The organism is Curtobacterium sp. TXMA1, from assembly GCF_020162095.1.
Lineage (GTDB): Bacteria > Actinomycetota > Actinomycetes > Actinomycetales > Microbacteriaceae > Curtobacterium.
The window spans coordinates 1771518-1829188 of sequence record NZ_CP083910.1 but is presented as its reverse complement, the minus strand read 5'-3'; the positions used below and the strand labels follow the sequence as shown (position 1 = coordinate 1829188).

The window sequence follows — 57671 nt, the reverse complement described above, 5'->3', positions numbered from 1 at the left end:
CGTCATGCGGCACCCGGCGTCGGGCGCTCCGCGGGTCCTGGCCGAGGCCGATTGGATCGACGTCCCGGTCGTGAACGCCGGCGACGGCACGCACGAGCACCCGACGCAGGCCCTGCTCGACGCCTTCACGATGCGGCGTCGCCTCCACGGCGAGGCCAGCCGCGGGAGGGCGCTCGACGGCGTCCGGGTGACGATCGTCGGCGACGTCCTGCACAGCCGCGTCGCCCGGAGCAACGCCTGGCTGCTCCGCACGCTCGGCGCCGAGGTCACCTTCGCGGCCCCGCCGACCCTGCTCCCCGCGGTGGACCGCCCGTTCGGCGCCGCCGTGCACCACGACCTCGACGCGGCCCTCGCCGAGGACCCGGACGTCGTGATGCTCCTGCGCATCCAGCAGGAGCGCATGAACGACGCGTTCTTCCCGAACCCCCGCGAGTACACCCGCCACTTCGGACTCACCGCCGCACGCGCGGCTGCCCTGTCCGACCGGACGCTGATCATGCACCCGGGGCCGATGAACCGCGGCCTCGAGATCGCCGGCGTCGCCGCGGACGACCCGCGCTCGACGGTCGTCGAGCAGGTCGCCAACGGTGTGTCGGTCCGCATGGCCGTCCTGTACCTCGCCCTGACCGGCGAGCACGAACCGAAGGAGTCCGTCGCATGACCGCCCACCTGATCCGCGGCGCGCAGCTGGTCGACGGCTCGCGAGCCGACATCCGTCTGGAGGGACGGCGCATCACCGCGGTCGGCTCCGGTCTCGACGCGGCCGGTGCCACGGTCGTCGACGCGGAGGGCCTGATCGCCCTGCCCGGTCTCGTGGACCTCCACACGCACCTGCGCGAGCCCGGGTTCGAGGAGTCGGAGACGGTGCTCACCGGTTCGCGCGCGGCTGCCGCCGGCGGCTTCACCGCGGTGAACGCGATGGCGAACTCGTCGCCGGTCGCCGACACCGCGGGCGTGGTCGAGCAGGTGCAGGCGCTCGGGGACGACGCCGGGTACGTCACCGTGCGTCCGATCGGCGCGGTGTCGCAGGGGCTGCAGGGCACACACCTGTCCGAGATCGGTGCGATGGCGACGAGCCGCGCGAAGGTCCGGGTGTTCTCGGACGACGGCTCGTGCGTCGCCGACCCGCTGCTCATGCGCCGGGCGCTCGAGTACATCAAGGGCTTCGGCGGCGTCCTCGCGCAGCACGCGCAGGAGCCCCGGCTGACGATCGGCGCGCAGATGAACGAGGGCCGGCTGTCGTCGGAGCTCGGGCTCGCGGGGTGGCCTGCCGTCGCGGAAGAGGCGGTCATCGCCCGCGACGTGCTGCTCGCCGACCACGTGGGAGCACGCCTGCACGTCTGCCACGTCTCCACCGCCGGCAGCGTCGAGGTGATCCGCTGGGCGAAGTCCCGCGGGATCGACGTCACGGCCGAGGTCACGCCGCACCACCTCGTCCTGACCGAGGACCTCATCGCCGGGGTCGACGGTGCGCCCGGGTACGACGCCCGGTACAAGGTCAACCCGCCGCTGCGCTCACGCGAGGACGTCGACGCGCTGCGCGCCGCACTCGCCGACGGCACGATCGACATCGTCGCGACCGACCACGCACCGCACACCGCCGAGGCGAAGTGCTGCGAGTGGCCGGCCGCCGCGAACGGGATGGTCGGACTCGAGTCCGCGCTGAGCGTCGTGCACGCCGCCGTGGTCGAGGACGGCCGGCTCGACTGGGCCGACGTCGCGCGGGTGCTCTCCGAGGCGCCCGCCCGGATCGGCCAGGTCGAGGGACACGGTCAGCGCATCGCCGAAGGTGCCCCGGCCGAGCTCACCCTGTACGACCCCGCGGCGGTGCGCGAGTTCTCGATCGACGACCTCGCCGGCCAGTCGCAGAACTCGCCGTACCTCGGCATGCGGCTGCCGGGTCGGGTCGTCGCGACGTTCCACCACGGGTACCCGACGCTCCTGGACGGCGCGCTCGTCGACGCCGAGCGCGTGGCCGCGGCGGCGGACGCAGCGAAGGCGGCGACCGCGTGACCCCGGCGGTGACCCGGTGAGCGGCGAAGCGCTGCGCTGGACGACCGGAGCGGTGATCCTGCTCCTGGTGGCCGCGCTGTTCGTCGCCATGGCACGCACCTGGCGGACCCGCACCCGCGCGCAGACCGCGGCCGTGCCTCCCGTCCCGGTCCCGACCGGGTTGGGACCGGCGGCCGGGTCCTGGGACGGCTTCACCGTCGCGACGACCCGCGCCGACCAGCCGCTCGAACGGATGACGGCGGGCGGACTCGGGTTCCGGGGCCGCGGCGGCGTGACCGTCCACGACACCGGGGTGGTCCTGCACCACGCCGGCGCCGCGGACCGTTGGATCGCGGCGGACGCCGTGCGCGGCGCAGACCGCGCGACCTCGGCCATCGACCGCGTGGTCGAGCCCGGGGGACTGGTCCGTCTGCGATGGACGGCGACCGGCGCCGCAGGTGCGACGGACCTCGACACCTACTTCCGGTTCCCGGAGGGCGACGCAGCAGCACTCGCCGCCCTGCAGGGACTGACGACGACGCACGAACACCCGCACACCGCGGGCGAAGGGACGAACTGATGACACGCGAACGGGCCGTACTGGTCCTCGAGGACGGCACCCGCTACGACGGACGGGCCTACGGCGCCCGAGGCCGATCCCTGGGAGAGGTCGTCTTCGCCACCGGCATGACCGGCTACCAGGAGACGCTGACCGACCCGTCCTACGCCGGGCAGATCGTGGTGCAGACCGCGCCGCACATCGGCAACACGGGCGTCAACGACGAGGACCCGGAGTCCCGTCGCATCTGGGTCGCCGGCTACGTGGTCCGCGACCCCAGCCGCGTCGTGTCGAACCACCGCGCGAACGCGACCCTCGACGACCACCTGGTGCGCGACGGCATCGTCGGGATCTCCGGCATCGACACCCGTGCACTGACGCGCCGCATCCGCGACGCGGGCGCCATGAAGGGCGGCGTGTTCAGCGGAGCGGACGCCGAGCTGTCCGCCGACGAGCAGCTGCAGATCGTGCGCGACCAGGCCGGGATGGCCGGTGCGAGCTTCTCCTCGATCGTGTCGACCCCGGAGACCTACGTGGTCCCCGCCGTCGGCGAGCAGATCGGCCGACTCGCCGTGCTCGACCTCGGTGTCAAGGCGTCCACCACCCGCTACCTCGCCGAGCGCGGGTTCGAGGTGCACGTCGTGCCGCAGGACATCACGGCGACCGCCCTGCAGGAGCTCGACCCCGACGCCCTCTTCTACTCGAACGGCCCCGGTGACCCCGCCGCGAGCGACGCACAGGTCGAACTGCTGCAGGAGTCCCTGAAGACCGGCCGCCCGTTCTTCGGCATCTGCTTCGGCAACCAGCTCCTCGGCCGCGCGCTCGGCTTCGGCACGTACAAGCTGCCGTTCGGCCACCGCGGCATCAACCAGCCCGTGCTCGACACCGCCACCGGCAAGGTCGAGATCACGAGCCAGAACCACGGCTTCGCGGTCGACGCGCCCCTGGGCGAGGTCCTCGAGTCGCCGGCCGGGTTCGGCCGGGTCGAGGTCTCGCACTACTCCCTGAACGACCAGGTCGTCGAGGGCCTCCGCGCGCTCGACGTGCCCGCGTTCAGCGTGCAGTACCACCCCGAGGCGGCGGCCGGGCCGCACGACTCCATGTACCTGTTCGACCGGTTCGCGGACCTGGTCCGTGCGCGACGCGAGGGGAAGCCGCTCGACCCGGCGACCGCCACCGCCACGACCCCCGCAGCCGACCCGACGACCGACGCGGGCGCGTCGGCCGCGCAGAACGAAAGCAGCAACTGATGCCGAAGCGCGCAGACATCAACTCCGTCCTCGTCATCGGCTCGGGCCCGATCGTCATCGGTCAGGCCGCCGAGTTCGACTACTCCGGCACCCAGGCGTGCCGCGTCCTCCGCGCCGAGGGCGTCCGCGTCATCCTCGTCAACCCGAACCCGGCGACGATCATGACCGACCCCGACTTCGCCGACGCGACGTACATCGAGCCGATCACGAGCGCGTCGCTCGAGGAGATCATCAAGATCGAGCGCCCGGACGCCGTGCTCCCGACGCTCGGCGGCCAGACGGCGCTCAACGCGGCGATCAAGCTCGACGCCGAGGGCATCCTCGAGAAGTACGACGTCGAGCTCATCGGTGCCAAGGTCGACGCCATCCAGCGCGGCGAGGACCGCCAGCTCTTCAAGGAGCTCGTGCTCGAGTCCGGTGCGGACGTTGCCCGCAGCCACATCGCGCACACGCTCGAGGAAGCGAAGGAGTACGCGCAGGACCTCGGCTACCCGCTCGTCGTCCGGCCGTCCTTCACGATGGGTGGTCTCGGCTCCGGTTTCGCCTACGACGAGGAGGAGCTCGTCCGCTTCGTCGGCGACGGCCTGCAGTCCAGCCCGACCACCGAGGTGCTCCTCGAGGAGTCGATCCTCGGCTGGAAGGAGTACGAGCTCGAGCTCATGCGGGACAACTTCGACAACACGGTCGTCATCTGCTCGATCGAGAACGTCGACCCGGTGGGTGTGCACACGGGTGACTCGATCACGGTCGCCCCCGCGCTGACGCTGACCGACCGCGAGTACCAGAACATGCGGAACATCGGCATCGACATCATCCGCCGCGTCGGTGTCGACACCGGCGGCTGCAACATCCAGTTCGCGGTCGACCCGTCGAACGGTCGCGTGATCGTCATCGAGATGAACCCGCGGGTCTCGCGGTCGTCGGCGCTCGCGTCGAAGGCGACCGGCTTCCCGATCGCCAAGATCGCCGCGAAGCTCGCGATCGGGTACCGCCTGGACGAGATCGAGAACGACATCACCCGTGTCACCCCGGCGAGCTTCGAGCCGACGCTCGACTACGTCGTCGTGAAGACCCCGCGGTTCGCGTTCGAGAAGTTCCCGGCGGCTGACGCCACGCTCACCACCACCATGAAGAGCGTCGGCGAAGCGATGGCCATCGGTCGCAACTACGCCACCGCGCTGCAGAAGTCGCTCCGCTCCCTCGAGAAGCGCGGCTCGAGCTTCCACTGGGACACGCCGGCGGCCGAGCTCGACAAGGCCGCCCTGCTCGAGAAGGCGCAGACCCCGACCGACGGCCGCATCGTCACGGTGCAGCAGGCCCTCGTCGCCGGCGCCACTGCGGACGAGGTGTTCGAGGCCACGAAGATCGACCCCTGGTTCATCGACCAGATCGTCCTCATCAACGAGGTCGCGGACGAGGTCCGGGCCGCGGAGACGCTCGACGCCGACACGCTGCGCTGGGCCAAGGAGCACGGCTTCAGCGACGCCCAGATCGCCTCGCTGCGGTCGGACGGCGACCAGCAGGTCACCGAGCAGGACGTCCGTGCCACCCGCCACGAGCAGGGCATCCGCCCGGTGTTCAAGACCGTCGACACCTGCGCCGGCGAGTTCCCGGCCCTGACGCCCTACCACTACTCGTCGTACGACACCGAGACCGAGGTCGCCCCGAGCGACCGCAAGAAGGTCGTCATCCTCGGCTCCGGCCCGAACCGCATCGGCCAGGGCGTCGAGTTCGACTACTCCTGCGTGCACGCCTCGTTCGCGCTGTCGGACGCCGGCTACGAGACGATCATGATCAACTGCAACCCGGAGACGGTCTCCACCGACTACGACACCTCGGACCGGCTGTACTTCGAGCCGCTCACCACCGAGGACGTCCTCGAGGTCATCGAGGCCGAGGCCGCGTCCGGCGAGCTCGTCGGCGTCGTCGTCCAGCTCGGCGGACAGACCGCGCTCGGCCTGGCGAAGCCGCTCGAGGCCGCCGGCATCCCGATCCTCGGCACCACCCCGAGCGCGATCGACTCCGCCGAGGAGCGCGGGCAGTTCGCCGCGATCCTCGAGCAGGCCGGCCTGCTCGCGCCGCGGAACGGCACCGCGCACGACCTCGCCAGCGCGACCGCGGTCGCCGAGGAGATCGGCTACCCGGTCCTCGTCCGCCCGTCCTTCGTGCTCGGCGGCCGTGGCATGGAGATCGTCTACGACCCGGCAGCCCTGGCCGACTACTTCGACCGCATGGCCGACCAGGCGATCATCGGCCCGGACCTGCCGCTGCTGGTCGACCGGTTCCTCGACGACGCGGTGGAGATCGACGTCGACGCGCTCTTCGACGGCGAGCGGCTCTACGTCGGCGGCATCATGGAGCACATCGAGGAGGCCGGCATCCACTCCGGTGACTCGGCGTGCACCCTGCCGCCCGTCGGGCTCGGCAAGGCGGAGATCCGCGCGGTGGTCGAGGCGACCGAGAAGATCGCGCGCGGCATCGGCGTGCAGGGCCTGCTCAACGTGCAGTTCGCGATCGGTGCGGGCGTGCTCTACGTGCTCGAGGCCAACCCGCGCGCCAGCCGGACGGTCCCGTTCGTGTCGAAGGCGCTCGGCATCCCGCTCGCGAAGGCGGCCAGCCGGGTGATGACCGGCACCTCGATCGACGCGCTCGTCGCCGAGGGTCTGCTGCCCGAGCGCGACGGCTCCTCGGTGCCGCCGCAGGCGCCGGTCGCGGTCAAGGAGGCCGTGCTGCCGTTCCGCCGCTTCCGCACGCACGACGGCCAGGTCGTCGACTCGGTGCTCAGCCCCGAGATGCGCTCGACCGGCGAGGTGATGGGCATCGACCGCGACTTCCCGCGGGCCTTCCTCAAGTCGCAGGACGCGGCGTACGGCGGCCTGCCGACCAGTGGCACGGTCTTCGTGAGCGTCGCCGACACCGACAAGCGCCAGGTCGTCCTGCCCGTGCACCGCCTGCAGCAGCTCGGGTTCACGATCACCGCGACCGAGGGGACCGCCGAGGTCCTGCGCCGCAACGGCATCGAGGTCACGCTCGTCGGCAAGTACAGCGAGGGCGGCGAGAGCGTCGTCGACCTGCTCGCCCGCGACGCGGTGGACATCGTCATCAACACGCCCTCCGGTGCCGCCGGTCGCGCGGACGGCTACGAGATCCGGGCGGCGACCGTCGCCGCGGACAAGCCGCTCTTCACGACCATCGCGCAGCTCGGCGCGGCGGTCGCGGCGATCGAGACGATCGGCACGCCGCTCAGCGCCCGCAGCCTGCAGGACTACGCGCTCGAGCGCGCGACCTGGTGACGGCAGCCGAGGTGACGATCGTGCAGCCGGGAGGCGCGGCCTCCTTCGGCGTCCGGCTCGCCGCCGCCATGGGGGAGCGTTCGCCCCTGTGCGTCGGCATCGACCCCCACGCCGCCACCCTGGCGGCGTGGGGGCTCGGCCGCGACGAGCAGGGTCTCACCGCCTTCGGCGCGACCCTGGTCGATGCGGCCGCCGGCCGTGCGGCGATCGTGAAGCCGCAGATCGCCTTCTTCGAGGCGGCGGGGGTGCCCGGCTACCGTGCGCTCGACGCGACCCTGCGTCGTGCGCGTGATGCGGGCCTCCTGGTCGTCGCCGACGTGAAGCGGGGCGACATCGGCTCGACCGGAGACGACTACGCGCTCGCGTGGCTCGACCGGGACGGCCCGTTCCGGGCGGACGCGATGACCGTGTCGCCGTACCTCGGCTACGGCTCGCTCGCCGGCACCGTCGAGGTCGCCCGGCGGAACGACGCCGGGGTGTTCGTGCTCGCCGCGACGAGCAACCCGGAGGCGCGCGTGCTGCAGACCGCGGTGCTCGCCGAGGGACCGCGTGCCGGACGGTCCGTCGCGGCCGGTATCGTCTTGCAGGTGGCAGACGACAACCGGACCGGCGGCGAGCAGCCGCTCGGGGACGTCGGGCTCGTGCTCGGCGCCACCCTCGACCTCGACGACTTCGGCATCGACGCGGAGACCATCGGCAACGCGCCGGTGCTCGCTCCGGGCTTCGGTGCCCAGGGTGCACGGATCGAGGACCTGCGCGCCCGCTACGGTGCACGCGCCGAGCAGGTGCTGGTGAACGAGTCCCGCGGTCTGCTGACCGACGGCCCCGACGGCGTCGCGGCCCTGGTGCAGGACCGCGTCGACCGCATCCACGCCGCGCTGGGAGCGGCCGCGTGACGGACGAGACCTCCGCCTCCACTCCCGCTGACCGCACCGACCTGCCCGCGCACCGGAACCCGCCGGAGGTCGACCGTGTCGCCGCCGCCCGGGCTGCCGTCGCCGCGCGGCGCGCCCGGGCCGCGGTGAAGGCGCAGGTGGCGTCGGGGGAGCGCAGTGCCCTCGAGGTCGCCCGTGCCGCCTGGTCCGACGCGGACCTGCCCGCCGAGAAGTCCCTGCGCGTGCGGGACCTCCTCACGAGCATGTCCGGCATCGGTCCCGCGCGCGCCGAGGCCGTCATGGGGGAGCTCCGGATCGCCCCGTCGAAGCGACTCGGTGGTCTGGGCACCCGGCAGCGCACCGCCCTGTCCGACTGGCTCGCCGCGCGCGGCCGGAAGCGCGGCGCGTCGAAGCTCGTCGTGCTCGCCGGACCCACCGCGGTCGGCAAGGGCACCGTGAGCGCGCACATCCGCGAGCACTTCCCGGACGTGAACCTCAGCGTCTCGGCGACGACCCGCAAGCCCCGCCCGGGCGAGGTCGACGGGGTGCACTACTACTTCGTCGACGACGCCGAGTTCGACCGGATGATCCGCGACCGCGAGCTGCTCGAGTGGGCCGTGGTGCACAACTCCTACCGGTACGGCACGCCGCGGCCGCCGATCGACCGTGCGCTCGACGCCGGCGACAAGGTGATGCTCGAGATCGACCTCCAAGGCGCACGGCAGGTCCGTGACGCCATGCCCGAGGCCGTCCTCGTCTTCCTGCTGCCGCCGACGTGGGAGGAGCTCGTCCGCCGGCTCATCGGCCGCGGCACCGAGTCTGCCGAGGAACAGGCCCGACGACTCGAGACCGCGAAGGTCGAGCTGGCCGCGCAGGACGAGTTCGACGTGCGCATCGTGAACTCGGATGTCGGCACCGCGGCACGCGAGGTCGTAGACTTGTTCTCTGCGCCCTGACACGGCGCACGCGCGTGTGCCCCCGGGGCGCCGCGTCCGCGCAGCCCGACCCCGGTCGGGCGGTCCGATCCGGTCGGACCCGCGCCCCACGCATCCGCAGCCGACAGGAGACACCATGGCCAACCCCCAGGGCATCATCGACCCGCCCATCGACGACCTGCTCGCCAAGGTGGAGTCGAAGTACGCGCTCGTCATCTTCGCCTCGAAGCGCGCGCGCCAGATCAACGACTACTACGCCGACCTGCACGAGGGTTCGCTCTTCGACAACGTCGGTCCGCTCGTGGACTCGACGATCGACGACAAGCCGCTGTCCGTCGCTCTGCACGAGATCAACGAGGACAAGCTGACCGTCACCAAGCAGCAGCAGCCCACCGACTGACCCCGGTGAGCAGCACGAACCTGCGCCTCTTCACGTCCGAGTCGGTGACGGAGGGGCACCCCGACAAGATCTGCGACCAGATCTCGGACACCATCCTCGACGCGCTGCTCGCGGTCGACCCGCACGCGCGGGTCGCGGTCGAGACGATGGTGACGACCGGGCTCGTCCACGTGGCGGGCGAGGTCACGACCTCGGGCTACGTCGAGATCCCGAAGCTGGTGCGTGACGTCATCACGGGCATCGGGTACGACTCGTCCGAGGTCTCCTTCGACGGCCGGACCTGCGGTGTCGAGGTGTCGATCGGCGCGCAGTCGCCCGACATCGCCCAGGGCGTCGACGAGTCGCTCGACAGCCGGTCCGGTGCCGGCGTCGACGAGCTCGACCGCCAGGGCGCGGGTGACCAGGGCATCATGTTCGGCTTCGCGACGAACGAGACCCCCGAGTACATGCCCGTCGCGATCTGGCTCGCGCACCGCCTGGCGGAGCGCCTGGCCGAGGTCCGCAAGACCGGTGTGCTCGACTTCCTCCGCCCGGACGGCAAGACGCAGGTCACGGTCGGCTACGACGGTGTCGTGCCGAAGACCGTCGAGACGGTCGTGCTCTCCACGCAGCACTCACCGGCGGTCACGCTCGACGAGCTCACGGCGCTGATCACCGAGCACGTGATCCGCCCGGTGCTCGACCTGGTGGACCTCGACTCGTCGCACGTCGACGTCATCGTGAACCCGACCGGCCGGTTCGAGATCGGTGGCCCGCAGGGCGACGCCGGGCTCACCGGGCGCAAGGTCATCGTCGACACGTACGGGGGTGCCTCCCGGCACGGCGGCGGCGCGTTCAGCGGCAAGGATCCGTCGAAGGTGGACCGTTCGGCGGCGTACGCGTTGCGCTGGGTCGCGAAGAACGCGGTCGCAGCGGGGCTCGCGGACCGGCTCGAGGTGCAGGTGGCCTACGCCATCGGCCGCGCGAAGCCCGTCGGCCTGTACGTCGAGTCATTCGGCACCGGACACGTCGACGACGCCACGATCGAGGCTGCGATCACGGAGGTGTTCGACCTGCGTCCGGCCGCCATCATCCGCGACCTCGACCTGCTCAAGCCCCGGTACGCCCAGACCGCGGCGTACGGCCACTTCGGCCGCGAGCTGCCCGGCTTCACCTGGGAGCAGCTCGACCGCGTCGAGGAGCTCCGCGCCGCAGCAGGACTCGTCACCGCCGCCGTCTAGGCACCGTGTGACCACCGTCGCGCGCGTCGTCCTCGACTCGCCGCTCCCTCAGTTGGACCGTCTGTTCGACTACCGGGTGCCGGCCGAGCTCGAGGACGACTGCGTGCCGGGGGTCCGCGTGAAGGTGCCGCTGCGCACCGGTGCCCGGATGTCCGACGCCTACGTCGTCGAGGTGGTCTCCGAAGGGGACTGGCCGGGCGAACTCAGCGCCGTCGAGCAGGTCGTCTCACCCGTCCCGGTCCTCGCGCCAGAGATCTGGTCGCTCGCGCGCGCCGTCGCCGACCGCGCAGCCGGGGTCGCTTCCGACGTGCTGCGGCTCGCCGTGCCGACGCGCCAGGTCCGTGCGGAGAAGGCGTGGCTCGCCCGTGACACCGCGTGGTCACCACCGACGGTCGAACCGACACCGGTCACCGGCTACGCCGACGGCGTCCTGGAGGCACTGCTCGCCGACCGTGGGCGCGCTGCGGTCGACGCCGTCCCCCACCCCGTCGACGTCGGGAAAGCCGACGACCCCGTCTGGGTCCCCGGATGGGCCGCCACGCTCGCCCAGGCCGCATCGCACGTCGTCGCCCGCGACCAGTCTGCCGTGCTCGCCGTCCCGGACTTCCGCGACGTCACCGACCTGGAGCGTGCGCTGCTCGCGGTGCTCCCGCCCGAGCGCGTCGTCCGGTTCGACGCGAAGCAGACGAACGGTCAGCGGGCGAAGGCGCTGCTGCAGGCGCGGACGCACGCCGTCGTCGCGATCGGCAACCGGACGGCGGCGTTCGCACCCGCGACGGAGCTCGGGCTCGTGGCGATGTGGGACGACGGCGACGCGTCCTTCGTCGAACCCCGCGCGCCGTACGTGCACACGCGCGACGTCGCCCTCGTCCGGACCGCCCAGTCCGGCGCCGCGCTCCTGTTCCTGGCACACGCCCGGTCGACGGACGTCCAGCGGCTCGTCGAGCTGCACTGGCTGCAGGAGCTCGCGCCGCACCGGGTGCCGACGCCGAGGGTGATCCCGACCGCGCAGCAGGCCGGCGCCGAGGGCTTCGCCGCACAGGCCCGCATCCCGAGCACCGCCTGGCGCGCCGCCCGCGAGGCCAGTCAGCACGGCCCGGTCCTGGTGCAGGTCGCGAACCCGGGCTTCGGCACCGGCCTCGTCTGCGCCGACTGCGGGGAGCGCGCGCACTGCCGGGTCTGCGGAGGGCCCCTCGGCAGCCCGCACCGGGGCGCGACCCCGCAGTGCCGGTTCTGCGGCGCACTCGCAGTCGGCTTCCGCTGCCCGACGTGCGGTGGGGGAAGCTCAAGCCCGTCGGGCAGGGGGCGCAGCGCACCGCCGACGAGCTCGGCCGGGCGTTCCCCGGTACCCGGATCGTGGTCGCGGACGGCTCTCGTCCGCTCGACGAGGTCCCGGCCCGTCCCGCGGTCGTCGTCGCCACCCGCGGCGCGGAGCCGAGCGTCCCGGGCGGCTACGCGTGCGTGCTGCTGCTCGACGGTGAACGGCTCCTGGCCCGCGAGGGGCTCCGGGTGCAGGAGGACGTGCTCCGGTTCTGGACGAACGCCGCGGCGAAGGGTGCGCCCGGGGCCGAGGTGTACCTCGTGGGCATCGGCGGGAAGCTCGCCACCGCGATGGCGCTCTGGCGGCTCGACGGGCCGGCGCACGACGAGCTCGTCGACCGACGGGCCCTGCACTTCCCGCCGGCGGTCCGAGTCGCGACCCTCACCGGGACCGACGAGGCGGTGACCGCAGCGGTCGAGGCCCTCGGCGACGCGGTCGTCGGCGCGGTCCTCGGACCGGTGCCGGTGCCGGAGGACCCGGTGCCGGGGACGGTCCGCGCGATCGTGCGGTTCGCGTACGCGCACGGGGCCGAGGTCGCGGCGACGCTCAAGGCCGAGGTGATCCGTCGATCGTCGACCCGGCGGGTGCTCCCGGGCGGGAACCGTCGTCGGGCGGCCCCGACCCTGCGCGTCCGGCTCGACGACGCCGAGCCGTTCACCGAGGTCTGACCCGCGAGGTCCCACGGAACGCATCGTCGGCGGCGCCTGGCGGGGCTGTACCGCTGCGAGGAGCCGCCGACGTTGCGTCCTGCGGGAAGGATCGGCCGCGGGGTCAGGCGCCGACGGGGCGGCGGCGCTCCCGCGGGAAGACGACGCCGAGCGCGACCATCCCGATCGCGAGCACGAGGTGCAGCCAGTTGTCCGCCCAGTTCAGCGGGACGAAGTTCGCGCCGGACATCGTGCCCGCCGTGAACAGGCCGTAGACCCAGAGCACGAAGTAGACGACCCCGCCGATCACGAGGTACATCCGCGACCCCGTCGCACGGTTCGCCGCGAGCAGCCCGACGACCCCGAAGAGCAGGTGCACGATGTTGTGCAGGACCGACACCTGGAAGATCCCGAGCAACATCGCCATCGAGTGGTGTCCGGCACCGCCGAGGTCGCCGGAGGTCAGCCCCGGCACGAACCCGGCGATCCCGACGAGCAGGAACACGATGCCGACGACGAGCGCGACCTTCTGGATCGACGAGCCGGCGTAGCGGTTGGTGGAGGTGGTGACGTCACTCATGGACCGGACGTTACCCAGCCGAGTCGCAGTCCGTTCCCGGTCGCACGCGTCCCGCGCGCGTCGGACACCGTCGGGCGTGGGACGATGGACCCCATGCGTCTCGTCGTCGCCGGCAGCCCCGCTGCGGCCGTCCCCACCCTCCGACGTCTCGCCGCCTCCGACCACGAGATCGCGGCCGTCCTCACCCGACCCCCGACGCCGCAGGGCCGGAAGCGCGTCCTCACGCCGACGCCGGTCGCGCAGGTCGCGGCGGAACTCGGGCTGCCCGTCATCGAGGCGACCCGTGTGGACGACACCGTGACCGCGCAGCTCGTCGCGCTGCAGGCCGACCTCGGCGTGATCGTCGCCTACGGTGCCCTGCTGCGTCGTCCGGCCCTGGACGCTCCGCGTCTCGGCTGGGTGAACCTGCACTTCTCCGACCTGCCGGCGTACCGCGGTGCCGCCCCCGTGCAGCGTGCCGTGACGGCCGGCGACACCCGGACCGCCGCGACCGTCTTCCAGCTCGTCGAGGCACTCGACGCCGGCCCCGTGTACGCGTCCGACCAGTTCGACATCGACCCCGACGCGACGAGCGGGGACGTCCTGGCCGCCATGGCCGAGACCGGAGCCGACACCGTCCTCCGGGTCGTCGACGCCCTGGCCGACGGCACCGCGGTCGCGACCGAGCAGTCCGGGACGGTGTCGCTCGCCCCGAAGCCCACCGCCGACGACGCACACGTCCGGTTCGACGAGTCGGCCGTGGCCGTCCACGCCCGCATCCGCGGCGTGACGCCGGAGCCCGGCGCGTTCGCCCACCTCGGCCAGACCCGCGTGAAGCTGCTCCGCAGCGCGCTCCTGCCGGGAGGCACGGCCTCCTCCGCCCCGCACCTCGCCCCCGGCGCGCTCGCGCTGGTCGACGGGCGGCTGCTGGTCGGGACGGCCGACGGGCCGCTCGTGCTCACCGAGGTCCAACCCGCCGGCAAGAAGGCGATGGACGGCGCGGCCTGGGCGCGCGGTCTCGGCTCGCTCGAGGGCGTGGTGCTCTCGTGAGCCCCGCGCAGCAGGCGCCCCGACGGGCGCAGGGCGACCGTCGACCCCGTCCGACCAGCGCACGGCGGGTCGCATTCGACGTCCTGCGTGCGGTGCAGGTCGACGACGCCTACGCCAACCTGCTCCTGCCGACCCGCATCCGTCGGGCCGGACTCTCCGCGCGCGATGCGGCCTTCGCCACCGAGCTCACCTACGGGTCGATCCGGATGCTCGGTCGGTACGACGCGATCGTCGGCGTCGCGTCCGGTCGGCGCGTGGACAACATCGAGTCCGACGTGCTCGACGTGATGCGGCTCGGGGTGCACCAGCTGCTCGGGATGCGCACACCGACGCACGCAGCGGTCTCGGCCACCGTCGAGCTCGCCCGCGAGGTCGGTGCCCGCCGCGCCACCGGCTTCGTGAACGCCGTCCTGCGGAAGGTCGCGGCGAAGACGGACGACGAGTGGGACGCCCTGGTCACCGAGGGTCGGAGCGGCGACGCGCTGCTCGCCACCCGGTGGTCGCACCCGTCGTGGGTGGTCGCCGCGCTCCGCGACGCGCTGGCTGCCGAGCGGTCGCGCGACGAGCTCGCGGCGCTGCTCGCCGCCGACAACGTTGCCCCGCGTGTCCAGCTCGTCGCGCTCCCGGGCCTCGCCACCGACGAGGACATCCGCACCGCGACGGACGGCCCCGTCGCGACAGACGGTGACGTGACCGGCACCGACGACGTGACCGGCACCGACGACGTGACCGGCACCGACGACGTGACCGGCACCGACGACGTGACCGGCACCGACGACGTGACCGGCACCGACGACGTGACCGGCACCGACGACCGTGCCGGGGTCGGCGACGCGACCGGCGCCGCGCCTCCCGTCCGGATCCCCGGCGCCGACGCCGGTCCGGTGTCGCCGGTCGGCATCCGCGGGACGGCCGGCGACCCCGCGCGGGTCCCCGGCGTCGCGGCCGGTCGTCTCCGGGTGCAGGACGAGGGGTCGCAGCTCGCTGCCCTCGCCCTCACGCGGTCCTCCGCCGTCCGCCCGGGGGAGCGGTGGCTCGACATGTGCGCCGGGCCGGGTGGCAAGGCCGCGCTCCTCGCCGCCGAGGCCGTACAGGGCGGCGCGACCCTCGTGGCGAACGAGCTCGTGCCCGCACGCGCCGGGCTCGTGCGGAAGGCGCTGGCGACGGTCGCGGGCGACGACACGGTCACCGTCGTCGAGGGCGACGGGCGACGCTTCGGGAAGCCGGGCGACGAGCCGTTCGACCGGATCCTGCTCGACGCACCCTGCACCGGGCTCGGGGCGCTGCGCCGTCGGCCGGAGGCACGGTGGCGGAAGCAGCCCGAGGACGTCCCCGAGCTCGCGGCGCTCCAGGCCGAGCTGCTCGACGCGGCCGTCCGCGCGCTCGCACCCGGCGGGACCCTGGCCTACGTGACGTGCTCGCCGCACCTCGCCGAGACACGCGGGCAGGTCGACGCGCTGCTCGCGCGGCACGGCGACGTGCTCGAGCAGCTCGACACCGCTGGCGTCGTCCGGTCGGTCGCTGCTCGGGACCCGCAGGTCGCCGACGGCCCCACGGTGCAGCTCTGGCCGCACCGCACCGGCACCGACGCCATGTTCGTCGCGCTGTTCCGCCGCCGCGCCTGACCCCGACGGTGCTCGGTAGGGTTGCACGGTGACGATCCGCATCTCGCCGAGCATCCTGTCCGCCGACTTCGCCAACCTCGAGCGGGAGCTGCACCGCATCGAGAGCGCCGACATGGTGCACGTCGACGTGATGGACAACCACTTCGTCCCGAACCTCACGCTGGGCCTGCCGATCGTGCAGCGCCTGCAGGAGGTCTCCCCGGTGCCGCTGGACGTCCACCTGATGATCACCGACGCGGACACGCAGGCGCCGAAGTACGCGGAGACGGGCGCCTCGAGCGTCACGTTCCACTTCGAGGCCGCCGACGACCCGGTGGCGACCGCCGCGGCGATCCGGTCGAACGGGGCCCGTGCGGCCGTCGCCGTGAAGCCCGGTACGCCGATCACGCAAGTGCTCCACCACCTCGACTCCTACGACATGATCCTGCTCATGACCGTCGAGCCCGGGTTCGGCGGGCAGTCCTTCATGCCGTCCGTCATGCCGAAGCTGGCCGACGCCCGCGCCGCGGTCGACGCCTCCGGGCTCGACGTGTGGCTCGAGGTCGACGGGGGCATCGCGGTGGACACGGTCCCCGACGCCGTCCGCAGCGGCGCCGACACGCTCGTCGCCGGGTCCGCCGTGTACGGCGGCGAGCCCGCCCAGCGCATCGCCGACCTGCGTCAGGCGGCAGCGGCGGCCCGCGCGTGACCGGCGTCGCAGGCCGCGGGACGACCGCCGACGCCGACGAGACGGACGCGACCGGTGCCTCCCGTCCGGACGGTGCGTCAGCCGCGTCCGCGCAGGACGGTAGCCTGGACACCGTGAAGACGTTCGACGACCTGTTCGCGGAGCTGACCGAGAAGGCGCGCACGCGCCCCGAGGGCTCCGGCACCGTCGCCGAACTGGACGCCGGCGTGCACCAGATCGGCAAGAAGATCGTGGAAGAGGCCGCCGAGGTATGGATGGCGGCCGAGTACGAGGGCGACGAGCGCACCTCGGAGGAGATCTCGCAGCTGATCTACCACCTCCAGGTGCTCATGGTCGCCAAGGGGCTCACCCCGGCGGACGTCTGGCGACATCTGTAGGCACCCGCGACGCGCCGACCGAGCGCAGCCGCGACCCGCAGTCGTCCCGACCTCCAGCAGAAAGCAGACCCCCTGATGCTCCGCATCGCCGTGCCCAACAAGGGCTCGCTGTCCGAGACCGCCTCCGAGATGCTCAAGGAGGCGGGGTACGCCGGTCGCCGCGACCCGAAGGCGCTCCACCTGCTCGACGAACGCAACGGCGTCGAGTTCTTCTTCCTCCGTCCCCGCGACATCGCGACCTACGTCGGTTCCGGCGCGCTCGACGTCGGCATCACCGGCCGCGACCTGCTGCTCGACTCCGGGTCGGCGGCGCACGAGGTCGACGCGCTCGGGTTCGCCGACTCGACGTTCCGGTTCGCGGGCACGCCGGGGCGCTTCACCGCGCTGCAGGACCTCGACGGCGTGCGGGTGGCGACGAGCTACCCGGGTCTGGTGGGCGAGTTCCTCGCGCAGCACGGGGTGACCGCGACGCTCGTGAAGCTCGACGGGGCCGTGGAGAGCGCGGTGCGCCTGGGGGTCGCGGACGCCGTGGCCGACGTCGTCTCCACCGGGAGCACCCTGCGCGCCGCCGGCCTCGAGATCTTCGGCCCCGTCATCCTCGAGTCGACCGCGCTGCTCATCTCGACCGACGAGACGATCCCGGGCATCGACGTCCTCCGCCGCCGCCTGCAGGGCGTGCTCGTCGCCCGCGGCTACGTGATGCTCGACTACGACATCCCCACGGACCTGCTCGAGCAGGCGACCGCGGTGGCCTCCGGCATCGAGTCGCCAACGGTCTCCCCGCTGCACGGTCGCGACTGGTCCGCGGTCCGGGTGATGATCCCGCGCGAGGACGCGAACCTCATCATGGACGCGCTCTACGACCTCGGCGCGCGCGCCATCCTCGTCAGCCCGATCCACGCCGCACGCCTGTGAGCGCGGCAGCGCAGCCGGACGGCACCGGGTCGGACAGCGGCGTCGCCGGTGCCGCGGGCGGGGTGTCGGTCCGGGTCGTCCCGTGCCTCGACGTGCAGGGCGGTCGCGTCGTCAAGGGCGTGAACTTCCTCGACCTGCAGGACGCCGGCGACCCGGTCGAACTCGCGGCCCGCTACTACGAGCAGGGCGCGGACGAACTCACCTTCCTGGACGTCGGTGCGACGGTCGAGAACCGCGCGACGATGTACGACACGGTCACCCGCACCGCGGAGCAGGTCTTCATCCCGCTCACCGTCGGCGGCGGCGTCCGGAGCGTCGACGACGTCTCCCGCCTGCAGCAGTGCGGTGCGGACAAGATCGGTGTGAACAGCGCGGCGATCGCCCGGCCGGCGCTGGTCGGCGAGATCGCCGACCGCTTCGGCGCGCAGGCGGTCGTGCTCTCCCTCGACGTGAAGCGTTCGGACCGCATGCCGTCCGGCTTCGTCGTCACCACGCACGGCGGTCGCACCGAGTCCGACCTCGACGCGATCGACTGGGCCCGCGAGGGCGTCGAGCGCGGCGCGGGCGAGCTGCTCGTCAACTCGATCGACGCCGACGGCACGAAGAACGGCTTCGACCTCGAGCTCATCGCCGCGGTGCGCGCGGTCTCGTCGGTCCCGGTCATCGGTTCGGGAGGCGCTGGTCGCGTCGAGCACTTCGCCCCGGCCGTCGAGGCGGGAGCGGACGCCGTCCTCGCCGCCAGCGTCTTCCACCGCGGGGAGATGACCATCGGGGACGTCAAGGCAGCGCTGCGCGCCGCCGGCCAGCCCGTGCGCTGACACCCGCCCGCCGACAACCGCCGCCGGCACTCGTCCGCCGGCACCCCGCCGTAGGCTAGGAGTCCCATGACCGACAGCACCAGCACCAGCACGGAGGCGGTCCTCGACCGCGCACGGTTCGGGCACGACGGGCTGCTCCCCGCAGTCGTGCAGGAGGAGTCCTCGAAGGACGTCCTCATGCTCGGCTGGATGGACCGCGAAGCCCTCCGCCGCACCCTCACCGAGGGCCGCGTGACCTTCTGGTCGCGCTCGCGCCAGGAGTACTGGCGCAAGGGCGACACATCCGGGCACGCGCAGTACGTCCGTGCCGCGGCGCTCGACTGCGACGACGACACCCTGCTCGTCACCGTGCAGCAGGTCGGAGCGGCGTGCCACACCGGTGCGCACAGCTGCTTCGAGGTCGACCCGCTCGACCCGGTGACGGCGTCCGCGCCGACCGGAGCCGCGGCCGACGCGCACGGACCGACCACGGCCGTGGAGGAGACCCGATGACCGACGCGAGCCGCGCGGAGGAGCCGCGCACGACCTCCCGGCAGGCCTTCGACGAGCTGCTGGACGGCCACCGCGTCGTCCCGGTCGTCCGCGCCCTGTTCGCCGACAGCGAGACGCCCGTCGGCGTCTACCGCAAGCTCGCGGACGGCCGCCCCGGGTCGTTCCTGCTCGAATCAGCCGGGCAGGGCGGGCTCTGGTCACGCTGGTCGTTCGTCGGGGTCCGGAGCTTCGGCGTCCTGACCCAGGACGGCGACCGCGCCGCGTGGATCGACACCGGCATCCCGGCGTCCCGCGCCGTGGACTCGCTCGACGGCGCGCCGCTCGACGTGCTCGCCCGCCTCCACGACCGGTGGGCGACCCCGCGCGTGCCGGGCACCCCGCCGCTCGTCGGCGGGACCGTCGGGTTCATCGGGTGGGAGGCCGTCCGGCAGCTCGAGCACCTGCCGGACGTCCCGCCCGCCGACTTCGAGGTCCCCGGCCAGGCGCTGGCCTTCGTGTCCGAACTCGCGGCGCTCGACCACCGCACGGGCCTCGTGCTCCTGGTCGCGAGCGTCCTCAACGACGGGACCGACGACGCCGACACGATGTGGTCGGACGCGCAGGCGCGGCTCGACCGGATGCAGGCGGACCTGGTGCAGCCGAGCCCGGCGACCGTGGCCGAGGCGTTCGAGATCGCCGAGCCGACCCCGCGCCACCGGACGACGCCCGAGGACTACATGGCCGCGGTCGAGCGGTCGAAGGACTTCATCCGCGACGGCGACGTCTTCCAGGTCGTCATCTCGCAGCGCTTCGACCACGACGTCACGGCCGACCCGCTCGACGTGTACCGGGTGCTGCGGACCCTGAACCCCAGCCCCTACATGTACTTCCTCGCGCTGGCGGACACCGACGACGAGCGCTCCTGGATCGTGGGCGCCTCACCGGAGGCCCTCGTGAAGGTGCAGGACGGGCGGGCGATCACCCACCCGATCGCGGGGTCCCGGCCCCGGGGTGCGAGTCCGGTCGAGGACGTGCGCCTCGGCGACGAGCTGCTCGCCGACCCGAAGGAGCGCGCCGAGCACCTGATGCTCGTCGACCTCGCCCGCAACGACCTGCAGAAGGTCTGTGAGCCGGGGACCGTCGCGGTGACCGAGTTCATGACGGTCGAACGCTTCAGCCACATCATGCACCTGGTGTCGAGCGTGGAGGGGTCGGTGCGTCCGGGAGCCTCGGCGATCGACGTCTTCCGCGCGACCTTCCCGGCCGGCACGCTGTCGGGTGCGCCGAAGCCGCGCGCGCTCGAGATCATCGACGAGCTCGAGCCGGCGAAGCGCGGCGCGTACGCGGGGGTCGTCGGCTACTTCGACTTCGCCGGCGACGCCGACCTGGCGATCGCCATCCGCACCGCCCTCATCAAGGACGGAGTCGCGCGTGTGCAGGCCGGCGCCGGACTCGTCGCCGACTCCGACCCGCACACCGAGCACGTCGAGGCGGTCAACAAGGCCGCCGCACCCCTGCGTGCCGTCGCGACCGCGAACCGCATGCGCGAGGTCCGGTCGTGAAGCGCTCCCGCCCGCTCGTCGTCGTCGCCGGCCTCGCGGTCGCGGGGATCGTGATGCTCTCGTGGACCCAGACCTGGTTCACGGTGCACCTGCACGCCGGCACCGCCGTCGTGCCGCGGGTCGTCGCCGACGGTGCCGCAGTCGTGCCGCAGTACACGGCGCTGGCGATCGCGAGCCTGGCGCTGTTCCTCGCGTTGACGATCGCCGGCCGGGTGCTCCGTGTCGTGCTCGCGGCGGTCGAGGTGCTGCTCGGCCTCGCGGTCGTCGCGACCGGCATCGGTGCGTTGGCCGACCCGGTCGCCGCGTCGAAGGGCGCGGTCGGCGAGGTCGCCGGCGTCAGCGACACCGCGGCCGTGCGCCAGGTCGTCGACCGGGTCGACGTCACCGCGTGGCCCGCCGTGGGCATCGCCGGCGGTGTGCTGGCCGTCGTCCTCGGCATCGTCGTGTTCGTCGTGCAGCGGAACTGGCCCGGCCCGACGCGGAAGTACGCGGCCGCGACCGCGGGCGCCGCAGCGGACGCCCGTGCCGCCGCCCCGACCCAGCGCGACGCGATCACGGACTGGGACGACCTGAGCGCCGGGGACGACCCGACCGCCGGCCCTGCCGCCGGACCTGCCGCCGGGCACGGTGCCGGCACCACCGCGGCGACGCCCGGGGTCGGCGCGGTGGGGGAGTCGCCCACGACCGACACGGTAGGATCGGATCGGCGCCGATCGGACGACGGCGCCGGAGCAGAACGAGGAGCACCGTGAGCAACACTGAGCCCGCAGAACTCGGCGAAGGCCACTCGCCCGCCGCATGGACCGCCGTCGTGATCATGCTGATCGGCTTCGCGGCAGGCACGCTGTTCTTCTGGTTCGACCTGGCCTGGGGCGTCTGGGCCTCCGCCGCCGTCGTGGTGATCGGTCTCGTCGTCGGCGCCGTGATGGCGAAGGCGGGCTACGGCGTCAACGGTCCGAAGTTCGTCCCCAAGCACCACTCGGAGTAGTCACCGTGCCGAACGTGCTCGAGACCCTCGTCGCGGGCGCGCTCGAGGACGCAGCCGCCCGTCGTGCCGACCGTCCGACCGCCGACGTCGAACGTGACCTCGACCGGGTGGCGTCGCCCCTCGACGCCCTCGCGTTCCTGGCGCCCGGCGACCGGGTGAAGATCCTCGCCGAGGTCAAGCGCGCGAGTCCCTCGCGTGGCTCCATGGCGCCCATCGAGGACCCGGCCGCCCTCGCCGCCGACTACGAGCGCGGCGGCGCGTCGACGATCAGCGTCCTCACCGAGGGACGGAAGTTCCTCGGCAGCCTCGCCGACCTCGAGGCGGTCAAGGCGCGTGTGTCGCTGCCGGTGCTCCGGAAGGACTTCATCGCGGAGCCGTACCAGGTGCTCGAGGCCCGCGCGGCCGGTGCCGACCTGGTGCTGCTCATCGTGGCGGCGCTGGAGCAGCGGCAGCTCGTGGAGCTGCACGAGCTCGCCGAACAGCTCGGCATGCGCGTCCTGGTCGAGGCGCACTCCGGGGACGAGGTCGCCCGCGGCCTCGACGCCGGCGCGCGGATCCTCGGCGTCAACGCTCGTGACCTGACCGACTTCTCGCTGGACCGCGACCTGTTCGGCTCGCTCGCCGACCGCATCCCCGACGGGGTCGTGCGCGTCGCCGAGTCGGCCGTCGCCGGTCCCGCCGACGTCGCCCACTACCGCGCTGCGGGGGCCGACGTCGTCCTGGTGGGGGAGGCGCTCGTCACGGGCGCGGACCCCGCCACCACCCTCGCGTCGTTCATCGCCGCAGCGGACGGCTCCGGCCGCTCGCGCGCCTGACCGACACCGTCCCACCGGTCGCTCCGCACGTCGGGGCGACCGAACACCCCGGGAGACCCACCGTGACCTCACTCCGTGACCTGCAGGGCCCGTACTTCGGTGACTTCGGCGGACGCTTCGTCCCCGAGTCGCTCGTGCTCGCGCTCGACGAGCTCGAGACCGCCTTCCGCGAGGCCTGGGCGGACCCGGCGTTCCGCGCGGAGCTCGACACGCTCCAGCGCGAGTACACCGGTCGCCCGTCGATCATCACCGAGGCGCCGCGGTTCGCGAAGCACGCCGGTGGTGCCCGGATCATCCTCAAGCGCGAGGACCTCAACCACACCGGCTCGCACAAGATCAACAACGTGCTCGGTCAGGCGCTCGTCGCGAAGCGGCTCGGCAAGACCCGGCTGATCGCGGAGACGGGTGCCGGCCAGCACGGTGTCGCCACCGCGACGGCCGCGGCCCTGTTCGGCATGGACTGCGTCGTCTACATGGGCGCGGTCGACACCGAGCGCCAGGCCCTGAACGTCGCCCGGATGCGGCTGCTCGGCGCCGAGGTGATCCCCGTCGAGACCGGCTCGCGCACCCTCAAGGACGCCATCAACGACGCCCTGCGCGACTGGGTGGCGAACGTCGACTCGACGCACTACCTGCTCGGCACCGTCGCGGGACCGCACCCGTTCCCGGAGATGGTCCGCGAGTTCCACAAGGTGATCGGGGAAGAGGCCCGTCAGCAGGTCCTCGACCGTGTCGGTCGCCTGCCGGACGCCGTCGCCGCGTGCGTCGGCGGTGGGTCGAACGCGATGGGCATCTTCGAGGCGTTCCTCGACGACGAGTCCGTCCGGCTGCACGGCTTCGAGGCGGGCGGCGACGGCATCGAGACCGGTCGGCACGCCGCGAGCATCTCGCTCGGCCGCACCGGTGTGCTCCAGGGCACGATGTCGTACCTCATGCAGGACGAGGACGGCCAGACCATCGAGAGCCACAGCATCTCCGCTGGCCTCGACTACCCGAGCGTCGGCCCGGAGCACGCCTACCTGGCGTCGATCGGCCGCGCGCAGTACAGCCCGGTCACCGACACCGAGGCGATGGAGGCCTTCCGCCTGCTCGCCCGCACCGAGGGCATCCTGCCGGCGATCGAGTCGGCGCACGCCCTGGCCGGCGCGATCACGCTCGGCAAGGAGCTCGGCCCGGACGGCGTCGTGCTGGTGTCCCTGTCCGGACGTGGCGACAAGGACGTCGCGTCCGCCAGTCGCTACTTCGGCATCCTCGACGAGAACGCGGTGCAGCTGTGACGAACACCGGGACGAACCGGTCGGTCGCGACGACGATCGACACCGCCAATGCCGAGCGTGCCGGAGCCGTCGTCGGCTACCTGCCCGCCGGCTTCCCCGACCTGCAGACGAGCGTGGACGCCGCGGTCGCCCTCGCCGAGAACGGCGTCGACGTCATCGAGCTCGGCCTGCCGTACTCCGACCCCGTGATGGACGGCCCGGTCATCCAGCGCGCGGCCGAGGAGAGCCTGGCGAACGGCTTCCGTGTCGCGCAGGTCTTCGACGCGGTCGACCAGATCACGAACCGGGTCGACGTCCCCGTCCTCGTGATGACGTACTGGAACCCGGTGCTCCGCTACGGCGTGGACCGTTTCGCCGACGACCTGGTCTCGGCCGGCGCGTCCGGGCTGATCACGCCGGACCTCATCCCGGACGAGGGGCGCGCCTGGATCGATGCGTCCGAGCGCACCGGGCTCGACCGAGTGTTCCTCGCGGCGCCGTCCTCGACGGACGCCCGCATGGAGCAGGCGGTCCACTCGAGTCGCGGCTTCGTCTACGCGGTGTCGACGATGGGCGTCACCGGTGCACGGGTCGGTGTCGACACCGCCGCCCGCACCGTCGTGTCACGACTCCGTGACGCCGGCGTGGAGCGCACGTGCGTCGGCCTCGGCATCTCGACCGCCGACCAGGTGCGCGAGGTGCTCGAGTACGCGGACGGCGCGATCATCGGCTCCGCCTTCGTGCGTGCCCTCGCCGACCTCGGCGTCCAGGGGGTCGCCGACCGCGCGGCCGACCTGACCGGCGGCGCCGCGCGCGGCTGACGCGGCCACCCCGTGCGGACGGGAGGCGCGGTGCGGGTGGGCCGACCGGCTCACCGGTACCGCGCCTCCCGTCCGTCCCGGTCACGGTTCCCACAGGACCGGCCCCCTGGTTCCTGGTGGGCGCGGTTCCCGCGCTACAGTGAGCGGGGCCGACCCTCCAGCGGCACCGCGGCCGTCCAGCACCGAAAGGCGACAGCACCTCCATGCCCCTCCTGAGCATCCCGAGCCCGAGCACCGCGTGGCAGTACTTCGACCTGACCGCCTGGGTACGCGACGTCTTCGGGTTGTCACTGCCGCTCGACTTCCGGATCCACGCGTACGCCATCTGCATCCTGCTGGGCATCGTCGCTGCCGTCGTGCTGGCGAACCGTCGGCTCAACGCACGCGGGGTCGAGCGCTGGATCATCATCGACATCGCGATCTGGGCGGTGCCGGCGGGCATCATCGGCGGTCGACTCTTCCACGTGTTCACGCACGTGAGCGACTACTTCGGTCCCGGGCGTGACCCGCTGTCGTTCCTCTACGTGTGGGAGGGCGGCCTGGCGATCTTCGGCGCGCTCATCCTCGGATCGCTCGGCGCGTACATCGGGTGCCGCCAGGTCGGCCTGCGCTTCTCGACCCTGATCGACGCCATCGCCCCGGGCGTCCTGCTCGCCCAGGCCTTCGGCCGCCTCGGCAACTACTTCAACCACGAGCTCTTCGGCATGCCGACGAGCCTGCCGTGGGGTCTCGAGATCGAGTCGACGAACGCCGCGTTCCCGAAGGGCCTGCCCGAGGGCACGCTCTTCCACCCGACCTTCCTCTACGAGATCATCTGGAACGTCGTCGGCGTCGTCGTGATCCTGCTGCTCGACAAGCGCTTCCGGCTGCAGTGGGGCAAGGTCATGGCGCTCTACCTGATCTGGTACGGCACCGGCCGTTCGGTGCTCGAGTCCATCCGCGTCGACACGAGCGAGACCTTCTTCGGGATCCGCACCAACGTGTGGATGTCCTTCGCCGCGATCCTGCTCGGCATCGTGATCTTCCTCGTGCAGACGCGTCGGCACACCGGTGCGGAGCCGAGCCCGTACCTGCCGGGTCGCGAGCCGCGTCGGACCTCCGATGTAGACTCGGACGACACCTGGTCGGAACACGACGACGACGCTCCGGCGACCGACGTCGACGCCGATCCGGTCCCTGCAGCAGGCCGCGCGCGGTAACTCCGCGACCGGCAGCACCCGCTCCGCGGACGGCACCCGCCGGCCACGGAGCACCCTCCGCACGGTCGGGTCACCACGAGTGGCCCCGCCACCTCGCGCGTCGTCTGCGCACCCTCCACGGCGACGCGCACGGGCACCAGTCCCGCCCGCTCGGGCGGAACGCACCACCGGGCCACCGACGTCCCTGTTCCACTTCCTCGTGAGGACGGTTCCCCATGGCGCTCCAGCCAGACCCTGCCCCCCGTTCGACGCGCTCCCTGCAGCCGGCGCACCGACGCTTCTCGGCCGTGCCCGAGGCCACGGGTGCGTACGACCCGGCGAACGAGAAGGACGCCTGCGGCCTCGCGATGGTCGCGACGCTCCGCGGCACCGCCGGGCACGACATCGTCGACGCCGCGCTCGGCGCGCTCCGGAACCTCGAGCACCGTGGTGCCGTGGGGTCCGACGCCGGCACCGGTGACGGTGCGGGCATCCTGTGCCAGGTGCCGGACGCGTTCCTCCGCGACGAGGTCGACTTCGACCTGCCCGCGGCGGGGGAGTACGCCGTCGGCACGGCGTACCTGCCCGTCGACGAGGACGAGCGCCATGCGGTGAAGGGCGCCGTCGAGCGCATCGCCCGCGAAGAGGGCCTCAAGGTGCTCGGCTGGCGCGAGGTGCCCGTGCGACCCGACGTGCTGGGCACGCTCGCGCGTGCGGCGATGCCGGCGTTCGAGCAGCTCTTCGTGGCCTCGACCCGGCACGACGTGCACGGTGCCGCGTGGAGCGGGATCGCCCTCGACCGGCAGGCGTTCCGGCTGCGCAAGCGCGCGGAGCACGGCGTCGAGGTCTACTTCATGTCGCTGTCGAGCCGGACGATGGTCTACAAGGGCATGGTCACGACGCTCCAGCTCGAGCCGTTCTACCCGGACCTCAGCGACGAGCGCTTCGCGTCGAAGCTCGCGATCGTGCACTCCCGGTACTCGACCAACACGTTCCCGTCCTGGCCGCTCGCGCAGCCGTTCCGCACGCTCGCGCACAACGGTGAGATCAACACCGTCCGTGGCAACCGCAACTGGATGCGGGCGCGCCAGTCGCAGCTCGAGAGCGAGCTCCTCGGCGACCTCGCCCCGCTGCTGCCGATCGTCAGCCCGGGCGCGAGCGACTCGGCGTCGTTCGACGAGACCCTCGAGCTGCTCACCCTGACCGGCCGCTCGCTGCCGCACGCGGTGTCGATGATGGTGCCGGAGGCCTGGGAGAACCAGGTCGGGATGGACCCGGACCTCCGGGCGTTCTACGAGTACCACTCGATGCTCATGGAGCCGTGGGACGGACCGGCGGCGATCACGTTCACCGACGGAGCGGTCGTCGGTGCGACGCTCGACCGCAACGGCCTGCGCCCCGGGCGATTCCTGGTGACCGACGACGGGCTCATCGTGATGGGGTCGGAGACGGGTGTCATCGACGTCCCGCCGGCCAAGGTCGTGCGCAAGGGCCGCCTGCGCCCCGGCCGGATGTTCGTCGTGGACACCGAGGCCGGGCGGATCATCGAGGACGACGAGGTCAAGCGCGAGCTGGCGACCTCGGGGCCCTGGGCGCAGTGGCTCGACGAGGGCCGCATCAACCTGAGCGACCTCCCGGAGCGCGAGCACATCGTGCACACCCCGGCGTCCGTCACCCGGCGCCAGCGTGCCTTCGGCTACACCGAGGAAGAAGTGCGCATCCTGCTCCGCCCGATGGCGCAGACCGGCGCGGAGCCGCTCGGTGCCATGGGTTCGGACACGCCGATCGCCGTGCTCTCCGAGCGTCCCCGTCTGCTGTTCGACTACTTCACGCAGCAGTTCGCGCAGGTGACGAACCCGCCGCTCGACTCGATCCGTGAACAGGTCATCACCTCGATGGGGATGGGCCTCGGGCCGGAGCGCAACCTGCTGAGCGCCGGGCCCGAGCACGCGAAGCAGATCGTGCTCGACTTCCCGGTCATCGACAACGACGAGCTGGCGAAGATCCAGCACTTCGAGACGGAGTCCGGTCGCCACCTCACGGTGACGATCAAGGGCCTGTACCGCGTCGACGCGGGCAAGAAGGCGATGCAGAAGCGCATCGCGGCGGTCTGCGACGAGGTCGACCAGGCGATCGAGTCGGGCAAGCAGTTCATCGTGCTGTCCGACCGTGACGGCAACGCCGAGCAGGCGCCCGTCCCGAGCCTCCTGCTCCTCGCGGCCGTGCACCACCACCTCATCCGCACCGAGCAGCGCATGAAGGTCGGGCTCATCGTCGAGGCCGGCGACGTGCGCGAGGTCCACCACGTCGCCACCCTGATCGGGTACGGCGCCTCGGCGATCAACCCGTACCTGGCGATGGAGACGTGCGAGAACCTCGTGCGCTCGGGCATGATCACCGGCATCACGCCGGAGCAGGCCGTGAAGAACGTCATCAAGGCGCTCGGCAAGGGCGTTCTGAAGATCATGTCGAAGATGGGCATCTCCACCGTGTCCAGCTACGCCGGCGCCCAGGCGTTCGAGGCGGTCGGACTCAGCCAGGAGTTCGTCGACAAGTACTTCACCGGGACGTCGTCGATCCTCGGCGGGGTCGGCATCGAGGTGATCGCGAAGGAGAACGCCGAGCGGCACGCGCAGGCGTACCCGCAGGACGGCGCGGTGCTCTCGCACGAGCGGCTGCAGACCGGCGGTGAGTACCAGTGGCGCCGTGAGGGTCCGCCGCACCTGTTCAACCCGGACACGGTCTTCCGGCTGCAGCACGCCACGCGTGCGCGTCGGTACGACATCTTCCGCGAGTACTCGCAGGCGGTCGACGACCAGTCCGAGGAACTCATGACGCTCCGCGGGCTGTTCCGGTTCCGCCACGGCGTCCGGAAGCCGATCGCGCTGGACGAGGTCGAGCCGATCGAGTCGATCGTCAAGCGGTTCAACACGGGCGCGATGTCCTACGGGTCGATCTCACAAGAGGCCCACGAGACCCTCGCGATCGCGATGAACCGTCTCGGCGCGCGCTCGAACACGGGCGAGGGCGGCGAGGACGTCGAGCGCCTGCTCGACCCCGAGCGCCGCAGCGCGATCAAGCAGGTCGCGTCCGGGCGCTTCGGCGTCACGAGCATGTACCTGACGCACGCCACCGACATCCAGCTGAAGATGGCGCAGGGCGCGAAGCCCGGCGAGGGCGGGCAGCTACCCCCGACGAAGGTCTACCCCTGGGTCGCGCGCACCCGACACGCGACCGCCGGTGTCGGGCTCATCTCGCCGCCGCCGCACCACGACATCTACTCCATCGAGGACCTCAAGCAGCTCATCTTCGACGTCAAGCGGGCGAACCCGTCCGCTCGCGTCCACGTGAAGCTGGTGAGCCAGTCCGGCATCGGCGCGGTCGCCGCCGGCGTGACGAAGGCCCTGGCCGACGTCGTGCTCGTCTCCGGCCACGACGGCGGGACGGGGGCGTCCCCGCTCAACTCGCTCAAGCACGCGGGCACCCCGTGGGAGATCGGCCTGGCCGAGACCCAGCAGACCCTCATGCTGAACGGCATGCGCGACCGGGTGGTCGTGCAGGTCGACGGGCAGATGAAGACCGGCCGCGACGTGGTCGTGGCGGCGCTGCTCGGCGCCGAGGAGTACGGCTTCGCGACGGCTCCGCTCGTCGTCGAGGGCTGCATCCTGATGCGCGTCTGCCACCTGGACACCTGCCCGGTGGGGGTCGCGACGCAGAACCCCGAACTCCGCAAGCGCTTCACGGGCAAGCCCGAGTTCGTCGTGAACTTCTTCGAGTTCATCGCGCAAGAGGTGCGAGAGCTCCTCGCCGAGCTCGGGTTCCGCTCCCTCGACGAGGCGATCGGGCAGGTCGACGCGCTCGACACCGACCGTGCGATCGAGCACTGGAAGGCCTCCGGGCTCGACCTCGCGCCCGTGCTGCACGGACCGGAGTTCGCCCGCGACGAGCCTCGCCGACACGTCCGCGAGCAGGACCACGAGCTCGACGAGCACTTCGACGTGCAGCTCATCGCGCAGACGGCGGACGTCCTCGAGCACGGCGGCTCCGTCGCGCTCGACCTGCCGATCCGCAACACCGAGCGGGCCGTCGGCACCATGCTCGGCCACGAGGTCACGCTGCGGCACGGCGAGCACGGCCTGCCCGCCGGGTCGATCGACGTCACGCTGCGCGGGTCGGCCGGACAGTCGCTCGGTGCGTTCCTGCCCGCAGGCATCACGCTCCGCCTGGTCGGCGACAGCAACGACTACGTCGGCAAGGGCCTGTCCGGCGGCGCGATCGTCGTCCGCCCGGACACCGAGTCCGGCTTCGACCCGTCGGAGAACGTCATCGCCGGCAACGTCATCGGCTACGGTGCGACGCAGGGGAGCATGTTCATCCGCGGCATCGTGGGTGAGCGCTTCCTCGTCCGGAACTCCGGCGCCACGGCGGTCGTCGAGGGTGTGGGCGACCACGCACTCGAGTACATGACCGGCGGGCTCGCGCTGATCCTGGGCGAGACCGGTCGGAACCTCGGCGCCGGCATGTCCGGCGGCACCGCGTACGTGCGCGGGCTCCGTCGGGAGCACGTGAACGCCGACGCGCTCGCGACCGGTGAGCTGCGGCTCGAGGAGCTCGACAGCGCCGACGTCGAGATCGTCACCGACCTGCTCCGGCAGCACCTCGCGGAGACCGGGTCGACCGTCGCCGGCGACCTGCTCGAGTCCGGTGACCTGGGCGACTTCGTCAAGGTGCTGCCGCGCGACTACGCCGCGGTGCTCGCGACCCGTCAGCAGGCGGTCGACGAGGGCCTCGACCCGGACGGCACGGTCGTCTGGAACCGCATCCTGGAGGTGACCGGTGGCTGACCGCACCGCGACCCCCACGTCCATCCCCAGCACCACCCAGCACGAGCAGGAGGCGAACCGTGGCTGACCCGAAGGGCTTCCTCAAGGTGCAGGAGCGCGAGCTCCCGCCCCGTCGACCCGTCCCCGTGCGGCTCATGGACTGGAAGGAGGTCTACGAGCAGCAGGAGTCCGGCGCCCTGAAGCGGCAGGCCGGTCGCTGCATGGACTGCGGCGTGCCCTTCTGCCACCAGGGCTGCCCGCTGGGCAACCTCATCCCGGAGTGGAACGACCTGACGTGGCGTGGTGAGGGCCGCCAGGCGATCGAGCGGCTGCACGCCACGAACAACTTCCCGGAGTTCACCGGCAAGCTGTGCCCGGCCCCGTGCGAGGCGTCCTGCGTGCTCGGCATCAACCAGCCGCCGGTGACCATCAAGCAGGTCGAGGTCTCGATCATCGACGAGGCCTACAAGAACGGCTGGGTGACCCCGCACCCGCCGGAGCGCCTGACGGGCAAGACCGTCGCGGTCGTGGGCTCCGGTCCCGCCGGCCTCGCCGCCGCCCAGCAGCTGACGCGGGCGGGGCACACCGTCGCCGTCTACGAGCGTGACGACCGGATCGGCGGGCTGCTCCGCTACGGCATCCCGGACTTCAAGATGGAGAAGCGCCAGATCGACGCGCGCCTCGCGCAGATGCAGGCCGAGGGCACCCGCTTCCGCGCCGGCGTCGAGATCGGCGTCGACATCACGTGGGACGACCTGAAGTCCCGCTACGACGCGGTCGTCGTCGCGACCGGTGCGACGGTGCCGCGTGACTTGCCGATCCCCGGGCGCGACCTGGCGGGCGTGCACTACGCCATGGAGTACCTCGTCCAGCAGAACAAGGCGAACGCGGGGACGACCGTCGACAACCAGGTCACGGCCGAGGGCAAGCACGTCGTCGTCATCGGCGGCGGCGACACCGGTGCGGACTGCATCGGCACGGCCCACCGCCAGGGCGCCCTCAGCGTGACGAACCTGGCGATCGGCAAGCAGCCGCCGCTCGAGCGTCCGTCCGAGCAGCCCTGGCCGATGTTCCCGACCGTCTTCGAGGTCACGAGCGCCCACGAGGAGGGCGGCGAGCGGCACTTCCTCGCCTCGACCGTCGAGTTCCTCGGCAACAGCGCCGGCGAGGTCCGCGCGCTGCGGGTCGCCGAGACCGAGTACCTCGACGGCCGTCGTGTCCCGAAGGCCGGCACCGAGCGGGAGATCCCGGCGGACCTGGTCCTCATCGCGATGGGCTTCACCGGCCCCGAGACGGACACGATCGAGCCGCAGCTCGGACTGCCCACGACGGTGTCCGGCGCGGTCGCGCGTCAGGCGGACTACTCGACGAACGAGCCCGGCGTGTTCGTCGCGGGCGACGCCGGCCGCGGCCAGTCGCTCATCGTCTGGGCGATCGCCGAGGGGCGCGCCGCTGCCTCGAAGGTCGATGCGTACCTCGAGGGCTCGACGATCCTGCCGGCACCGGTCAAGGCGACCGACCGCGCACTCACGGTCTGACGCCGTGAACGCACACGGAACACCGGTCCACCGATGAGCAGCAGGCCACCGGCACTCGATAGGGTGCTGGTGGCCTGCTCTCGTTCCGCGCGGCCCCACAGCGCGGAAACCGGCACCACCCACCACACGAAGGAATCCATTGAGACGCGCAAAGATCGTTTCGACGCTCGGTCCGGCTACGTCGGACTACGAGACCGTCAAGGAGATCATCGAAGCGGGCGTCGACGTCGCCCGCCTCAACCTCAGCCACGGTGACTACAGCGTCCACGAGGCGAACTACGAGAACGTCCGTCGCGCCGCTGCGGACCTCGGCAAGCCGGTCGCGATCCTCGTCGACCTGCAGGGTCCGAAGATCCGCCTCGCGAAGTTCGCCGACGGCCCGCACGAGCTCGCCGTCGGCGACGTCTTCACGATCACCACCGAGGACGTCCCCGGCTCGAAGGAGATCTGCGGCACGACGTTCAAGGGCCTGCCGCAGGACGTCAAGCCCGGCGACCCGCTGCTCATCGACGACGGCCGTGTCCGCCTGCGCGTGCTCGACACCGACGGCGTGCGCGTGCGCACCGAGGTGGTCGTCGCCGGCACGGTCTCGAACAACAAGGGCATCAACCTGCCCGGCGTCGCCGTCAACGTCCCCGCGCTGAGCGAGAAGGACGAGGCGGACCTCCGCTGGGCGATCCGCCAGGGCGCCGACCTCATCGCACTGTCGTTCGTGCGCAACGCCGCCGACGTCGACCGTGCCCACGAGATCATGGACGAGGAGGGCAAGCGCCTCCCGATCATCGCCAAGGTCGAGAAGCCGCAGGCCGTCGACGCGCTCGAGGAGATCATCGACGCCTTCGACAGCATCATGGTCGCCCGCGGTGACCTCGGTGTCGAGCTCCCGCTCGAGGCCGTGCCGATCGTGCAGAAGCGCGCCGTCGAGCTGTCCCGTCGCATGGCGAAGCCGGTCATCGTCGCGACGCAGATGCTCGAGTCGATGATCTCGTCGCCGATCCCGACCCGTGCCGAGACCTCCGACGTCGCGAACGCCGTCCTCGACGGTGCGGACGCGGTCATGCTCTCGGGTGAGACCAGCGTCGGCGAGTACCCCGTGCAGACCGTCCGCACGATGGCCCGCATCGTCGAGTCGACCGAGGACCACGGTCTCGAGCGCATCGCCCCGCTCGGCACGAAGCCGCGCACGCTCGGTGGTGCGATCACGCTCGCCGCGGTCGAGATCGCGGAGTTCACCGAGGCGTCCTACCTCTGCGTCTTCACCGAGTCCGGTGACTCGGCACGTCGCATGTCGCGGCTCCGCCACGGCCTGCCGATCATCGCCTTCACCCCGAACGAGGCCACGCGTCGCCGCATGGCGCTCACCTGGGGTGTCCGCTCGTTCCTGGTGGAGCGCAAGACCCACACCGACGAGCTGTTCTCGCAGGTCGACGACGTGCTGCTCGCGAACGGTCTCGCCGCCCCCGGCGACCGGGTGATCGTGACGGCGGGTTCGCCCCCCGGACTCGAGGGCTCGACGAACGACCTGCGCGTGCACCGCGTCGGCGACGCGCACGCCGAGGCGGCTCCCGCCTACGTCAGGGACTGACCCCGGTCACCGCACCCGGTCAGCACGCCGACAGGGCGCGGACGGGAGGCACGGCGCGACACCGCGCACGGCCTCCGGTCCGCGCCCTGTCGCGTCTCCCACGCCCACGCCGTCCGGTCAGCGGCGTCTCGACACGCCGGCGTCGGCGCGAGACGGACCGGAGCGAGGGAGACGCCGCCGGATTCAGCGGCGTCCCGCCGCGACGGCGGCGTCTCGCCGCAACGACTGCGTCCCGCCGCGACGGCGGCGTCTCACAGTCACGGGGGCGTCTCATCGCGGCCGGGCGGCGGCCTCGACGTGCCGGAACCGGCCACCCGCGGTGCGGCGCGACCACGCGTCGAGGTGAGCGGGCAGGATCGGTGCCGTGAGCCTCCAGGACGACCGCCCCACCGCACCGACCGCAGCCGACGTCCGCCGCTGGCGCCGCTACCTGGCGGACGAGCGGGCCGAGGCAGCCGTCTACCGGAACCTGTCGACGCGCCGCTCCGGCGAGGAGCGCGAGATCCTCGCGGCGCTGGCCGAGGCGGAGGGACGGCACGAGCAGCACTGGCTCGACCTGCTCGGCGACGACGTCGGCCGACCGCTCCGCGGCAGTCTGCGCACCCGAGTCCTCGCCGCGCTCGCGAAGCGGTTCGGGTCGGTGTTCGTCCTCGCGCTCATGCAGCGCGCCGAGGACCGCTCGCCCTACGCCGACGACGACGACGCGACCGCACGCATGGCGGCCGACGAGCGGATCCACGGCGAGGTCGTCCGGGGCCTCGCGAACCGTGGTCGGATGCGCCTGTCGGGCACCTTCCGCGCCGCCGTGTTCGGGGCCAACGACGGACTCGTCTCGAACCTCGCGCTGATCATCGGCATCAGCGCCTCGGGTGCCGACCGGCACTTCGTGCTCCTCAGCGGCATCGCCGGGCTGCTCGCCGGCGCGCTGTCGATGGGAGCGGGGGAGTACGTGTCGGTGCGGTCGCAGCGCGAACTGCTCGACGCCTCCGCACCGCACCCCGAGGCCGGGCGGGCGGTCGCCGACCTGGACGTCGACGCGAACGAGCTCGCCCTCGTCTACCGTGCGCGGGGCATGGACGAGGCCGCGGCGCAGGAGCACGCGGCAGAGGTGCTCGGCGGTCGGACGGTCACCGCGGCCACCGCGGCCGACGAGCACGAGGCCGTGGGGAGCGGGACGAGCGCGGCCGTCTCGAGCTTCTGCTTCTTCGCCTCGGGTGCGATCATCCCGGTGCTGCCGTACCTGTTCGGGCTCGAGGGGTGGCCGGCGATCGTCCTCGCGGCCGTGCTGGTCGGCATCGCGCTCCTCGGCACCGGCGCGGTCGTGGGCGTGCTGAGCGGGGCCTCGCCGCTCAAGCGCGCGCTCCGGCAGCTCGCGATCGGGTTCGGGGCGGCCGTCGTGACCTACGGGCTGGGGCTGCTCTTCGGCACCGGGAGCGCGTAGCGTCGCCGCGGGCAGCAGTGCGACGAGGCACCCCGACGGTGCACGGCTGCGTTCGGTGCGCCTCAGCGGCGAGCAGCCGCGCGCGGCGGCAGCAGCAGGAGCGCCGCGGCGCCGACGACGACCAGGGCGATGCCCGAGAACACCGTGAACACCGTCAGTGCCAGTCCGGGAGCGACGAGCACGACCACACCGCCGATGAGCGAGAGCAGTCCGCTCACCACGGTCGGCAGTCGCGACGACCCAGGGTGCCCCACGAACGCGCCCACGAGCGCGGCGACGCCCTCGAGCAGGAACGCCACCCCGGCGAGCACGGCGTAGACCAGCAGCGGGACGGCCGGGTCGACGAGGGTCACCAGACCGGCGACCCCGACCAGGCTGCCGACGGTGCCCGACGTCCAGCGCCAGACGGCGGTCGTGCCGTGACCGCGCACGGCCGCGACGACACGCATCGAGCCCGCCGCGACCAGGTAGACGCCGAAGACGAGTGCGACGAGGACGAGGGACGGCTCGGGCCAGACCACGGCGACGATGCCGAGCACGATCGCGACGACGCCCGTGACCACGACGAACGCGCGGAACGACCGCACGGCACGAGAGTCCACGGGTGCCCCTTCCGCTCGGTCCGCGAGGTCACCGACGGTACCCGTGGCCGGCGGTCGGCGTCCGCGGTCGACCCCGGTCACGCCGGACGGGCCGGGAGGCGCGACGTGCGTCGACCGGTCAGCCGACGACGTGCGCCTCCCGCGCCCCTCCGCCTGGCTCAGGACCCCGAGGTCGGCGCGTGGGTGCCGGACCCGTCCGTGCCGCGGTCCTGGTCCGGCTGCGGCGGCTTCGGAGCGTCCGAACCCTTCGGCGGGGTCGGCGCGTCGCCGTCCTTCGGCGCCGGTGCCTTCTCGTCCGTCGGCGGCTTCGGCGCGTCGGATCCCGTCGGGGGCTTCGGTGCGTCGCCGTCCTTCGGCTTCGGTGCGTCGCCGGCTGCCGGCGGGGCAGCCACGCAGCCCGGGGCCGGAGCAGCGCCCTTCCCGGTGCCCTCGGTACCCGGTGCGACGGGTGCGCCCTTCGCGCCGGGCGTGGGAGCGCCGCTGGGTGCACCGCTCGGAGCGCCGCTGGGTGCTCCCGTCGGTGCGCTCGGTGCGCTCGGTGCGCCCGAGCCGTCGGCGACGGCCGCGGTCACGCCGAGTCCGCCGAGGAGCAGCGCCGCAGCGGCCGCGGAGCCGATGCCCACGCGACGCAGCGTGCGTCGACGACGGTCCGGAGCGGTGACGGGCTGGTCGTGTCGTTCGTCCTGCATGGTGTGCCTTCCGTGTCGGTGTCACCGGGCCGGGGCGGTCCGGCGACGAGGACGACGGTCGAGCTCGAATCTGAAGCAGGACTGAAGCACAGGGATCCTCCAGCGTCCTCCATGCTCCTTGCAGGCGGTGCCCACCTACCGTGTCCGCCGTGAACGCACCCGCACGTGTCCTGGTGGTCGAGGACGACGACTCCCTCCGCACCGCCGTCGCCGCGACCCTGCGCGCCGAGGGCTTCGTCGTGACCGAGGCGTCCGACGGGCGCTCGATCGCCGAGGACCTCGACCGTGGCGCCCCGGACCTCGTCCTGCTCGACTGGATGCTGCCCGGCCCGAGCGGCATCCTGCTCGCAGCGCGGGTCCGCACCCGGTCGGACGCGGCCGTGGTGATGATGACCGCGCGGGACGAGCTCGACGACCGACTGCGCGGGTTCGCCGAGGGGGCCGACGACTACGTGGTGAAGCCGTTCGCGATGGCCGAGCTCGTGGCTCGTGTCACGGCGGTGCTGCGGCGGCGCGGGAGGGTCCCTTCGGTGATCGAGGTCGGGGACCTGGTGCTCGATCCCGAGGGTGCGACCGTGCGGCGCGGGGGCGTCCTGCTCGACCTGACCGCCACCGAGTTCCGGCTGCTGCGGTTCCTCGCCGAGAGCCGGGGTCGAACGGTCTCGAAGGGGCAGATCACGACGCAGGTCTGGGGGTACGAGGACATCGCGCCGAACCTGGTCGAGGTCCACCTCAGTGCGCTGCGCCGGAAGATGGAGGCGCACGGGCCCCGACTCGTGCACACGGTGCGCGGGCTCGGGTACCGGCTCGCCGTGGACCGGGGTGCGGCGTGATGCCCGCGGGCGGTCGGCTGCGCACGACGTCGCTGCGGCTGCGCACCGTCGTCGCGGTCCTCGTGCTGCTCGCGGTCCTGCTCGCCGGGCTCGTCGTCGCGGTCGAGGCGGTGCTCGGCGCCCGGCTCCGCGCGCAGGTCGAGGACCGACTGCGGGACCGGGCCGCCGCAGCCGCCGCGCTCGTCGGGGTGCTCGACGCGGACGACCTGGCCGACCGCCTGTCGGCGCAGGGGCTCTCCGTGCGGATCGTGCAGCCCGACGGCGCCGCGGTCGAGGCCGGTCCGACCCCCGAGCAGCTGCGCTCGGGACCGCCGGACCCCGGAGGCCTGCCGGGACCGGCAGCGCGCGAGCGGTCCTCCGGGTCGACGGGCCCCGGGTCGTCGTCGGCCGGGTCGTCCGGCTCCGCCTCCGGGTCCGGTGCGGCGACGTCGGGCGCGTCCGTCGTGTCGTCCAGCGTGCGCGACGACGACGGTGTCCTCACGCTCCGGTCCGTCCTCGACGACGGCACCCGCATCACCCTGACCGCCGGGACGCGCGACGTGCAGGAGACCCTCGCGCAGCTCGCGTGGGTGATGGGCGGGGCCTCCGCGGCGTTCCTCGGGGTCGCCGTGGTCGGCGTCGTCCTGGTCGTCCGGCGGGCACTGCGCCCGCTCGACGAGGTCACCGCGACCGCGCGGTCCATCGCCGACGGCGACCGCGGTCGGCGTCTCCGGCCCGCGCGGACCGACACCGAGATCGGCCGCGTGGCCGTCGCGTTCGACGAGATGCTCGACGCCGTCGAGGGCGCGGAGGCCCAGGCCGTGGCCGCCGAGGAACGAGTGCGCGGGTTCCTGTCCGACGCCGCACACGAACTCCGCACGCCAGTTGCCGGAGTCCGCGCAGCAGCGGACACCCTCGTCCGGAGCGGCGGCGACGACCCGGCGACGACCGAGGTGCTCGCCGTGCACGTCGTGCGCCAGGCGGACCGGGCGGCCCGGCTCGTCGACGACATGCTCACGATGGCGCGGCTCGACCGCGGCATCGCCCTCGACCGACGGACGACCGACCTCGTCCCGTGGCTGCGTGCCGAGGTCGACCGGCTCGAGCTCCGGCTGCCGGGCGTCGCCCTGCACACCGAGCTGCCCTCGGGCGCCGTCGTCGCCGAGGTCGATCCGGACCGGCTGGCCCAGGTGCTCGGCAACCTCGTCGACAACGCTGCACGCGCCACCGGCGGGACGGGGACGGTGCGCGTGACGCTCGACGAGGACGACGGCGAGGCGGTCCTCGTGGTGGAGGACGACGGGCCGGGGATCCCCCTCGCGGACCGGGAGCGGGTGTTCGACCGGCTCGTCCGGCTGCAGGACTCCCGCGACGTCCGGTCCGGCGGCGCCGGGCTCGGACTGCCGATCGCCCGCGGCATCGCGACCGCCCACGGCGGCACCCTCGTCCACGGGGACGGCGGCACGCTCGGCGGTGCGCGGTTCGTGCTCCGCCTGCCCAGGCCGGACGGACCCACCGGCGCCGCGTCGGGAGCAGGTCGCGCTGTCGGTCGGGCTCCCGTGTCTGCCACGATGGAGACGTGAGCACTTCCCAGGACAACGCACGGGTCGTCGCGGTGAGCCGCGACGACGAGCACCGGTTCAGCAAGCCCGTCGTCGAGGAGATCACCCTCGTCGCCGGGTGGGGGGTCGAGGGGGACGCCCATGCCGGCACGACGGTGCAGCACCGGTCGCGCGTCGCCCGCGACCCCTCGCAGCCGAACCTGCGGCAGGTCCACCTGCTGCACGCCGAGGTGTTCGACGAGGTCGCGGCGGCCGGGCACGTGGTCGTCCCCGGGGACATGGGGGAGAACGTCACCACGCGCGGTGTCGACCTGCTCGGGCTGCCGACCGGGGCACTGCTCCACCTCGGGGACGAGGCGTGCGTCCGCGTGACGGGGCTCCGGAACCCGTGCCAGCAGATCAACGACTTCGACCCCGGGCTGCTGCGCGCGGTCCTCGGTCGGGCCGAGGACGGCTCGGTGGAGCGCAAGGGCGGTGTGATGGGCGTGGTCGTGACGGGCGGTGTGGTCCGTGCCGGCGACGCCGTCCGCGTCGAGCTGCCGGCGGGGGAGCCGCAGCCGCTGGTACCGGTGTGACGACCGGGGCCGGCTGACGGTCCTGCTAGCCTGGTGCCCTCGCGAGTGTGGTGGAACGGTAGACACGGGGCACTCAAAATGCTCTGCCTCACGGCGTGCGGGTTCGAGTCCCGCCACTCGTACAAGGTCGCTCACGGCGTGCGGGGCTGCGCACACCGAGCGTCCCGCCACTCGTACAAGGTCGCTCACGGCGTGCGGGGCTGCGCACACCGAGCGTCCCGCCACTCGTACAAGGTTGCTCACGGCGTGCGGGGCTGCGCACACCGAGCGTCCCGCCACTCGTACACAGCTGACGGAAGCCGCCCGCTCCGTCTAGTAGGCTCTCGGTCGTGAGTGACACAGAAGCAACCCCAGCAGCACCGCGTCGCGTCGTCGTCGCCGAGGACGAGTCGCTCATCCGTCTCGACATCGTCGAGATCCTCCGCGACAACGGGTTCGACGTGGTCGGCGAGGCCGGCGACGGTGAGACCGCCGTCCAGCTCGCGACCGACCTCCGCCCGGACCTCGTCGTCATGGACGTCAAGATGCCCCAGCTCGACGGCATCTCCGCTGCCGAGAAGCTCTCCAAGAACCACATCGCTCCGGTGGTCCTCCTCACGGCGTTCAGCCAGAAGGACCTCGTCGAGCGTGCGACCGAGGCCGGTGCCCTGGCCTACGTCGTCAAGCCCTTCACCCCGAACGACCTGCTCCCCGCGATCGAGATCGCCCTCTCGCGGCACCAGCAGATCATCACGCTCGAGGCCGAGGTCGCCGACCTGGTCGAGCGCTTCGAGACCCGCAAGCTCGTCGACCGTGCCAAGGGCCTGCTCAACGAGAAGATGGGCCTCACCGAGCCCGAGGCGTTCCGCTGGATCCAGAAGGCGTCCATGGACCGCCGCCTGACCATGCACGACGTCGCGAAGGCGATCATCGAGCAGCTCAGCGCCAAGAAGTAACGAGCACCCGCTCGCTCACGCGGAGAGCGCCGCCGGACCTGGTCCGGCGGCGCTCTCTGCGTTCCGACTCCGGCGGCCGTCGATGTGCGTGCATCCTGCGACACCGCACCGGTCGATCGACGCGCGCAGTGTCGGACGATGCGCCTGCATCGCATGCCCGTGCACCGTAGGACATCGCACCCGTCGAACGACGCGCGCGTTGTCGGAGACGGCTCGAGCGCGAGCGCGAGTGCGCGGCAGACCGCCGGACGGGAGGCGTGGGTCGGCCCCGCCGAGCCGGTGACCTGGCAGGGTGGGGACATGGACGACGTGGTGATCCGAGCCTCCCGACCGGCGGACATGTCGGCGGTCGCCGACCTGCGGTGGCGGTGGAGCGTCGACGAGGACGGCCGCGGGCCGACGGTGACCCGCGAGGAGTACCGCGAGGCGATGACCGCCTTCGCCGGCGAGCACGCCGACTGGCACCGGTGCGTCGTCGCGGAGCGGGGCGGTGTCGTGCTGGGGATGGCCTGGCTCGCGCTGAACGCCCGTCCGCCGGTGCCGCACCGGCCGCGGGGACGCGTCGCGGCCGAGCTGCAGAGCGTCTACGTGCACCCGGACCTGCGCGGCGGGGGCGTGGCGAACGACCTCGTCGCGGCGCTGCTCGACGTGGCGGACGAGGCCGGTGCGGAGCGCGTCGTGGTGCACTCGAGCGTCGTCGGCGAGCGGCTCTACCGGCGGCTCGGGTTCGGGGACGCGCGCCTGCTGCTGCAGCGACCGCCGGAGGACTGAGCGCGGTCGGTGGCCCTAGCGCCGCTCGCGGATCATGTTCGTGATCCGCACGGTCGAGCAGCGGCGTCCCTCGTCGTCGGTCAGGACGATCTCGTGGGTCGTCAGGGTGCCGCCGAGGTGGATCGCCGTGCAGGTCCCGGTGACGCGGCCGCTCGTGGCGCTCCGGGAGTGCGACGCGCTCAGCTCGATGCCGACGGCGTAGCGTCCGGGGCCGGCGTGCACGTTCGCGGCCATCGACCCGAGGCTCTCGGCGAGCACGACGTACGCGCCGCCGTGCAGCAGGCCGACCGGCTGGCGGTTGCCCTCGACGGGGATCGACCCGACGGCACGCTCAGCGCTCAGCTCGGTGATCTCCATGCCCATCTTCGTGGCGAGCTCGCCCATGCCGCGGTCGGCGAGCCGTTCGTCGACGGTTCCGGTGGTGGTCGCTTCGTCGGTCACGCGCGCAGGACTCCCGTGTCGGATGGCGTCGGTAGGCTGTCCGGGTGTCGGACTCCGCAAAGCCTACCCTCATGGTCATCGACGGCCACTCGCTCGCCTTCCGGGCCTTCTACGCGCTCCCGGTCGACAGCTTCGTGAACCGCGAGGGGCAGCACACGAACGCCATCCACGGCTTCATCTCGATGCTGCTCATGCTCCTCCAGCGCGAGAAGCCGACCCACCTGGCGGTCGCGTTCGACATCTCCCGGTTCTCCTTCCGCACGCGCGAGTACGAGGACTACAAGGGCACCCGCTCGGAGACCCCGCCGGAGTTCAAGGGCCAGATCCCGCTCCTGCAGCAGGCGCTCGAGGCGATGGGCATCACGACGGTCACGAAGGAGGACTACGAGGCCGACGACATCCTCGCGACCCTCGCCCGCCAGGGGTCCGAGCAGGGCTACCAGGTCTACGTCGTGTCCGGTGACCGTGACTCCATCCAGCTCGTCAACGACGACGTCACGCTGCTCTACCCCTCGGTGCGCGGCGTCTCTGAGCTCACCCGCTACGACCGCGACAAGGTGTACGAGCGCTACGGCATCGAGCCCCACCAGTACCCGGACATCGCCGCCCTCGTGGGGGAGACCAGCGACAACCTGATCGGCATCGACAAGGTCGGCGAGAAGACCGCGGTGAAGTGGATCACCGCGTACGGTTCGCTCGACGGGGTGCTCGAGCACGCCGACGAGATCAAGGGCGTCGTCGGCAACAACCTGCGCGAGCAGAAGGACCGGGCGATCCGGAACCGCAGGCTGAACCGGCTCGTCAACGACGTCGAGCTGCCCGTGGGCCCCGGCGACGTCGCGCTCCGACCGCTCGACGAGCAGGCGGTGCGCGACCTCTTCGCGAAGCTGCAGTTCCGCACCCTGCTCGACCGTGTGTTCAAGGTCGCGGGCACCGGCGAGCCGAGCGATTTGAGCGACGCCCCCGGTTCGGTCGACAGCGGCGCCCCCACCCCACCCAAGGTCACAACGGTCATCGACGAGGAGCTCGGCTACTGGCTCGAGCGCAAGGGCGCGAACGACGCCGAGAACGGGTTCGGCGTCGCGGTCGAGGTCATCGACGGCCGCCTCAGCGCGATCGGCATCGCCACCCACGACGACGCCGTCCTGGTGCCCGGCGGCAGCGGCGCGAAGGACTACGAGCAGCTCGCGGCGTGGTTCGCCTCCGACGCCCCGAAGCACTTCCACGATGCCAAGGCCGCGATCAAGGCTCTCGGCACGGTCGGCATCACCGTGAACGGCATCGCCGGCGACGCCCGCATCACCGGGTGGCTCGCACAGCCCGGCAAGCAGGGGCAGCCCCTCGCCGACCTCGTCTACCAGGAGCTCGGGGAGGAACTGCCGACTGCCGACCCGAACCAGCTCGTCCCCGAGACCGAGCCGGTGAACGTCGGCGTGCACGCCTGGTACGTCCTGCGCGTCGACACCGCCCTGCGCTCGCGGGTCGACGAGTCCTCGCTCCGTGTCCTCGACACGATCGAGCTGCCGCTCGTCCCGGTGCTCGCGGGCATGGAGACCATCGGTGTCGGCATCGACCGTCCCGTGCTGACCGGGCTGTCGCACGACCTGGGGGAGCGGGCCGCCGAGCTCGCGCAGCAGGCCTTCGCCGAGATCGGGCACGAGGTGAACCTCGGCTCGCCGAAGCAGCTGCAGGAGGTCCTGTTCACCGAGCTCGCGATGCCGAAGACCCGGAAGACGAAGACGGGCTTCTCGACCGACGCCGCGAGTCTCGCCGACCTGCAGGAGCAGCACCCGCACCCCTTCCTCGGCCTGCTGTTGCAGCACCGTGACGCGACGAAGCTCCGGCAGATCGTCGACACGCTCGACGCCGCCGTCGTCGACGGGCGCATCCACACCCGCTACGAGCAGACCGGCACGAGCACCGGCCGCGTCTCGTCGACCGACCCGAACCTGCAGAACATCCCGGTGAAGACCGCCGTCGGACGCCGCATCCGGTCGGCCTTCGCGGTCGCCGAGCCGTACACGACGCTCGTCACCGCCGACTACTCGCAGATCGAGATGCGCATCATGGCGCACCTGTCCGGCGACCCCGGGCTGATCCAGGCCTTCAACGAGGGCGAGGACCTGCACCGCTTCGTCGGCGCCCGCGTCTTCTCGGTCGAGCCTGCGGACGTGACGCCGGAGATGCGCACCAAGGTCAAGGCGATGTCGTACGGCCTGGCGTACGGTCTCAGCCCGTTCGGCCTGTCGAAGCAGCTCCGCATCGAGCAGTCCGAGGCCCGGACGCTCATGAACGAGTACTTCGCCCGGTTCGGCGCCGTGCGCGACTACCTCCGGGGCGTCGTCGAGCAGGCCCGCGAGGACGGCTACACCGAGACGATCTTCGGTCGCCGTCGTCCGTTCCCCGACCTGAAGAGCCCGAACCGCGTGCTGCGCGAGAACGCCGAGCGCGCCGCGTTGAACGCGCCGATCCAGGGCTCGGCCGCCGACATCATGAAGATCGCGATGCTCGGTGTCGACGAGGACCTGCGCGAGGGCTCGCTCGAGTCGCACCTGCTGCTCCAGGTGCACGACGAACTCATCCTCGAGGTCGCGCCCGGCGAGCAGGAGCGCGTCGAGGAGATCCTGCGGACGCGGATGGGAGCGGCCGCCGAGCTGAGCGTGCCGCTCGACGTCTCCGTCGGCGTCGGCCCGAACTGGGAGGCCGCGGCGCACTGAGCGCCGCGGTCCGAGCGCTGCGGACCTGAGCGCCACGGGTCGCGACGCGACCACCCCGGACGGGAGGCACGGTGCCAGCTGGCACCGTGCCTCCCGTCCGTCGTCCGTCGCCTCGCGCCGTGCTGGCGCCGAGACGCCGTGCTGGCGCCGAGACGCCGCCGGCTCGGCGAGACGCCGCCGGCTCGGCGAGACGCCGCCGGCTCGGCGAGACGCCGCCGGATCCGACGGCGTCTCGCTCAGAAGGGGGTGTCCCGCGTCGACGCCCCCGTCTCGCGGACCCGACGGCGCGGACCCGACGCCGGCGTCTCGCGTCGCCGCCCGCGTCCGGTGAGCAGGACCTCGGCCTGCGTCGCGCCGATCGGTAGGGTCGGACCATGAGCGAAGCCCGACCCGTCCGCCAGCCGTCCGCCGTCGACCGCGTCGCCGAGGACTGGGTGTCCACCCTCGTCGACCTCGACCCCACCGTCGCCACCTACATCGGTGTCCCGGGGCGCACCGACGGGTACGGCGACACCTCGCCCGCCGGTGCCGACGCGATGGCCGACGCTGCCCGCTCCGCCCGCCGCGCCCTCGACGCAGCCGAGGCCGCGGACGACGTGGACCGCGTGACGAAGACCGACCTCGGCGCGGAGCTCGACCTGGTCGTCGAGTCGCACGAGCGGAAGCTGCACCTGCGGAACCTCAACGTGATCGCGAGCCCCGCGCAGGAGTTCCGCGACGTCCTCGACCTGATGCCGACCGCGACGACCGACGACTGGCAGGACGTCGCCGGGCGCCTCCACGCGCTGCCGGACGCCCTCGAGGGCTACCGCGAGACCCTGCTGCAGGGCACGCGCGAGCAGGTCACGCCCGCGAAGCGACAGGTCGAGCTCATCGCCGAGCAGGCCGCGCGCAACGGCGCCGAGGACGGCTTCTTCCGGCAGCTCGTCGACGGTGCCACGCTCGAGGGCGGCGCGCCGGTCCCGGACGCGATCCGCGCCGAGCTGGTCCGCGGCGCCGAGGTCGCAGCCGCCGCCTACCGGTCGTTCAGTGGCTTCCTCGAGCACGAGCTCCTGCCGCTCGCGACCCCGGTGGACGCGGTCGGACGCGAGGACTACGAACTGCACTCCCGGCGCTTCCTCGGCGCGGTCGTCGACCTCGACGAGACGTACGAGTGGGGCATCGAGGAACTCGCCCGCATGCGTGACGAGCAGGAGCGCATCGCGGACCGCATCGAGTCCGGTGCCTCGGTGGCGCGCGCGATCGAGGTCCTCGACGCCGACCCCGCGCGGGTCCTGCACGGCACGGACGCCCTGCAGCGGTGGATGCAGGAGACGAGCGATGCGTCGATCCGGGCGATGGACGGCAAGTACTTCGACATCGCCGACCCGATCAAGCGCCTGGAGTGCCGGATCGCTCCGACGCAGGAGGGCGGGATCTACTACACCGGCCCGTCGGACGACTTCTCGCGTGCCGGTCGCATGTGGTGGTCCGTGCCGCAGGGTGTCACGGAGTTCGGCACCTGGCGCGAGAAGACGACGGTCTACCACGAGGGCGTCCCCGGACACCACCTGCAGATCAGCCAGGCGGTCTACAACCGCGGCGAGCTCAACACCTGGCGCCGTCAGCTCGCTGGTCCGTCCGGACACGTCGAGGGCTGGGCACTGTACGCCGAGCGGCTCATGGAGCAGCTCGGGTTCCTCGACGACGACGGCGACCGCCTCGGGATGCTCGACGGGCAGCGCATGCGGGCGGCCCGCGTGGTGCTCGACATCGGCGTGCACCTGCAGAAGACGAACCCCGACGGCGGCGGCTGGACGTGGGAGTACGCCCTCGACTTCATGGGGCAGAACGTCAACATGGCGCCGGAGTTCGTGCAGTTCGAGGTCGCCCGGTACTTCGGGTGGCCGGGACAGGCTCCGTCGTACAAGGTCGGGCAGCGCGTCTGGGAGTCGATCCGCGACGAGCTCGCCGCCCGCGAGGGCGCCGCGTTCGACCTGAAGGCGTTCCACCACCGCGCGCTCGCGCTCGGCGGCGTCGGCCTCGACACGCTCCGGAGCGCGCTGCTCGGCTGACCCGACCCGGGCGCCGGCAGCGGTGCACCGGCCAGGAGGCGCGCGGCGGCCCCGCCACGTGCCTCCTGTCCGTCGGGCGTCACCGGGCGACACGCCCGGTTGTCTGCGCGGACGCGCACCGGTTAGACTCGATCGGCGCAATCCGCGCCACCACACACACCGCTGCGACGGCTCGCACCTGCGACAGGTGCGGACCAGGGGTCGCTCCCTCGCCGTCACGGCCCGACTCATGTCCGTTCGGAGCAATCTCTACATGACAACCACCACGACCAAGGCTCCCAAGCAGGTCGCCATCAACGACATCGGCTCGGCTGATGACTTCCTGGCCGAGGTCGAGAAGACCCTGAAGTTCTTCAACGACGGAGACCTCATCTCCGGCACCGTCGTGAAGATCGACCGCGACGAGGTCCTCCTCGACGTCGGTTACAAGACCGAGGGTGTCATCCCCTCGCGCGAACTCTCGATCAAGCACGACGTCGACCCCAACGAGGTCGTCGAGGTCGGCGACGAGGTCGAGGCCCTGGTCCTCCAGAAGGAGGACAAGGAAGGTCGCCTCATCCTGTCGAAGAAGCGTGCGCAGTACGAGCGTGCGTGGGGCGACGTCGAGAAGATCAAGGAGTCCGACGGTGTCGTCACCGGCACGGTCATCGAGGTCGTCAAGGGCGGTCTCATCGTCGACATCGGCCTCCGTGGCTTCCTCCCGGCCTCGCTCATCGAGCTGCGTCGCGTCCGCGACCTGACCCCGTACCTGGGCCAGGAGCTCGAGGCGAAGATCCTGGAGCTCGACAAGAACCGCAACAACGTGGTCCTCTCGCGCCGCGCCCTGCTCGAGCAGACGCAGTCCGAGTCGCGCACCACCTTCCTCAACAACCTCCACAAGGGCCAGGTCCGCAAGGGCATCGTGTCGTCGATCGTCAACTTCGGTGCGTTCGTCGACCTGGGTGGCGTCGACGGTCTCGTCCACGTCTCCGAGCTCTCCTGGAAGCACATCGAGCACGCCAGCGAGGTCGTCGAGGTCGGTCAGGAAGTCACCGTCGAGATCCTCGAGGTGGACCTGGACCGCGAGCGCGTGTCGCTCTCGCTCAAGGCCACGCAGGAGGACCCGTGGCAGGTCTTCGCCCGCACCCACGCGATCGGTCAGATCGCGCCGGGCAAGGTCACGAAGCTCGTGCCGTTCGGTGCCTTCGTCCGCGTCGCCGACGGCATCGAGGGTCTCGTCCACATCTCGGAGCTCTCGAACAAGCACGTCGAGCTCGCCGAGCAGGTCGTCTCCGTCGGTGACGAGGTCTTCGTCAAGATCATCGACATCGACCTCGACCGTCGCCGCATCTCGCTCAGCCTCAAGCAGGCGAACGAGGGCGTGGACCCGGAGGGCACCGAGTTCGACCCGGCGCTCTACGGCATGCCGACCGAGTACGACGACCAGGGCAACTACAAGTACCCCGAGGGCTTCGACCCGGAGACCAACGAGTGGCTCGAGGGCTACGACACCCAGCGCACCGAGTGGGAGGCCCAGTACGCGGCCGCCCAGTCGCGCTGGGAGGCCCACAAGGCGCAGGTCGCGAAGACCATCGCCGACGAGGAGAAGGGTGGCTTCGACCTCCCCGCCTCGGCCTCGAGCTCGTCCTCGTCGTCCTTCTCGAGCGAGTCGAACGGTCAGGGCACCCTGGCCGACGACGCCTCGCTCGCGGCGCTCCGCGAGAAGCTCAGCTCGAACAACTGATCGAGCGGGTCGCACGTCCCGGAAGCCCGGCATCCCTGATGGGGTGCCGGGCTTCCGGCGTTCCACGACGTGCTGGGTAGCCTGGTGCGGTGCGCATCATCGGTCTGACAGGCGGCATCGCCGCGGGCAAGTCCACGGTCTCCCGGCGCTGGGCGGAGCACGGCGCGGTCGTCGTCGACGCCGACCAGCTCGCGCGGCAGGCGGTCGCGCCGGGCAGCCCAGGGCTCGCCCGCGTCGCGGAACGGTTCGGGACGGGTGTGCTCGCGCCGGACGGCTCGCTCGACCGCCCCGCCCTCGGGAGCATCGTGTTCGCCGACGCCGCCGCCCGGAAGGACCTCGAGGCGATCACCCACCCCGAGGTCTGGCGCCTCGCGCAGCAGGCGTTCGACCGGGCCGAGGCGGCCGACCCCGGCGCCGTCGTCGTGTACGACGTCCCGCTCCTCGCCGAGGCGCGGGACAGTCGGCCGATCCGGTTCGACGCGGTCGTGGTCGTCGACGCCCCCGCGGCGCAGCGGGTCGAGCGGCTCGTCGCGCACCGGGGGCTGCCCCGTGACGAGGCCGAGCGACGGGTGGCCGCCCAGGCGTCCGACGCGGAGCGACTCGCGCTCGCGGACCACGTCGTCGACGCCACCGGCTCGCTCGCGGACACCCTCCGGTCGGCGGACGAGGTGTGGGAGCGCATCGCCGGGTGAGCCGGTCCGGCGCCGTCGCGCTCGCGCTCTGCTGTGGGCGATCAGGGCCGCACGGTGTCAGGGGTCCCGACTACCGTGGTCAGCATGGCAGTGTCGATCGAGCCCACCCGGGCGATCCGTCCCTTCGAGGTGATCAGCGAGTACTCGCCGAGCGGTGACCAGCCGGCGGCGATCGCCGAGCTCGCCGGCCGGATCAACGCCGGTGAGACCGACGTGGTGCTCCTCGGTGCGACCGGTACGGGCAAGTCGGCGACGACGGCCTGGCTCATCGAGCAGGTGCAGCGTCCGACGCTCGTGCTCGCGCACAACAAGACCCTGGCCGCGCAGCTGGCGAACGAGTTCCGCGGGCTGCTGCCGAACAACGCGGTCGAGTACTTCGTCTCGTACTACGACTACTACCAGCCCGAGGCGTACGTCCCGCAGACGGACACCTTCATCGAGAAGGACTCGTCGGTCAACGCCGAGGTCGAGCGACTCCGCCACTCGACGACGAACTCGCTGCTCAGTCGTCGCGACGTCGTGGTGGTGTCCACGGTGTCCTGCATCTACGGCCTCGGGACGCCGGAGCAGTACATGAACGCGTCGATCGCGCTGCACGTCGGCCAGACGATCTCGCGCGACCAGCTCGTCCGCAAGTTCGTCGGTATGCAGTACCAGCGGAACGACGTCGACTTCGCGCGGGGCACCTTCCGCGTGCGCGGCGACACCATCGAGATCATCCCGATGTACGAGGAGCACGCGATCCGCATCGAGATGTTCGGTGACGAGATCGAGGCACTGACCTCGCTGCACCCGCTGACGGGCAGCGTCATCGCGGACCTGCCCGGTGTCTCGATCTTCCCGGCGTCGCACTACGTGGCCGACACCGACGTGATGCACCGGGCGATCGAGCGCATCAAGGACGAACTGGCCGAGCGGCTCGCCGAGCTCGAGGGCCAGGGCAAGCTGCTCGAGGCGCAGCGGCTCCGGATGCGCACGACGTTCGACATCGAGATGATGGAGCAGATCGGGTTCTGCTCGGGCATCGAGAACTACTCGCGGCACATGGACGGGCGTGATGCGGGCGAGGCGCCGCACTGCCTCATCGACTACTTCCCGGACGACTTCCTCATCGTCATCGACGAGTCGCACGTCACCGTGCCGCAGATCGGCGCGATGTACGAGGGCGACGCGTCCCGCAAGCGCACCCTGGTCGAGCACGGGTTCCGCCTGCCGAGCGCCCTCGACAACCGACCGCTGACGTGGGAGGAGTTCCTCGAGCGCGTCGGTCAGAAGGTCTACCTGTCCGCGACCCCGGGCAAGTACGAGCTCGGCGTGACGGACAGCGTCGTCGAGCAGATCATCCGTCCGACCGGCCTGGTCGACCCGGAGATCGTGGTGAAGCCGAGCGACGGCCAGATCGACGACCTGCTCGAGGAGATCAAGCTCCGCGTGGAGCGTGACGAGCGGGTGCTCGTCACGACCCTCACCAAGCGGATGGCCGAGGAGCTCACGGACTTCCTCGGGAACGCGGGGGTCCGCGTGCGGTACCTGCACTCGGACGTCGACACCCTGAAGCGCGTCGAGCTGCTGACCGAGCTGCGCCAGGGCGTGTACGACGTGCTCGTCGGCATCAACCTGCTCCGGGAAGGTCTGGACCTGCCGGAGGTGTCCCTCGTGGCGATCCTCGACGCCGACAAGGAAGGGTTCCTCCGCTCGTCGACGTCGCTCATCCAGACGATCGGTCGTGCCGCCCGCAACGTGTCGGGCCAGGTGCTCATGTACGCCGACAAGATCACCGACTCCATGCAGCAGGCCATCGAGGAGACCGATCGGCGTCGCGAGAAGCAGGTCGCGTACAACCTCGAGCACGGCATCGACCCGCAGCCGCTCCGCAAGAAGATCGCGGACATCACCGAGGTGCTGCAGCGCGAGAGCGATGACACCAAGGCGCTGCTCGAGGGTCGTCCGGCCGCCGACGGCCGTCGGTCGCCCACGCCGAACCTGCGCCGCGAGGGCATCGCCGGCGAGGGCGCGACCCAGCTCGAGGCCACCATCGCCGACCTCAACGACCAGATGCTGCAGGCCGCGGCCGAGCTCAAGTTCGAGCTCGCGGCACGGCTCCGTGACGAGGTCCAGGACCTGAAGAAGGCGCTGCGCCAGATGGAGTCCGCCGGGCATGTCCGCTGACACCCCGGAGCCGGGGCGGCGCACCGTCGTCGTCACGGGTGCGAGTGCCGGGCTCGGGTACCACGCGGCGGAACAGCTCGCGGCGCAGGGACACCGCGTGGTGCTCGCGACGCGCAACCCGGACCGCGGGGGCGCTGCCGAGCGGAGCATCCGGAAGCACGTGGACGACGCCGACCTGGTGCACCTGCACCTCGACCTCGCCGACCTCGGCAGCGTCCGCTAGGCAGCCTCGGAGTTGCCGGGACTCGGGCCGGTGCACGCGCTCCTCAACAACGCCGGCGTCGTCGGGTCCGCCCGGCCGCAACGCACGGCGCAGGGGTTCGAGCTGCAGGTCGGGACGAACCACCTCGGGCACTTCGCCTGGACGGCCCTGGCACTGCCCGCGCTCGACCAGGACACCGGTCGGGTCGTGCACCTCGGTTCCATCGCGCACCGCTTCGCCACGCTCGACCGTACCGACCCCCTCGCGGTCGGCCGGTACGAGGGGCACCGGCAGTACAGCAGGAGCAAGCTCGCGGTGATGCTGTTCGGCTTCGAGCTCGCGCAGCGGCTCGGTGACGCGGGTTCGCGGATCCGCAGCGTCGTCGCGCACCCGGGACTGGCACTCGACGCCGCCGCACCGCCCCGCCCGGACGTCGCTCCGACGCGCTCGGAACCGGCGTGGATGCGCGCGGGATCGGGCTGGGTGGCGCAGGGCAAGGACGCCGGGGCGTGGCCGCTCGTGCACGCCGCGGTGGGCGACGGTGTCCGCTCGGGGGAGTACTGGGGGCCCGGCGGTCCGCTCCAGTTCGCCGGATCGCCGACCCTGGTGCCCGCGCGTCCGCGCGCGCACGACCGGACCGTCGCGGCGCGACTGTGGACGGCCAGCGAACGGGTGACGGGTGTCACGTTCGCTCTCGACGCACTCGGGTAGCCCGCCACGCCCGGACGGATGTCGGTGCTGCTTCGTAGAATCGTCTGCGATGACCATCACCTCTGACCGCGGAACCGCGACCCCGGGCCGGAACGCCTTCGGCGAGCCCGCAGACCTCCACATCCCCGGCGGAACGGCGCCGCACAGCACCTCGACGCTCAGCGTCCGGGGGGCTCGCGTCCACAACCTGCGCGACGTCGACCTCGAGATCCCGCGCGACTCGCTCGTCGTCTTCACGGGGCTGTCCGGGTCGGGCAAGTCCTCGCTCGCCTTCGACACGATCTTCGCCGAGGGCCAGCGTCGCTACGTGGAGTCGCTCTCGGCGTACGCGCGCCAGTTCCTCGGCCAGGTGGACCGCCCCGACGTCGACTTCATCGAAGGGCTCTCCCCGGCGGTCTCGATCGACCAGAAGTCGACGAACCGCAACCCGCGCTCGACCGTCGGCACGATCACCGAGGTCTACGACTACATGCGCCTGCTCTGGGCGCGCATCGGTGTCCCGCACTGCCCCGTCTGCGGTGAGGTCATCAGCAAGCAGAGCGTGCAGCAGATCGCCGACCAGCTCATGGAGTTCGAGAACGGCACGCGCTTCCAGGTGCTCGCGCCGGTGATCTCGAAGAAGAAGGGCGAGTTCGTCGACCTCTTCCAGGAGCTCGCCGCCTCCGGCTACGCCCGCGCGATCGTCGACGGTGAGCGGGTCCAGCTGAGCGACCCGCCCAAGCTGAAGAAGCAGGTCAAGCACGACATCTCGGTGATCGTCGACCGCCTCGTCGCGAGCGACGACATCCTCGGCCGCCTCACCGACTCCCTCGAGACCGCCCTGCGGCTCACGGGCGGCACCGTGGCGATCGACCTGGTCGACCACGAGGGCCCCGGTGCGGTCCGGACCTACTCCGAGAACCTCTCCTGCCCGAACAACCACCCGCTCGCCCTGACCGAGATCGAGCCCCGCACGTTCTCGTTCAACGCCCCCTTCGGTGCCTGCCCCGAGTGCTCGGGACTCGGGACGCGCATGTCCGTCGACCCGGACCTGGTGCTCGGCGACCCCGAGGCGTCGCTGCGTGACGGCGTGCTGCTGCCCTGGACCGGCACGAGCGGGCTGTACTCGTACTTCGAGAAGCTCCTCGCCGGACTCGGCAAGGACCTCGGTTTCAGCCTCGACACCCCGTGGAACCAGCTCGACCCCACCGTGCAGGCCGCGATCCTGACCGGCAAGGACTTCCAGGTCTCGGTGTCGTGGAAGAACCGCTTCGGCCGCGAGATGCGGTACACGAGCGGCTTCGAGGGCGTCATGCCCTACATCGAGCGCAAGTTCGCCGAGGCCGAGTCGGACTCGCAGCGGCAGCGCTTCCAGGGCTACCTGCGCGAGGTGCCCTGCCCGGTGTGCGACGGCACGCGCCTCAAGCCCGAGGTCCTCGCGGTGACGGTCGACGGCCGCAGCATCGCCGACGTGACCGACATGTCGCTCGACCAGGCCTACGGCTTCATGGAGGAGCTCACGCTCACCGAGCGCGAGGCGCACATCGCCGCCGCGGTGCTCCGTGAGATCCGGGCGCGCCTCGAGTTCCTGCTCGAGGTCGGCCTCAACTACCTCACCCTCGCGCGCGGGGCCGGCGGTCTCTCCGGCGGCGAGGCCCAGCGCATCCGGCTCGCGACGCAGATCGGCTCGGGGCTGACCGGCGTGCTCTACGTTCTCGACGAGCCGAGCATCGGTCTGCACCAGCGCGACAACCGTCGACTCATCGACACGCTCGTCAAGCTGAAGGACCTCGGCAACACGCTCATCGTCGTCGAGCACGACGAGGACACCATCCGCACGGCCGACTGGGTCGTCGACATCGGACCGGGCGCCGGCGTGAACGGCGGCAAGGTCGTGCACTCCGGCTCGTACGAGGGCATCATCGAGAACCGCGAGTCGGTGACGGGTGACTACCTCGCCGGTCGGCGTGCGATCGAGGTGCCGGCGGAGCGTCGGAAGGTCAACCCGAAGCGCGTCATCAGCGTCCAGGGTGCGCGGGCGAACAACCTCAAGCAGGTGGACGTCGACTTCCCGCTCGGCGTCTTCACCGCGGTCACCGGTGTCAGCGGCTCCGGCAAGTCGACCCTGGTGAACGACATCCTGTACAAGGTGCTCGCGAACCAGCTCAACGGGGCACGGCACATCGCCGGCAAGCACACCCGCGTCAAGGGCCTCGACCAGCTCGACAAGGTCGTGCACGTCGACCAGGCGCCCATCGGCCGTACGCCGCGGTCGAACCCGGCGACCTACACGGGTGTGTTCGACCGCATCCGGCAGCTGTTCGCCGAGACGCCCGAGGCGAAGGCCCGCGGCTACCAGCCCGGTCGGTTCAGCTTCAACGTCAAGGGCGGTCGCTGCGAGAACTGCTCCGGCGACGGCACGATCAAGATCGAGATGAACTTCCTGCCCGACGTGTACGTCGCGTGCGAGGTCTGCGGCGGTGCCCGCTACAACCGCGAGACCCTGCAGGTGCACTACAAGGGCAAGGACATCTCCGAGGTCCTCGACATGCCGATCAGCGAGGCGGCCGAGTTCTTCGAGCCGATCTCCGCGATCCACCGCTACATGGCGACCCTCGTCGACGTGGGCCTCGGCTACGTGCGCCTCGGGCAGAGCGCCACGACGCTCTCCGGCGGCGAGGCACAGCGCGTGAAGCTGGCGACGGAGCTCCAGCGCCGCTCGAACGGCCGGACGGTGTACGTGCTCGACGAGCCGACGACCGGTCTGCACTTCGAGGACGTCCGGAAGCTGCTGCTCGTGCTGCAGAGCCTGGTCGACAAGGGCAACACCGTCATCACGATCGAGCACAACCTCGACGTGATCAAGTCCGCGGACTGGCTGGTCGACATGGGGCCCGAGGGCGGCGCCGGCGGCGGCACGGTCCTGGCCGTCGGGACCCCCGAGCACGTGGCTGACGTCCCCGAGAGCCACACCGGCGTCTTCCTGCGCGAGATCTTCGACGCGCAGGACGCCCGTGTCGGCAAGGAGCAGGCCGTCGGCGCACGGCAGGCGACCCAGAAGCAGCAGGGCACCGCGCAGCACGGTACGAAGCAGCAGGGCACGAAGCAGCAGGGCAAGCAGAAGGCGGGTGCTCGGTAGGTGGCGGACACCGTCTCCTGGCGGCCGAAGGCGGGGGAGATCCCGACCGACCCAGGCGTCTACCGGTGGCGTGACGAGGCCGGCCGGGTGCTCTACGTCGGCAAGGCGAAGAACCTGCGTGCCCGGCTGAGCAACTACTTCGCCCCGCTGCCGACCCTGCACGAGCGCACCCGGCGCATGGTGCTCACGGCTCGGAGCGTCGAGTGGACCACGGTCGGCTCCGAGATCGAGGCCCTGCAGCTCGAGTACACCTGGATCAAGGAGTTCGACCCGCCCTTCAACGTCAAGTTCCGGGACGACAAGTCGTACCCGTACATGGCCATCACCCTGGGCGAGGAGTCGCCGCGGGTGATGGTGACGCGCAACCGGAAGATCAAGGGCGCGAAGTACTTCGGGCCCTACCCGAAGATCTGGGCGGTGCACGACACGATCGACCTGATGATCAAGGTCTTCCCGATCCGCACCTGCTCGGACTCGTCGTACAAGAAGGCGATGCAGACGGGCAAGCCGTGCTTCCCCGGGCAGATCGGCAAGTGCGGTGGCCCCTGCTCGCAGAAGGTCACGATCGCGGAGCACCGGGCGATCGTCGAGGAGTTCGTCCGCTTCATGGGCAGCTACGACCGCCGGGTGATCACCACCCTGCGACAGCGCATGGCCGCGGCGGCCGACGCGATGGACTACGAGCAGGCCGCGAAGTACCGCGACCAGGTCGGTGCCCTCGAGGCGGTGCTCGAGAAGTCGGCCGTCCTCCTCCGCGACTCGGTCGACCTCGACCTGTTCGGCGTCGCCGAGGACGAGCTCGCGGCCGCCGTGCAGCTGTTCTCGGTCCGCGGCGGCCGCATCCGCGGTGTCCGGGGCTGGGTGGTCGACAAGGAGCTCGACATCAGCACCGGCGACCTCGTCGAGCAGATCGTCCAGGGCCAGTACGCGACGAGCGACGACGTCCCGCGCGAGGTCGTCGTCCCCGAGCTCCCCGAGGACGCCGAGGCGCTGCAGCAGTGGCTCGGCGAACGGCGCGGTGGGCGCGGCACGAAGCTCAGCACCGCGCAGCGCGGCGACCGAGCGGGGCTGGCCCGGACGGCTGCGCAGAACGCCGCGCAGGCGCTCATGCTCTACAAGACGAAGCGCAGTGCCGACTACACGACGCGGTCGGCCGCCCTGGCGGACATCCAGGACGCCCTCGGCATGACCGAGGCCCCCCTGCGCATGGAGTGCTACGACATCTCGCACCTGCAGGGCACGAACGTCGTCGCGTCGATGGTGGTGTTCGAGGACGGGCTCCCGCGGAAGGACCAGTACCGCCGGTACACGATCGCCGAGACGACCGACGACACCGACAGCATGTACCAGGTGCTGTCCCGCCGTCTGGCGCGCCTCGACGAGGACGCGTCGGTCCCTGACGTCCCGGACGCCACCAGCGACGAGGTCGTCGAGGGCACGAAGCCGACGAAGCGCTTCGCGTACCGCCCGCAGCTGCTCATCGTCGACGGCGGGCAGCCGCAGGTGCAGGCGGCGAAGCGGGCGATGGACGAGGCCGGGGTGCACGACATCGCCCTGGTCGGCATCGCGAAGCGCCTCGAGGAGCTCTGGCTCCCCGACGACGACTTCCCGGTGATCATGCCGCGCAACTCCGAGGCGCTCTTCCTGATCCAGCGGATCCGTGACGAGGCGCACCGCTTCGCTATCACGCACCAGCGGACCCGGCGGAAGCGCGATGTCCGGTCGCAGCTGTCGGAGATCCCGGGGCTCGGCCCGACGCGGGTGAACGCCCTCCTCAAGCACTTCGGGTCGGTGGCGCGCCTGCGTGAGGCGACGGCGGAGCAGATCGCCGAGGTGAACGGCGTCGGCCCGGCCACGGCGGCGGCGGTCGTCACGAAGCTCGCGCAGACGCCCCGGAGCGCACCGGAAGCCGATGCGTCGGCGGCCAGCGCACCCGACTCGGATGCACCCGGCACGGACGCGCCACGGACGGGCGCGGCCCTGGCGAGTGCACCGAGCGCGCCGGCGACCAGCGCACCGGGACCGGCCACGGCGGTCGACCCGGACACGCGCGGGGTGACCGAGCTGACGGAGCCGAGCCGTGCCTCCCGGCCGGTGGCACCGACGGGACCCGTCCGCGTCCCCGCCGTCTCCGACGACGGACCGTCCCGTCCCCGGTGACCCGCGCCGCCCCGGACGGGGGACGGTAGCCTGGACGAGCAGCCGGCACCCGCAGCCGAGACCTCCCCGGGCCGTGGCCCGGGCCGCCACGACGGAGCCCTCCCACACATGAGCGACACGAGCGACGACCGACCCGCCCAGACGTCCGCGTCGCAGCAGCACGACATCCTCATCGTCACCGGCATGTCCGGCGCCGGACGCTCCACCGTCGGCAAGGCGCTCGAGGACCTCGGCTGGTACGTCGTCGACAACCTCCCGACGCAGATGCTCGGCCCGCTGACGGAGCTCGCCGACCGCGCCGGTGAGAAGATCCCGAAGATCGCGACCGTCGTCGACGTCCGCGGGGGCCGGTTCTTCACGGACCCGGAGCAGGCCGTCGAGCAGGTCCGGGCGGGCAGTTCCGCTCGGGTCCGGGTGCTCTTCCTCGAGGCGACCGACGCCGTGCTCGTGCGCCGCTTCGAACAGGTCCGGCGCCCGCACCCGCTGCAGGGCGACGGGACGCTGCTCGACGGCATCGGCCTCGAGCGGTCGCGCCTGTCCGCGCTCCGTGAGGCGGCCGACGTGGTCATCGACACGTCGGACCTCAACATCCACCAGCTCGCGAACGCCGTGACGGAGCGGTTCGCCGACGACCACTTCGTCGGGGTGCAGGTCACGCTGATGAGCTTCGGGTTCAAGTACGGGCTGCCCGCCGACGCCGACATGGTGGCCGACGTGCGGTTCATCCCGAACCCCT

Annotated in this window: 46 protein-coding genes, 1 tRNA gene and 2 pseudogenes (2 of these 49 cut by a window edge); 44 read left to right on the top strand and 5 right to left on the bottom strand. The window is 72.0% G+C overall.

Annotated elements, in window-relative coordinates; all coding sequences use genetic code 11:
- The 10 genes and pseudogenes from LCG91_RS08675 to LCG91_RS16420 form a co-directional block, all read left to right on the top strand.
- Positions 1–661, top strand: the 3' portion of a protein-coding gene (locus LCG91_RS08675) for an aspartate carbamoyltransferase catalytic subunit (RefSeq protein WP_224441132.1). The gene continues 302 nt to the left of window position 1, outside the view; 661 of the gene's 963 nt are visible here — the last part of the coding sequence; the start codon falls outside the window, past its left edge; it ends in the stop codon at positions 659–661.
- The gene (locus LCG91_RS08670; protein WP_058729115.1) at positions 658–2013 is read left to right on the top strand and encodes a dihydroorotase; all 1356 of its coding nucleotides are present in this window, start codon (positions 658–660) and stop codon (positions 2011–2013) included. Before LCG91_RS08675 ends, LCG91_RS08670 begins: the two co-directional genes overlap by 4 nt.
- 16 nt (positions 2014–2029) lie before the next feature.
- Positions 2030–2572, top strand: a complete 543-nt coding sequence (locus LCG91_RS08665; protein WP_224441131.1) for a hypothetical protein — start codon at positions 2030–2032, stop codon at positions 2570–2572.
- Positions 2572–3801 (top strand): glutamine-hydrolyzing carbamoyl-phosphate synthase small subunit, encoded by a 1230-nt coding sequence (carA, locus tag LCG91_RS08660; RefSeq protein ID WP_058749793.1) that lies wholly within the window; start codon positions 2572–2574, stop codon positions 3799–3801. Before LCG91_RS08665 ends, carA begins: the two co-directional genes overlap by 1 nt.
- Complete coding sequence (gene carB, locus LCG91_RS08655; protein ID WP_224441130.1) at positions 3801–7094, top strand: carbamoyl-phosphate synthase large subunit; 3294 nt, start codon at positions 3801–3803, stop codon at positions 7092–7094. The genes carA and carB overlap by 1 nt, the downstream gene beginning before the upstream one ends.
- Positions 7091–7990 (top strand): orotidine-5'-phosphate decarboxylase, encoded by a 900-nt coding sequence (pyrF, locus tag LCG91_RS08650; RefSeq protein WP_224441129.1) that lies wholly within the window; start codon positions 7091–7093, stop codon positions 7988–7990. Before carB ends, pyrF begins: the two co-directional genes overlap by 4 nt.
- 41 nt (positions 7991–8031) lie before the next feature.
- Positions 8032–8925 carry a guanylate kinase gene (gene gmk / locus LCG91_RS08645; protein ID WP_224443117.1) on the top strand — a complete coding sequence of 298 codons (894 nt, stop codon included), beginning with the start codon at positions 8032–8034 and terminating at the stop codon, positions 8923–8925.
- Between the two features lie 115 nt (positions 8926–9040).
- Positions 9041–9304, top strand: coding sequence for a DNA-directed RNA polymerase subunit omega (rpoZ, locus tag LCG91_RS08640; protein WP_022906709.1), 264 nt, complete (start codon positions 9041–9043; stop codon positions 9302–9304).
- Between the two features lie 5 nt (positions 9305–9309).
- Complete coding sequence (metK, locus tag LCG91_RS08635; protein WP_058749791.1) at positions 9310–10524, top strand: methionine adenosyltransferase; 1215 nt, start codon at positions 9310–9312, stop codon at positions 10522–10524.
- 7 nt (positions 10525–10531) lie between these two features.
- Positions 10532–10792, top strand: a pseudogene (locus LCG91_RS16420) (primosomal protein N'); the annotation flags it as partial.
- Between the two features lie 111 nt (positions 10793–10903).
- Here LCG91_RS16420 and LCG91_RS08625 read toward each other — a convergent pair.
- Positions 10904–11695, bottom strand: coding sequence for a hypothetical protein (locus LCG91_RS08625; protein WP_224443200.1), 792 nt, complete (start codon positions 11693–11695; stop codon positions 10904–10906).
- Positions 11696–11793: 98 nt separating this feature from the next.
- Here LCG91_RS08625 and LCG91_RS08620 point away from each other — a divergent pair, with 98 nt between their 5' ends.
- On the top strand, positions 11794–12513 hold the full coding sequence (locus tag LCG91_RS08620) for a hypothetical protein (RefSeq protein ID WP_224443199.1): 720 nt from the start codon (positions 11794–11796) through the stop codon (positions 12511–12513).
- Positions 12514–12616: 103 nt separating this feature from the next.
- Here the strand turns inward: LCG91_RS08620 and LCG91_RS08615 are convergent, their stop codons facing one another.
- Positions 12617–13072: a DUF4383 domain-containing protein gene (locus LCG91_RS08615; protein ID WP_174234689.1), complete on the bottom strand. Its 456-nt coding sequence runs from the start codon at positions 13070–13072 to the stop codon at positions 12617–12619.
- A 93-nt stretch (positions 13073–13165) separates the two neighbouring features.
- Here LCG91_RS08615 and LCG91_RS08610 point away from each other — a divergent pair, with 93 nt between their 5' ends.
- The 18 genes from LCG91_RS08610 (at position 13166) to LCG91_RS08525 (ending at position 35002) form a co-directional block, all read left to right on the top strand.
- On the top strand, positions 13166–14101 hold the full coding sequence (locus LCG91_RS08610; protein ID WP_224441128.1) for a methionyl-tRNA formyltransferase: 936 nt from the start codon (positions 13166–13168) through the stop codon (positions 14099–14101).
- Positions 14098–15726 (top strand): RsmB/NOP family class I SAM-dependent RNA methyltransferase, encoded by a 1629-nt coding sequence (locus LCG91_RS08605; RefSeq protein ID WP_224441127.1) that lies wholly within the window; start codon positions 14098–14100, stop codon positions 15724–15726. Before LCG91_RS08610 ends, LCG91_RS08605 begins: the two co-directional genes overlap by 4 nt.
- A gap of 28 nt (positions 15727–15754) precedes the next feature.
- Positions 15755–16414 (top strand): ribulose-phosphate 3-epimerase, encoded by a 660-nt coding sequence (rpe, locus tag LCG91_RS08600; protein WP_224441126.1) that lies wholly within the window; start codon positions 15755–15757, stop codon positions 16412–16414.
- Between the two features lie 113 nt (positions 16415–16527).
- Entirely contained in the window at positions 16528–16791 is a 264-nt protein-coding gene (locus tag LCG91_RS08595) for a phosphoribosyl-ATP diphosphatase (RefSeq protein ID WP_058726551.1), read from the top strand.
- A gap of 75 nt (positions 16792–16866) precedes the next feature.
- On the top strand, positions 16867–17706 hold the full coding sequence (gene hisG / locus LCG91_RS08590) for an ATP phosphoribosyltransferase (protein ID WP_058729106.1): 840 nt from the start codon (positions 16867–16869) through the stop codon (positions 17704–17706).
- Positions 17707–17768: 62 nt separating this feature from the next.
- Positions 17769–18524, top strand: a complete 756-nt coding sequence (gene hisF, locus LCG91_RS08585) for an imidazole glycerol phosphate synthase subunit HisF (RefSeq protein WP_224443116.1) — start codon at positions 17769–17771, stop codon at positions 18522–18524.
- A 66-nt stretch (positions 18525–18590) separates the two neighbouring features.
- On the top strand, positions 18591–19016 hold the full coding sequence (gene hisI / locus LCG91_RS08580) for a phosphoribosyl-AMP cyclohydrolase (protein WP_224441125.1): 426 nt from the start codon (positions 18591–18593) through the stop codon (positions 19014–19016).
- On the top strand, positions 19013–20557 hold the full coding sequence (locus LCG91_RS08575; protein ID WP_058749785.1) for an anthranilate synthase component I: 1545 nt from the start codon (positions 19013–19015) through the stop codon (positions 20555–20557). Before hisI ends, LCG91_RS08575 begins: the two co-directional genes overlap by 4 nt.
- Positions 20554–21309, top strand: coding sequence for a Trp biosynthesis-associated membrane protein (locus LCG91_RS08570; protein WP_224441124.1), 756 nt, complete (start codon positions 20554–20556; stop codon positions 21307–21309). Before LCG91_RS08575 ends, LCG91_RS08570 begins: the two co-directional genes overlap by 4 nt.
- Positions 21306–21545 carry a DUF6704 family protein gene (locus LCG91_RS08565; RefSeq protein WP_058729692.1) on the top strand — a complete coding sequence of 80 codons (240 nt, stop codon included), beginning with the start codon at positions 21306–21308 and terminating at the stop codon, positions 21543–21545. Before LCG91_RS08570 ends, LCG91_RS08565 begins: the two co-directional genes overlap by 4 nt.
- A gap of 14 nt (positions 21546–21559) precedes the next feature.
- Positions 21560–22360 carry an indole-3-glycerol phosphate synthase TrpC gene (trpC, locus tag LCG91_RS08560; RefSeq protein WP_224441123.1) on the top strand — a complete coding sequence of 267 codons (801 nt, stop codon included), beginning with the start codon at positions 21560–21562 and terminating at the stop codon, positions 22358–22360.
- 62 nt (positions 22361–22422) lie between these two features.
- A complete protein-coding gene (gene trpB / locus LCG91_RS08555; RefSeq protein ID WP_058729693.1) occupies positions 22423–23637 on the top strand; it encodes a tryptophan synthase subunit beta in 1215 nt (404 codons plus the stop codon).
- Positions 23634–24437 (top strand): tryptophan synthase subunit alpha, encoded by an 804-nt coding sequence (gene trpA, locus LCG91_RS08550; protein WP_058749782.1) that lies wholly within the window; start codon positions 23634–23636, stop codon positions 24435–24437. The genes trpB and trpA overlap by 4 nt, the downstream gene beginning before the upstream one ends.
- A gap of 203 nt (positions 24438–24640) precedes the next feature.
- Positions 24641–25636: a prolipoprotein diacylglyceryl transferase gene (lgt, locus tag LCG91_RS08545; protein ID WP_137767415.1), complete on the top strand. Its 996-nt coding sequence runs from the start codon at positions 24641–24643 to the stop codon at positions 25634–25636.
- A gap of 215 nt (positions 25637–25851) precedes the next feature.
- Complete coding sequence (gene gltB, locus LCG91_RS08540) at positions 25852–30459, top strand: glutamate synthase large subunit (RefSeq protein WP_224441122.1); 4608 nt, start codon at positions 25852–25854, stop codon at positions 30457–30459.
- 59 nt (positions 30460–30518) lie between these two features.
- On the top strand, positions 30519–31976 hold the full coding sequence (locus LCG91_RS08535) for a glutamate synthase subunit beta (RefSeq protein WP_058729695.1): 1458 nt from the start codon (positions 30519–30521) through the stop codon (positions 31974–31976).
- Positions 31977–32115: 139 nt separating this feature from the next.
- Positions 32116–33561, top strand: a complete 1446-nt coding sequence (pyk, locus tag LCG91_RS08530; protein WP_058729696.1) for a pyruvate kinase — start codon at positions 32116–32118, stop codon at positions 33559–33561.
- Between the two features lie 364 nt (positions 33562–33925).
- Positions 33926–35002 carry a VIT1/CCC1 transporter family protein gene (locus tag LCG91_RS08525; protein WP_224441121.1) on the top strand — a complete coding sequence of 359 codons (1077 nt, stop codon included), beginning with the start codon at positions 33926–33928 and terminating at the stop codon, positions 35000–35002.
- Positions 35003–35064: 62 nt separating this feature from the next.
- Here the strand turns inward: LCG91_RS08525 and LCG91_RS08520 are convergent, their stop codons facing one another.
- Both LCG91_RS08520 and LCG91_RS08515 read right to left on the bottom strand, forming a co-directional pair.
- A complete protein-coding gene (locus LCG91_RS08520; protein ID WP_224441120.1) occupies positions 35065–35604 on the bottom strand; it encodes an HdeD family acid-resistance protein in 540 nt (179 codons plus the stop codon).
- A 158-nt stretch (positions 35605–35762) separates the two neighbouring features.
- Positions 35763–36293: a hypothetical protein gene (locus tag LCG91_RS08515; protein WP_224441119.1), complete on the bottom strand. Its 531-nt coding sequence runs from the start codon at positions 36291–36293 to the stop codon at positions 35763–35765.
- Between the two features lie 149 nt (positions 36294–36442).
- Between LCG91_RS08515 and LCG91_RS08510 the strand changes: the two genes are divergently transcribed.
- The 6 genes from LCG91_RS08510 to LCG91_RS08485 all read left to right on the top strand — a co-directional run bounded on the left by LCG91_RS08510 (position 36443) and on the right by LCG91_RS08485 (position 40948).
- Positions 36443–37126 (top strand): response regulator transcription factor, encoded by a 684-nt coding sequence (locus LCG91_RS08510; RefSeq protein WP_224441118.1) that lies wholly within the window; start codon positions 36443–36445, stop codon positions 37124–37126.
- On the top strand, positions 37126–38688 hold the full coding sequence (locus LCG91_RS08505; protein ID WP_224443114.1) for a sensor histidine kinase: 1563 nt from the start codon (positions 37126–37128) through the stop codon (positions 38686–38688). Before LCG91_RS08510 ends, LCG91_RS08505 begins: the two co-directional genes overlap by 1 nt.
- Positions 38685–39242, top strand: a complete 558-nt coding sequence (locus LCG91_RS08500) for an MOSC domain-containing protein (RefSeq protein ID WP_224441117.1) — start codon at positions 38685–38687, stop codon at positions 39240–39242. The genes LCG91_RS08505 and LCG91_RS08500 overlap by 4 nt, the downstream gene beginning before the upstream one ends.
- Positions 39243–39283: 41 nt before the next feature.
- Positions 39284–39364: transfer RNA gene (locus LCG91_RS08495), tRNA-Leu, on the top strand.
- 207 nt (positions 39365–39571) lie between these two features.
- Positions 39572–40177: an ANTAR domain-containing response regulator gene (locus tag LCG91_RS08490; RefSeq protein ID WP_022903868.1), complete on the top strand. Its 606-nt coding sequence runs from the start codon at positions 39572–39574 to the stop codon at positions 40175–40177.
- A 300-nt stretch (positions 40178–40477) separates the two neighbouring features.
- Positions 40478–40948 (top strand): GNAT family N-acetyltransferase, encoded by a 471-nt coding sequence (locus LCG91_RS08485; RefSeq protein ID WP_224441116.1) that lies wholly within the window; start codon positions 40478–40480, stop codon positions 40946–40948.
- A gap of 15 nt (positions 40949–40963) precedes the next feature.
- On the opposite strand, the gene LCG91_RS08480 is transcribed toward LCG91_RS08485, so the two are convergent.
- Positions 40964–41332, bottom strand: coding sequence for a PaaI family thioesterase (locus tag LCG91_RS08480; protein WP_058730186.1), 369 nt, complete (start codon positions 41330–41332; stop codon positions 40964–40966).
- 101 nt (positions 41333–41433) lie between these two features.
- Between LCG91_RS08480 and polA the strand changes: the two genes are divergently transcribed.
- The 9 genes and pseudogenes from polA to rapZ form a co-directional block, all read left to right on the top strand.
- A complete protein-coding gene (gene polA, locus LCG91_RS08475; protein WP_224441115.1) occupies positions 41434–44106 on the top strand; it encodes a DNA polymerase I in 2673 nt (890 codons plus the stop codon).
- A 374-nt stretch (positions 44107–44480) separates the two neighbouring features.
- Complete coding sequence (locus LCG91_RS08470) at positions 44481–46160, top strand: DUF885 domain-containing protein (protein WP_224441114.1); 1680 nt, start codon at positions 44481–44483, stop codon at positions 46158–46160.
- Between the two features lie 253 nt (positions 46161–46413).
- A complete protein-coding gene (gene rpsA, locus LCG91_RS08465; RefSeq protein WP_058727787.1) occupies positions 46414–47883 on the top strand; it encodes a 30S ribosomal protein S1 in 1470 nt (489 codons plus the stop codon).
- Between the two features lie 89 nt (positions 47884–47972).
- Positions 47973–48575, top strand: coding sequence for a dephospho-CoA kinase (gene coaE, locus LCG91_RS08460; RefSeq protein WP_224441113.1), 603 nt, complete (start codon positions 47973–47975; stop codon positions 48573–48575).
- An 84-nt stretch (positions 48576–48659) separates the two neighbouring features.
- A complete protein-coding gene (gene uvrB / locus LCG91_RS08455; protein WP_175415968.1) occupies positions 48660–50744 on the top strand; it encodes an excinuclease ABC subunit UvrB in 2085 nt (694 codons plus the stop codon).
- Positions 50734–51657 (top strand): annotated as a pseudogene (locus LCG91_RS08450) (SDR family NAD(P)-dependent oxidoreductase). Before uvrB ends, LCG91_RS08450 begins: the two are co-directional and overlap by 11 nt.
- A gap of 49 nt (positions 51658–51706) precedes the next feature.
- Positions 51707–54775, top strand: coding sequence for an excinuclease ABC subunit UvrA (uvrA, locus tag LCG91_RS08445; protein ID WP_224441112.1), 3069 nt, complete (start codon positions 51707–51709; stop codon positions 54773–54775).
- The gene (gene uvrC / locus LCG91_RS08440; protein ID WP_224441111.1) at positions 54776–56935 is read left to right on the top strand and encodes an excinuclease ABC subunit UvrC; all 2160 of its coding nucleotides are present in this window, start codon (positions 54776–54778) and stop codon (positions 56933–56935) included.
- 108 nt (positions 56936–57043) lie between these two features.
- Positions 57044–57671: the 5' portion of an RNase adapter RapZ gene (gene rapZ / locus LCG91_RS08435; protein WP_058727792.1), read on the top strand. 284 nt of this gene lie beyond the right edge of the window; only the first 628 of its 912 coding nucleotides appear in the window; the start codon lies at positions 57044–57046; its stop codon lies beyond the right edge, outside the window.

Excerpts from the sequence above, each read along its gene's own strand:
- LCG91_RS08615 (WP_174234689.1), bottom strand. The coding sequence starts at position 13,072 with ATGAGTGACGTCACCACCTCCACCAACCGCTACGCCGGCTCGTCGATC.
- LCG91_RS08470 (WP_224441114.1), top strand. The coding sequence starts at position 44,481 with ATGAGCGAAGCCCGACCCGTCCGCCAGCCGTCCGCCGTCGACCGCGTC.
- LCG91_RS08480 (WP_058730186.1), bottom strand. The coding sequence starts at position 41,332 with ATGGGCGAGCTCGCCACGAAGATGGGCATGGAGATCACCGAGCTGAGC.
- gltB (WP_224441122.1), top strand. The coding sequence starts at position 25,852 with ATGGCGCTCCAGCCAGACCCTGCCCCCCGTTCGACGCGCTCCCTGCAG.
- carA (WP_058749793.1), top strand. The coding sequence starts at position 2,572 with ATGACACGCGAACGGGCCGTACTGGTCCTCGAGGACGGCACCCGCTAC.
- uvrB (WP_175415968.1), top strand. The coding sequence starts at position 48,660 with ATGGCAGTGTCGATCGAGCCCACCCGGGCGATCCGTCCCTTCGAGGTG.
- hisI (WP_224441125.1), top strand. The coding sequence starts at position 18,591 with ATGACCGACAGCACCAGCACCAGCACGGAGGCGGTCCTCGACCGCGCA.
- carB (WP_224441130.1), top strand. The coding sequence starts at position 3,801 with ATGCCGAAGCGCGCAGACATCAACTCCGTCCTCGTCATCGGCTCGGGC.
- LCG91_RS08670 (WP_058729115.1), top strand. The coding sequence starts at position 658 with ATGACCGCCCACCTGATCCGCGGCGCGCAGCTGGTCGACGGCTCGCGA.
- LCG91_RS08515 (WP_224441119.1), bottom strand. The coding sequence starts at position 36,293 with ATGCAGGACGAACGACACGACCAGCCCGTCACCGCTCCGGACCGTCGT.
- LCG91_RS08575 (WP_058749785.1), top strand. The coding sequence starts at position 19,013 with ATGACCGACGCGAGCCGCGCGGAGGAGCCGCGCACGACCTCCCGGCAG.
- uvrA (WP_224441112.1), top strand. The coding sequence starts at position 51,707 with ATGACCATCACCTCTGACCGCGGAACCGCGACCCCGGGCCGGAACGCC.
- LCG91_RS08610 (WP_224441128.1), top strand. The coding sequence starts at position 13,166 with ATGCGTCTCGTCGTCGCCGGCAGCCCCGCTGCGGCCGTCCCCACCCTC.
- rpsA (WP_058727787.1), top strand. The coding sequence starts at position 46,414 with ATGACAACCACCACGACCAAGGCTCCCAAGCAGGTCGCCATCAACGAC.
- LCG91_RS08505 (WP_224443114.1), top strand. The coding sequence starts at position 37,126 with ATGCCCGCGGGCGGTCGGCTGCGCACGACGTCGCTGCGGCTGCGCACC.
- rpoZ (WP_022906709.1), top strand. The coding sequence starts at position 9,041 with ATGGCCAACCCCCAGGGCATCATCGACCCGCCCATCGACGACCTGCTC.
- hisG (WP_058729106.1), top strand. The coding sequence starts at position 16,867 with ATGCTCCGCATCGCCGTGCCCAACAAGGGCTCGCTGTCCGAGACCGCC.
- lgt (WP_137767415.1), top strand. The coding sequence starts at position 24,641 with ATGCCCCTCCTGAGCATCCCGAGCCCGAGCACCGCGTGGCAGTACTTC.
- LCG91_RS08485 (WP_224441116.1), top strand. The coding sequence starts at position 40,478 with ATGGACGACGTGGTGATCCGAGCCTCCCGACCGGCGGACATGTCGGCG.